Source organism: Frondihabitans sp. 4ASC-45 (assembly GCF_049472575.1).
Taxonomy (GTDB): domain Bacteria; phylum Actinomycetota; class Actinomycetes; order Actinomycetales; family Microbacteriaceae; genus Frondihabitans.
This window is the reverse complement of record NZ_JBCEBN010000015.1, coordinates 1-45,124: the sequence shown is the minus strand read 5'-3', so window position 1 is coordinate 45,124 and position 45,124 is coordinate 1. Positions and strand designations below refer to the sequence as shown.

Annotated in this window: 38 protein-coding genes and 1 pseudogene; 22 read left to right on the top strand and 17 right to left on the bottom strand. The window is 66.6% G+C overall.

Going from position 1 to position 45,124, the window contains the following annotated elements:
* Together VH571_RS16510 and VH571_RS16505 are read right to left on the bottom strand one after the other, a co-directional pair.
* The coding region (locus tag VH571_RS16510) for an MFS transporter (RefSeq protein ID WP_423265513.1) at positions 1-754 on the bottom strand (754 nt) is incomplete at its 3' end.
* An 87-nt stretch (positions 755-841) separates the two neighbouring features.
* Positions 842-1,903, bottom strand: a complete 1,062-nt coding sequence (locus tag VH571_RS16505; RefSeq protein WP_423265512.1) for an aldo/keto reductase — start codon at positions 1,901-1,903, stop codon at positions 842-844.
* Positions 1,904-2,004: 101 nt separating this feature from the next.
* Between VH571_RS16505 and VH571_RS16500 the strand changes: the two genes are divergently transcribed.
* The 6 genes from VH571_RS16500 to VH571_RS16475 all read left to right on the top strand — a co-directional run bounded on the left by VH571_RS16500 (position 2,005) and on the right by VH571_RS16475 (position 6,854).
* A complete protein-coding gene (locus VH571_RS16500; RefSeq protein WP_423265511.1) occupies positions 2,005-2,616 on the top strand; it encodes a TetR/AcrR family transcriptional regulator in 612 nt (203 codons plus the stop codon).
* A gap of 79 nt (positions 2,617-2,695) precedes the next feature.
* Positions 2,696-3,706 carry a saccharopine dehydrogenase family protein gene (locus tag VH571_RS16495; protein WP_423265510.1) on the top strand — a complete coding sequence of 337 codons (1,011 nt, stop codon included), beginning with the start codon at positions 2,696-2,698 and terminating at the stop codon, positions 3,704-3,706.
* Between the two features lie 283 nt (positions 3,707-3,989).
* Positions 3,990-4,553 (top strand): recombinase family protein, encoded by a 564-nt coding sequence (locus tag VH571_RS16490; protein WP_423265509.1) that lies wholly within the window; start codon positions 3,990-3,992, stop codon positions 4,551-4,553.
* Positions 4,554-4,596: 43 nt separating this feature from the next.
* Positions 4,597-4,998, top strand: a complete 402-nt coding sequence (locus VH571_RS16485) for a DUF4259 domain-containing protein (RefSeq protein WP_423265508.1) — start codon at positions 4,597-4,599, stop codon at positions 4,996-4,998.
* 195 nt (positions 4,999-5,193) lie between these two features.
* The gene (locus tag VH571_RS16480) at positions 5,194-6,291 is read left to right on the top strand and encodes a hypothetical protein (protein ID WP_423265507.1); all 1,098 of its coding nucleotides are present in this window, start codon (positions 5,194-5,196) and stop codon (positions 6,289-6,291) included.
* A gap of 137 nt (positions 6,292-6,428) precedes the next feature.
* Entirely contained in the window at positions 6,429-6,854 is a 426-nt protein-coding gene (locus VH571_RS16475; RefSeq protein WP_423265506.1) for a hypothetical protein, read from the top strand.
* A gap of 604 nt (positions 6,855-7,458) precedes the next feature.
* Here VH571_RS16475 and VH571_RS16470 read toward each other — a convergent pair.
* Entirely contained in the window at positions 7,459-8,397 is a 939-nt protein-coding gene (locus tag VH571_RS16470) for an NADPH-dependent F420 reductase (protein WP_423265505.1), read from the bottom strand.
* Between the two features lie 56 nt (positions 8,398-8,453).
* Here VH571_RS16470 and VH571_RS16465 point away from each other — a divergent pair, with 56 nt between their 5' ends.
* Positions 8,454-9,047: a TetR family transcriptional regulator gene (locus VH571_RS16465; RefSeq protein WP_423265504.1), complete on the top strand. Its 594-nt coding sequence runs from the start codon at positions 8,454-8,456 to the stop codon at positions 9,045-9,047.
* A gap of 69 nt (positions 9,048-9,116) precedes the next feature.
* Here VH571_RS16465 and VH571_RS16460 read toward each other — a convergent pair whose 3' ends face one another.
* The 6 genes from VH571_RS16460 to VH571_RS16435 all read right to left on the bottom strand — a co-directional run bounded on the left by VH571_RS16460 (position 9,117) and on the right by VH571_RS16435 (position 14,536).
* Complete coding sequence (locus VH571_RS16460) at positions 9,117-10,070, bottom strand: helix-turn-helix domain-containing protein (RefSeq protein WP_423265503.1); 954 nt, start codon at positions 10,068-10,070, stop codon at positions 9,117-9,119.
* Between the two features lie 327 nt (positions 10,071-10,397).
* The gene (locus tag VH571_RS16455) at positions 10,398-10,721 is read right to left on the bottom strand and encodes an ATP-dependent DNA ligase (RefSeq protein ID WP_423265502.1); all 324 of its coding nucleotides are present in this window, start codon (positions 10,719-10,721) and stop codon (positions 10,398-10,400) included.
* 171 nt (positions 10,722-10,892) lie between these two features.
* Positions 10,893-11,531: a DUF1345 domain-containing protein gene (locus tag VH571_RS16450; protein WP_423265501.1), complete on the bottom strand. Its 639-nt coding sequence runs from the start codon at positions 11,529-11,531 to the stop codon at positions 10,893-10,895.
* A gap of 57 nt (positions 11,532-11,588) precedes the next feature.
* Complete coding sequence (locus tag VH571_RS16445; RefSeq protein ID WP_194602132.1) at positions 11,589-12,749, bottom strand: glutathione-independent formaldehyde dehydrogenase; 1,161 nt, start codon at positions 12,747-12,749, stop codon at positions 11,589-11,591.
* Between the two features lie 114 nt (positions 12,750-12,863).
* Positions 12,864-14,039, bottom strand: coding sequence for a zinc-dependent alcohol dehydrogenase (locus VH571_RS16440; RefSeq protein WP_423265500.1), 1,176 nt, complete (start codon positions 14,037-14,039; stop codon positions 12,864-12,866).
* Positions 14,036-14,536, bottom strand: coding sequence for a hypothetical protein (locus tag VH571_RS16435; RefSeq protein WP_423265499.1), 501 nt, complete (start codon positions 14,534-14,536; stop codon positions 14,036-14,038). The genes VH571_RS16440 and VH571_RS16435 overlap by 4 nt, the downstream gene beginning before the upstream one ends.
* A 403-nt stretch (positions 14,537-14,939) precedes the next feature.
* Here VH571_RS16435 and pip point away from each other — a divergent pair, with 403 nt between their 5' ends.
* On the top strand, positions 14,940-15,881 hold the full coding sequence (gene pip, locus VH571_RS16430) for a prolyl aminopeptidase (RefSeq protein WP_423265498.1): 942 nt from the start codon (positions 14,940-14,942) through the stop codon (positions 15,879-15,881).
* Positions 15,882-15,889: 8 nt separating this feature from the next.
* Here pip and VH571_RS16425 read toward each other — a convergent pair whose 3' ends face one another.
* The 3 genes from VH571_RS16425 to VH571_RS16415 all read right to left on the bottom strand — a co-directional run bounded on the left by VH571_RS16425 (position 15,890) and on the right by VH571_RS16415 (position 17,457).
* Positions 15,890-16,375 carry a hypothetical protein gene (locus VH571_RS16425; RefSeq protein WP_423265497.1) on the bottom strand — a complete coding sequence of 162 codons (486 nt, stop codon included), beginning with the start codon at positions 16,373-16,375 and terminating at the stop codon, positions 15,890-15,892.
* A 75-nt stretch (positions 16,376-16,450) separates the two neighbouring features.
* Positions 16,451-16,963, bottom strand: coding sequence for an AAA family ATPase (locus VH571_RS16420; RefSeq protein ID WP_423265496.1), 513 nt, complete (start codon positions 16,961-16,963; stop codon positions 16,451-16,453).
* Positions 16,964-17,025: 62 nt separating this feature from the next.
* Complete coding sequence (locus VH571_RS16415) at positions 17,026-17,457, bottom strand: bleomycin resistance protein (protein ID WP_423265495.1); 432 nt, start codon at positions 17,455-17,457, stop codon at positions 17,026-17,028.
* Positions 17,458-17,548: 91 nt separating this feature from the next.
* Between VH571_RS16415 and VH571_RS16410 the strand changes: the two genes are divergently transcribed.
* A complete protein-coding gene (locus VH571_RS16410) occupies positions 17,549-18,106 on the top strand; it encodes a GNAT family N-acetyltransferase (protein ID WP_423265494.1) in 558 nt (185 codons plus the stop codon).
* On the opposite strand, the pseudogene VH571_RS16405 reads toward VH571_RS16410, so the two are convergent.
* A pseudogene (locus VH571_RS16405) lies at positions 18,087-18,368 on the bottom strand (hypothetical protein); the annotation flags it as partial. The gene VH571_RS16410 and the pseudogene VH571_RS16405 overlap by 20 nt on opposite strands.
* Positions 18,365-19,381 carry a PDDEXK nuclease domain-containing protein gene (locus VH571_RS16400; RefSeq protein WP_423265493.1) on the bottom strand — a complete coding sequence of 339 codons (1,017 nt, stop codon included), beginning with the start codon at positions 19,379-19,381 and terminating at the stop codon, positions 18,365-18,367. The gene VH571_RS16400 and the pseudogene VH571_RS16405, both read right to left, overlap by 4 nt.
* Before the next feature lie 110 nt (positions 19,382-19,491).
* Between VH571_RS16400 and VH571_RS16395 the strand changes: the two genes are divergently transcribed.
* The 5 genes from VH571_RS16395 (at position 19,492) to VH571_RS16375 (ending at position 24,474) form a co-directional block, all read left to right on the top strand.
* A complete protein-coding gene (locus VH571_RS16395) occupies positions 19,492-20,106 on the top strand; it encodes a GntR family transcriptional regulator (protein WP_423265492.1) in 615 nt (204 codons plus the stop codon).
* A 227-nt stretch (positions 20,107-20,333) separates the two neighbouring features.
* Entirely contained in the window at positions 20,334-21,773 is a 1,440-nt protein-coding gene (locus VH571_RS16390) for an MFS transporter (protein WP_423265490.1), read from the top strand.
* A 63-nt stretch (positions 21,774-21,836) separates the two neighbouring features.
* Positions 21,837-22,736 (top strand): ABC transporter substrate-binding protein, encoded by a 900-nt coding sequence (locus VH571_RS16385; RefSeq protein WP_423265489.1) that lies wholly within the window; start codon positions 21,837-21,839, stop codon positions 22,734-22,736.
* A complete protein-coding gene (locus VH571_RS16380; RefSeq protein WP_423265488.1) occupies positions 22,736-23,764 on the top strand; it encodes an ornithine cyclodeaminase family protein in 1,029 nt (342 codons plus the stop codon). The genes VH571_RS16385 and VH571_RS16380 overlap by 1 nt, the downstream gene beginning before the upstream one ends.
* Positions 23,761-24,474, top strand: a complete 714-nt coding sequence (locus tag VH571_RS16375) for an aspartate/glutamate racemase family protein (protein WP_423265487.1) — start codon at positions 23,761-23,763, stop codon at positions 24,472-24,474. Before VH571_RS16380 ends, VH571_RS16375 begins: the two co-directional genes overlap by 4 nt.
* A gap of 101 nt (positions 24,475-24,575) precedes the next feature.
* Here the strand turns inward: VH571_RS16375 and VH571_RS16370 are convergent, their stop codons facing one another.
* Positions 24,576-25,772, bottom strand: coding sequence for an FAD-dependent monooxygenase (locus VH571_RS16370; protein ID WP_423265486.1), 1,197 nt, complete (start codon positions 25,770-25,772; stop codon positions 24,576-24,578).
* Here VH571_RS16370 and VH571_RS16365 point away from each other — a divergent pair.
* The 3 genes from VH571_RS16365 to VH571_RS16355 all read left to right on the top strand — a co-directional run bounded on the left by VH571_RS16365 (position 25,758) and on the right by VH571_RS16355 (position 29,705).
* Positions 25,758-26,333 carry a MarR family winged helix-turn-helix transcriptional regulator gene (locus VH571_RS16365; RefSeq protein WP_423265485.1) on the top strand — a complete coding sequence of 192 codons (576 nt, stop codon included), beginning with the start codon at positions 25,758-25,760 and terminating at the stop codon, positions 26,331-26,333. The two genes, VH571_RS16370 and VH571_RS16365, sit on opposite strands and share 15 nt — an antisense overlap.
* 143 nt (positions 26,334-26,476) lie before the next feature.
* Positions 26,477-27,472, top strand: a complete 996-nt coding sequence (locus VH571_RS16360; protein ID WP_423265484.1) for a carboxypeptidase-like regulatory domain-containing protein — start codon at positions 26,477-26,479, stop codon at positions 27,470-27,472.
* Between the two features lie 385 nt (positions 27,473-27,857).
* Positions 27,858-29,705 (top strand): alpha/beta hydrolase family protein, encoded by a 1,848-nt coding sequence (locus tag VH571_RS16355; protein ID WP_423265483.1) that lies wholly within the window; start codon positions 27,858-27,860, stop codon positions 29,703-29,705.
* Positions 29,706-29,767: 62 nt separating this feature from the next.
* On the opposite strand, the gene VH571_RS16350 is transcribed toward VH571_RS16355, so the two are convergent.
* On the bottom strand, positions 29,768-30,418 hold the full coding sequence (locus VH571_RS16350) for an HAD family hydrolase (protein ID WP_423265514.1): 651 nt from the start codon (positions 30,416-30,418) through the stop codon (positions 29,768-29,770).
* Between the two features lie 238 nt (positions 30,419-30,656).
* Positions 30,657-32,597: a LamG-like jellyroll fold domain-containing protein gene (locus VH571_RS16345; protein ID WP_423265482.1), complete on the bottom strand. Its 1,941-nt coding sequence runs from the start codon at positions 32,595-32,597 to the stop codon at positions 30,657-30,659.
* Between the two features lie 365 nt (positions 32,598-32,962).
* On the opposite strand from VH571_RS16345, the gene VH571_RS16340 reads away from it, so the two are divergent.
* The 5 genes from VH571_RS16340 (at position 32,963) to VH571_RS16320 (ending at position 44,895) form a co-directional block, all read left to right on the top strand.
* Positions 32,963-41,182 carry a pectinesterase family protein gene (locus tag VH571_RS16340; protein ID WP_423265481.1) on the top strand — a complete coding sequence of 2,740 codons (8,220 nt, stop codon included), beginning with the start codon at positions 32,963-32,965 and terminating at the stop codon, positions 41,180-41,182.
* Entirely contained in the window at positions 41,179-42,642 is a 1,464-nt protein-coding gene (locus VH571_RS16335) for a hypothetical protein (protein WP_423265480.1), read from the top strand. Before VH571_RS16340 ends, VH571_RS16335 begins: the two co-directional genes overlap by 4 nt.
* A gap of 168 nt (positions 42,643-42,810) precedes the next feature.
* Complete coding sequence (locus tag VH571_RS16330) at positions 42,811-43,572, top strand: tryptophan-rich sensory protein (RefSeq protein ID WP_423265479.1); 762 nt, start codon at positions 42,811-42,813, stop codon at positions 43,570-43,572.
* A 204-nt stretch (positions 43,573-43,776) separates the two neighbouring features.
* Positions 43,777-44,259, top strand: a complete 483-nt coding sequence (locus VH571_RS16325; protein ID WP_423265478.1) for an FBP domain-containing protein — start codon at positions 43,777-43,779, stop codon at positions 44,257-44,259.
* Positions 44,260-44,388: 129 nt separating this feature from the next.
* Positions 44,389-44,895: a hypothetical protein gene (locus VH571_RS16320; RefSeq protein ID WP_233572921.1), complete on the top strand. Its 507-nt coding sequence runs from the start codon at positions 44,389-44,391 to the stop codon at positions 44,893-44,895.
* Positions 44,896-45,124: the final 229 nt, after the last annotated feature.

The window sequence follows — 45,124 nt, the reverse complement described above, 5'->3', positions numbered from 1 at the left end:
GGCTGGCAGAGCGTCGTTCGACGATGATGAGAAGTGTGATGAGCAGGGCTGCGGCGACGAACAGGATCGCCGTTCTTAGGTCGGCCCAGCCGTGGTCGGCGGTGTAGAGGAAAGCCCAGACCAGAGTCACCGACGAGACTGTTGCGAAGAGGGCGCCCGGAACGTCGAAGCGGCCAGCTTGCGGGTGGGTCTGGTTCTTCACTTGCCGGGTTACAACGGCGATGACCAGGATGCCGATGGGCACGTTGACCAGCAGCCCCCACCGCCACGAGGCGAGGTCCGTCAGGACGCCTCCGAGGATAAGACCGAAAGACGCACCGATCGCGGACATGACGGTGAACATCGCCAGGCCGCGGGTGCGTGCCGCAGGGGTGAGCGCCATTGTCGAGATCAGGGCGAGAACACTTGGGGCGGCCAGGGCGGCGCCGAGGCCCTGAACGACTCGCGCTCCGATCAAGATGCCCGAGGTCGGGGCCAGTCCTCCTACGAGGGACGCCACCACGAACAGGCCCGCTCCCACTGCGAAGAGTCCGACTCGTCCGAATCGGTCGCCCAGGCGACTGCCGAGGAGAATGAGTCCGCCGAAAGCGATGGCGTACCCGTTCGGAATCCAGGACAGGCCCGCGGCACTGAGGCCGAGGTCGTCCTGGATGCTCGGGAGGGCCACGGTCATCACCTGCGAGTCGAGGGCGAACATAAACTGGAGAGTGAGGATCGCGGCGGTGGCAAGGGCGGTGGAATGGCTACGAGACATGGTGAGCCTTCAAATGATGACGAGGAAGAACCGCCGGACAGCAGGCCGATCTGTGTGCTGTCCGGCGGAGCCGAGGTGAAGTACGGGTCAGACCACAGGCGTGGTCGGGAGGATGAACCGGTCGGGTTCGCCGTCGAGCATGGCGCCGCGGGTCATCTCGTTGATCTCGGCTGAGATCTCACCACCGGGTGCGCTGACGTCGTCCAGCCGCTGGTATTGGTCGCGGGTGAGTTCCACATCGAGGGCGCCGAGGTAGTCCTCGAGCTGCGCCATCGTGCGTGGTCCAATGATCGGCACGACTGCGGTCACGGAGCGGTTGCCGCGCTCCCGGAGCCACGCCATGGAGACCTGGGCGGCACTGGCACCGGTCTCGGCAGCGACCTGGAGGACGGTGTCGATGACGGCAGTCGTCTGGGCCGAGGTGTCGGCGACCCAGCGGCTGGGGTCGGTCTTTCGGCCCTCGGCACCGTCGCGGTACTTGCCGGTTAGGAGCCCGCCCGCGAGCGGTGACCAGAGGTTCACTCCAAGGCCGAGGGCTTCTGCCATCGGGAGCAACTCGTTCTCGGCGCCGCGTTCGGCGAGGCTGTACTCCGTCTGGATGGCGACGATCGGGGCCCAGCTACGAAGGTCGGCCTCCTTGGCGGCCAGGGCGATACGCCACGCGGGGAAGTTCGACAAGGCGCCGTGGTGGATCTTGCCGGCGCGGACCAGGTCGTCGAGGCCGCGGAGGATCTCGTCGGTCGGGGTGAACGCGTCGGGGAAGTGGACCCAGAAGATGTCGAGGTAGTCGGTCCCGAGGCGACGAAGGCTCGCCTCGACGGAAGCGATCATCGCCTTCCGGGAGACACCGTTGGTGGTGCGGCTGTTCTTCTCGGGATTACCGAGCCCGTACTTCGACGAGACCACGAAGTCGTCGCGGGTCGAGGTGAGCATGTCGCCGAGCATCGACTCAGACTGGCCGCCCTGGTACATGGCTGCGGTGTCGAGGAAGGTCCCGCCGGCCTCCGCGAACCGGTCGAAGATGGCTCGGGAATCGGTCATGTCGGCCCCGCTGGCCCAGGCGGTTCCGAAGTTGCCGGTGCCGAGGGCCAATTCGGAGACGCGGAGGCCCGTACGGCGGCCAAAGCTGGTGTAACGCATGGAGGTCATGGAAGCTCACTTTCTGTAGCAATCACTACCGAAAGCCGGGTGTGCGTGGTTCTATTCCGTATTCGCGGATTAAGCTCGGAGTCCACGAGAGGAAGCCGGCCATGACGGTCATCACCCGAGGGCGTCCGCGAGGATTCGACGTCGACATAGCGCTCGACCGTGCCATCGACGTCTTCTGGCGCGAAGGGTACGACGGGGCGAGCATTGCCGAACTGACCGCGGCGATGGCCATCACTGCGACGAGTCTGTATGCGGCGTTCGGAAGCAAAAGAGAGCTGTTCGAGCGCGCTTTTACCCGCTATCTCACCATCGATATGGCCTATGCCGTTAGAGCCCTCGAGCAGGACCGCCTTTCCGACGTGTTCCGCAACTACCTCTTCGATGCCGTCGACGCCATGACCCGCGAGGGCAGGCCCCACGGCTGCATGTCCGTGCAGATCGGCGGCTCCAAAACAGGACTCAGTCCCGCCGGTAACGAGATCCGAGAGTTCGTCTCAAGAGCCCGTGACACCGGATACAAAAGACTTACCACCCGGATCGAGCAAGGCCGCGATGCTGAAGGGTTCGACCTGGCAGGCATGACCCCGGCCGGCATCGCGGAGTACCTCGTCAGCATCAGCAATGGCATTGCCGTCCGTGCCGCCGACGGAGCGGGTCGGGCCGAACTGCGCGGCGTCGTTGAGATCGCCCTTCGGGCCCTGATCTCCCGCTGAGCCGCCCGACTTCATTCGATTCGGAATAAAGCATCGCCGCGAACCCTTTTCAGTAGTAATCACTACAGAAAGAGCGATGATGACGAATTTCCTGATCTACGGAGCAACCGGCTACACCGGGCAACTGATCACCCGTGAGGCCGTGCAGCGCGGCATGAACCCGATCGTGGCTGGTCGAGACGCAGCGAAAGTAAAGCTGCTCGCCGACGAGCTCGGTCTCGAGGCCCGCGTCTTCGACCTGTCGAGCGAAGAGAAAACCCGCGAGGGTGTGCTGGGCGTCAGTGTCGTCCTCAACGTTGCGGGGCCCTTCTCGGTCACGTCGGGGCCGCTCCTGGACGCAGCCCTCTATGTCAAGGCGCACTACCTCGACACGACCGCAGAACTGGGCACATTCCTCCGCTCGGAGGCCGCAGACGGGCAGGCGAAGAAGGCGGGCGTCATGGTCATGAGCGGCACCGGGTGGGACGTTGTCCCTAGCGACACCCTCGCCGCACGGACCGCGGCTCGCGTGACCGATCCTGTCTCCCTTGTCATCGCGCTCAAGCTTTTCGTCGGCACTCCCGGTGAGCGGATCCCGCTGCTCTTCTCCAAGGGCTCCATGACGAGCGCCCTCGGGTTCGCGCCCTTCGCCGGTTCCGTGCGCTCCGGTGGCACCATCACGACCCGTGACGACTCGCCGACCCGGTCGATCGACTTCGGCGAAGGATCCGAGGAAGTCGGGCTGGCCCCGATGGGCGACCTGGTCACCGGCTGGCACTCGACCGGAATTCCGGAGATCGAGGTCTACGTCGCCGGCGGCATCCCCATCCCCACTACCGCCCCCGGCAGCCAACTGCCCGACGGCCCCGACGCCGCCGACCGGGCCATCGGCCGAGCTCGCGTCTACGCGAAGGTCACCGGCCGCGACGGCTCTACCGCCGCGGGCCTGGTCGACACCCCGACCGGCTACGGGTTCACCCAGCTCGCCGCCGTCGAGATCGCTTCCCGGATCATCGCGGGCGATTTCACTCCGGGCTTCCAAACCCCCGCGTCGGCATACGGCCCCTCTCTACTTGAGGGAATCGGGGACAGCCGCTTCATCGACCTGTAGGTCGTGCTCATTGACAGACGGTGTCGGCCCTTGCTCGGAGTGCGCGCGGGGGCCGCTGTCCTGTGAAAGGCCAGTCACCCACCGTGCGCATTACGTCCCAGGGTGCATCCTCTCAGCCGTAAAGGCGACTGTTTCCGCGTGCCCGTTAGCCGGTCGCTCATCGGGACGCCTTCTCGGGCTTGTCTCAGCCGGCTGGGATCAAGTGGCGTCTGGCCTGCGGATTCGCGTATGCCTGTCCCGCAAAAATGCCCGGTGACGGGGGTCTAAACGCTACAGTCGTGGAATGCTCATTGGATATGCCCGCGTCTCGACTTCGGGACAAGATCTCGCAGCACAACGTGACGGTCTCGCAGCACTCGGTGTTGACGATCAGCAGGTCTATGTTGACCACGGTCTCTCGGGCACGACTCGAGCCCGGCCCGGTCTCCGCGAAGCGCTGGCCGCGTGCCGCTCCGGCGACGTCCTGGTCGTCACCAAGCTCGATCGCCTCGCCCGTTCACTCCGGGACGCGACAGACATCGCGGACGAGCTGACGAAAAAGGGCGTCGCCTTGAACCTCGGGGGAGCGGTCTACGACCCCACCGACCCCGTCGGCCGGCTGCTGTTCAACGTCCTCGGCATGGTGGCCGAGTTCGAGGCCGACCTCATCCGTGCTCGCACGCGTGAGGGCATGGCGATTGCCAAGGCCGCCGGCAAGCTCCGCGGCCGCAAACCGAAGCTGACCCCGTCACAGGAGAAGCACCTCGTGCTATTGCACCGCACGGGCGAGCACACCACCAGCGAGATCGCCGAGCTGTTCGGTGTCGCCCGCTCGACGGTCTACCGCGCGATCCAACGCGCCGACTGAGCGGCGTTGAAGGCTCAGCAGTTCGAGCCCGTAGTTTGGTCGTATGGGGACATGGAGTGCTGAGCCACTGGGTAATGACACGGGTGCGGACTTCTCATGGGAGCTCGACGGTCAAAAGCGTTGGGGCGTCGTCAAAGCAGCTCTGACAAGGGCTCTGCGTAGCTCGGCGCCCATGGATAGCGACGTCGCATGTACCGCGATCGCGGCCGCAGAGGTCGTGGCGCATGGCCTCGGTCGCCCCACGCAGTCAGATGTCTATACCGAAAGCGTCGAGACGTTCGTTGGTCGAGCCTCCAGGCCTAGCAAGCGTTTGACACGTCAGGCTGTATTGGCGGTCGACGCTGCCGCTCGTGACGACGGCGAGCTCGCGCAGCTCTGGGCTGAGGCAGGCGATTCTGAGTGGCGCGTCGCTATCTCCCGCTTACTAGGGGCCCTCAACGCATGACCAGAGAATGAGTGGCCCCGCAACTGTGCAGCGATAGCCGATCGACTGTCGAGATCGGTTACGGATTGCTAGTTCGGGTGTCAGAGCCCGGGGTTATGGTTCGGACGTCGGGGAAGCGTCCCGGAACTTGTACCATCGCTGGCAACGTCGAGGATCCATCACTGACGGCGTCTCAATTGCGAATAGGACAGCGTCATGCCACGTACCCACGGTTTTCGGATTTACATCGTCGAAGCGTTTCCCAACCAGATCAAAGGGAAGGTGCCTTTCGATACATCAGTAGGTTCCTCCGCACGTGACGCGGTCCTACGGATGCTCGACAAGCTCCACCAGCGCGGAACGATCTTCGTCCAACCCCAACAGCCGGCTGACGAGGAGGTGCCCCGGAAGCCAACCTCGTCGGTGACTGTCGGCAATCCCGAAGTCATCCGTGACGGCTTGGTACACGTCGTCGTGGAAACAGGAGAAACAGGTAGCCACACTCGAGCCACCAAACCGGGCGAGCAATCTCAGGACATCCATGACTGGTCCCCCGAGGCAAGTCACTACATCACTCTCTTGTTCTCACAGTCCGAGGAGTCTCGTTTTGTCGTCGTTGCGCAGGCAGTCCGGCGCCGCGATCCGGTCCGCAAGCTGATGTCGCTGTTGGCCAAGGAGAGCGCCGCCGAGAAGGTGGCGGCCAAAGCGGAGGAAGAGGCTGCTCGCGGCGAAGCCGTAGCGAACGGAGAGACGCCACCGAAGCGTCGATCCCACACAAGACTGCTTTTCAATATTGTGCAGGCCGCAGACAACTCGTATATCGACGGCATCATCGGGGCCGCAGTCTCGGCCAATGCGACCTTCCGAAGCATCGGCGAGTCCGACCGAGGCGGTCCCCGGGACCCTTACGAGCGCACATTGCAAATCCGGCTCCTGAACGATAAGGGGCGTGAAGTCATTCGCACGGCTGGTCGGGGATGGGCACGGCGTCAGCGATCCGGTCAGGCGGCCTCACAAGCGGAAGGCGTCGCTGAACTTGCTGCCCTACTCGAGGCTGAAGATCTCCTAGAAGAGGAGGAAGCGGCGCGTTATGACGACGCGACGATTAGTGTTCGAGATCGAGATGGAGAGTCGACCACGATTGCGGTGGACACACTCCGCGACGTCTTCACTTATCCCGTCTCCGACGGATCGCCGACAACGGCGTTCTATTACGCGCGAGTCGCACCCCGCCTCGAAATTGTGATGCGGGAGGAACGGCTGGATATCAGCCCGATCAGCGTGAGCGAGGTAGAGGAATGGCTCAACGGCTAGACCTTCGACCTCTGCTTACGGGTCTGTGGCAAGGTCTTCGACGTCGGCGGACCTCGTCGGCTGCGGAGTCGCCTGACTACTGGACGCGCTGCATCCTCATTGGAGTTCCAGTAGCCGCCGGCCTCGCAGTTGCACTCTTGCGAATCCGCCTAGGCGGAGCCGATCAGCTGCTGGCTGGCACAGCTCTTCTGGCCGGAGCATTGTTGACGGGATTTGGTCAGATCGCCTCTTGGCGCGAACGGCTGCTGCAACGGCCAACCGCCGTCACCGGTAGCCGCATAAGAGCCCTCAACGAGGCGGTTGCGCACATACTCGTGTGTCTGCTGGTGTCGTTGCTAGCAACCGCCTGCGTGATCGTGCTCGCCAACTTGGACCTTACGGACGCGCGAGGAGTTGTGATTGCTGTCGAAGTCGGTCTTAGTGCTCTTGCTGTTGCGGCGTTCTCCTACATCTTCATCACCCTCGTCGTCGTGGTGAACCTCCTCTGGGACGCGTTCCGTGAAGAAGAATCTGACGCCTCTACGCAGGGGCTACCCCAGTTCGAAGATCTCGACAACCAGTAAGCCGCAGGCAACTCGAGATTTGCCACGATTTATGTCTGTGTAGACGCGCCGTCAGTGTCGCGGTCGTCGTTCCGGCCGATGTCCGATCGGACGACGCGACCGCCACCCGTGCCGATAGCCGATGGGCCAACGGACGGGACTGGGCGCGGTTGCGGACCGTATCCGGTTACCTGATTGCCGGCCATTATGGTCGACAGATGATGCGCGCAATGATCTTGATTGGAGTCACCGTCGGATGCGTGGTGGCTATTGCCGCCATCGTCCTCACCCTCAGGGACATCCGAGCAGGCCGGTCTATTTCTCGTCGAGCGATCAGAACGTTCTGCGTGGCCGGGCTCATCATGACTGCCACCATCGTCTACGCCGTCACAACGTCCGCATCCTGACCCTGCGTAGTCAGCCTGGGACTCAATCACCCGTCCCGCCCACAATGATCTACTAGACGGCTGTCGCGGAGCTGTGGGCGGCGTGCCCTCGGACAATGGCACAGGCATTCGTGAGGCGCCCGGGGTGCTTGGCGAAAGAAAGCGCAGGGCTAACGGGCGTGCTGGTAGGACTCATTTACGTTCATGCTTAGCAGCAGTATCGGGCAGTCGACCGGGATTTAGGGACGGAGTAGCGATAGCCCTACCCGGGCGGTGGCGAGCCACGCAGCGGGTTTCCACCGGTCCAGGCCCGAGGAGAACCGTGAAGCGCGCGTGAGTACGTCAGCGGGGAACGTTGCGGGCAGTTTCAAGGCGACTTTAAGAGCTTGGTCGCGTCGGCGAGGTCCCGCGGCTCGGTCGGCGCGTTCCAGTAACGACGCCAGTTCGGTGATCGTCGGGTTGGTGCAGTACGCCGGCTGCCCCGGTTGCTGACGCCAGGACGCGTCGAGGGATCCACCGTCATATGCGGTGAACCCCAACTCTTCTACGAGTTGCATGACTACCGTGCGGGCTCGAGGATCGTCGCCGCACACCGGTAATGCCACTCGGCTGGTTGTTCCGGCCGGTGTGCCCGCGGTGGCGAGGCTTCCGGCGACGATGTTGTTGAAGGCCTTCACTACGGGAATGCCGAGCTGCTCGGCAACCCATGCAGTCTCCGGCAGACCGTCGATGACGTCCTGAATCGAACCGTCACGGGGAGGCACATAGTTTCCGGTGTCCACCACGACTGTGTCTGGGTCGAGGCGTTGAATGACGTGCAGAAGCCCGGGAATACTCGCCAGTGGGATCGCGAGGATGAGGAGGTCCACGTTGGGGCCGATCTCATCGATCGTCACGGCGTGGGCGCCGGTCAGGCGTGCGAAGTCGTGGAGGGTATGCGGGCCGCGAGAGTTCGCGACGTCGACGTTCCATCCGAGGTCGACAAGGCGGGTGGCAATCGCGGTACCGACGTTGCCTGCGCCGATCAGACCCGCCCGTCGTGGAGTGGATGTGGTGGCGTGATTCACGGTGTCGCTCCTGTGGGTTTTTAGGTCGTCGTGCTCTTCGGTGGTTGCGGCGGGCGCCGCAGATGTTGTGATGACGCCGCCCGACTGGCCCGGAGTGGCACTCAGTATCACTGTAGATTCTGAGAGTCACGTATGCAAGCGAGTCCTGATGTCGATACGGTGATGCGATGGAAAGACGTGCGGCGGCCACCCGCGACATCGGCCGGAACGCGATTCGTAAAGAACTGGCCAGGTCCGCGCTGACACTTTTTCTCGATCGGGGGTTCGAGAAGGTCACCTTCGATGTTCTGGCTGCAGAGGCTGGGGTGTCCCGCAGCACCTACCTGCGGTACTTCGCTGTCAAGGAGGACGTGGTTCTTTTCGTCTTCGACACTGTTTTCAAAGCAATGCTTGATGCGCTAAGTGTCGCCTCTGGCCACGGCGACACAGAGTGGGAGGCCCTCAGACGCAGCCTCACCCCTGCCGCGGATTTTCTCAGCAGTTCGGACCAGCAGCTCCGACGGATGCAACTGGTGTGGCGGACGCCTGCGCTGTACTCGAGACTGCACCAGAAGCAGGCAACTTGGCGTCCGCCCATGGCCGAACGGCTCTCGAGTGATGGCGAGACATCAACGACGAACAACCTCGCGCTCCGCACACGCGTCGCTGCTGCACTCGAGTGCCTGAGCGTTGCCATCGGTACCTGGCTGGAAGGGGACGGGGAACCCGATCTGCACGACCTGCTGGATCAAACTTTTCAGGCAATCGCAACCACTCGCTGAAGTACCGGCCGTCACAAGAGGATCTGGGCTGTGGCTTGGATGCACGGCTATGTTACGGCCGGCTGGGTGTCAAGCGCGCAATGTTTCGCTAGGTTTTTCTGCGAAGAGTGTCGAGTAGGCCAAGGCGAAGCGGCCCAGGCGCGTGAAGCCCCATTTAGTTGCTGTCTCGCTGACGGTGGAGATGCCGGGTTTGGACTTGAGAAGTTCTTCGTGGACTTTCTCGAGGCGGAGACGACGGAGGTACGCCGTAGGAGTGGAGTCGTGGGTTCTCCGGAATCCCTCTTGGAGGCTCCTCGTGCTGGTCGAGCAGGCCGCTGCGAGATCTGAAACGGTCCAGGCTCGAGCCGGGTCATTTCGGAGGAGGGCAACCGCTTCGTGGACTGCCCGGGGCCCGGCTCGTTGCACGTGTCCCCGCAGAGCGTCCGAGTGGTTGTGCTGATGAGTGAACAAAAGCGCGTGTATGACGGCCTGTTCTAGGGAGTGGACCGCCAGGGGATGCTGAAGCATCCCGTTCTGGTCTTGGGAAGCGTCGTTGATGATCCGCACGGTGTGAAGAAGGGTGCGTCCGCCTGCGGTGAGATCCAAAGCGCCGTCGAACTGAACGGGTGACAGGGTCTTCCAGTCGAGCAGCTCCTCGATCTTGTTTTGCAGGTCAACGCGCGAGAGCATGAGAGCGACCTGCGCGAAGTCGTCCCCGCAGTCGAGGTCGACGGCGCGGCCTGGCATGAAGACACCGGCTGTGTGACGGTCGACTGCGAGGTGGTGGCCGTGCGCCGCTCGAAGTCCTGCCCTGCCTTGAAGGGGGATGTCGACGTGGTAGTTCTCGGGTTCCGCCGTACTGATGCGAATTGGCCGATCGAAACGCATGAATCCAAAGGTCATTCGGCCCGTTTTTAGAGCATTGAGTTCAAGGTGAAGGTCATCGGACCCGGCGAGGGCAGGGAACTCGACCGGCAGGAATGTGTCACTGAGTACGGCCTTGGCCTCGTCGGCGGAGTGGGTTGAGGCGACAGGGTGGGACACGAACGCCCCCTGTGGTCTCGCCGTCATGAGTCGATTTTACTGAGACCGGCCGGGCGGCCGTTCTCGCCTCGCGCGAACTGGCTCAAGGCCTGCGGGCGGGGGATAGCAGCCCAAGAGCGGTTCGCTCTACCGTGAAAGTCCGCAGCGCTTAACCACCGCCGCGATGAACGGTGGCCTTGTCTGTCGGCAGATAAGGCCACCGTTATCCCCCCAACCTCGAGGTTGCTACAGACGTCGTCCTTGGTGATCAGCGCTGACGTGGTCGGCGAGTGTTCGGACACGGCTCTTGTGTCGATGCGGTTCCCGCTCATTGGTGTTGCCCTGGTGTCAGGGCACCGGGTTTTGGTGGGGATGCCCGTCGGGTTCGGGGACGCAGGCAAGTCCCGCTCCGCTGTTGGCGGCGAGCTCGAGCGAATGTATCCACGAAGGGTTCACCTGCGGTGTCTTGGACCCGTAGTACTTGAAAAGAAGCAGCGCCCCTGGGTGCACCCAGATCGACGTGCGGCTCTTGCCGGCCGACTGGTAGTCCTGCCACGAGAAGAAGAACGACTCGTGACGGTGCAGCTTGATGCCAATGACGATCTGGAAGTGCCTCAGCATTCTGTCGTCGAACTCGACTGAAGTCACTCGGTCATACGTGAACCTGCCCATGGTGTCACCTCTACACGTGGGTGCGCAGGACCCCAGCGGCCAGCGACACAGCCCAGGTCTTGTGTGAGCAGGAACCGAGATGAGTCACGGAACCACACCTGTAGGGCTGCCGCAAGGGTCCGAGGGGGCCCATTTTTTGTGTGCTGGGACAGATTCTCGGCCGAGCTGCGGTCAGGTTTGTGCCAGGTTCGTCACCAGGTTCAGGGTGGTGGCGATCAGGACGGTGCCGAAAAAGTACGACAGTAGGGCGTGGGGGAGTGCGGTGCGTCGGGTGCGGGTGTCGTCGGGTTCGACGTCCGGTGCCGAGTACGACATGCCGATGGTGAAGGCCAGGTAGGCGAAGTCGCTGTAGGTGGGAGGCGCCTCCTGCTTGACGTCGAAGCCATCGCGATCGTGGTCGACGTAGTAGATCCGGGCGTACTTCAGCGCGTACACCGTGTTCACGAGAGCCCAGGCGACCATCGTGGCGAGGATGCCCAGGACGACGGTGGCGACCGACACGGGGTCGCTGGCGTCGCGTGCCTGCACGAGCGCCAGCAGCATGGCCCCGACGCTCGCGAGGCACGCCACGACCAGGGCGTCGTCGGTGAGGCGCGAGCTGGACTCCTCGTTCGCGAGGCGCTCGGTGCCGACCGCGTCCTGTGGCCAGCAGGCCCGCCAGACGTGCACCAGGGCGATGAGGCCGGCGGTGCACCAGGCCGCCAGGGGGGCCAGCATCGGTGCACCGGCCAGCCCGACGCCCACGCCGACGGCGACCCCGATGGCGACGTAGAGGCCCGTCCGTCGGGGGGACAGGATGCGGTCGTCCATCGGGGCTCCTCGGTTCTCGGGCCGGTTCGGTCCGGTCCGGGGTCGGGTTCGGTCGGATCAGCTGGCCGACGGCACGGCGTCGGGGTGCAGGACGACCTTCGTCCAGCCCTCGTCGCGGGCGTCGAAGTGCTCGTAGGCCTGAGGGGCCTCCTCGAGGGACAGCTCGTGGCTGACGATCCATGACGGCGTCGCCTTGCCGCCGGCGATGAGGTCGCGCAGGGGCCGGTTGTAGCGCTTGACCGGGCACTGCCCGGTGCCCATTGCCTGACCGCGGAACCAGAACTGGCCGTAGTCGAACGGGATGACGCCCTGCTTCGCCAGCTCGTCCGGACCGCCCGGGTCCTGTGGCACGTAGACGCCCACGACGCCGATGTCGCCGGTGAAGCGGACGGACTGCACGAGCCGGTTCAGGGTCAGGTTCGGCTGCTCGGTGCCGTCGGGGTCGTGTGCCTGGTAGCCGACGCACTCGCAGCCGTTGTCGGCCCCGAGGCCCATCGTCAGGTCGAGGACAGCCTCGACCGGGTCGACCTTCGAGTCGTCGATCGCGATCGCCCCGATCTCCTCGATTGCGGCGAGCCGGTCGGGGTGCCGGTCGACGACCATGACCCTGCTCGCGCCCTTGATGATCGCCGAGTACGCGGCCATGGCGCCGACCGGTCCGGCCCCGTAGATCACAGTCTGGTCGCCGGGCTTCACGCGGGCCATCTCGGTGGCGTGGTAACCGGTGGGGAAGATGTCGGCGAGCATCACGTAGTCGGTCTGCTTCTCCTCGGCGTCCTCGCCGAGCCGCAGGCAGTTGAAGTCGCCCCACGGCACCCGCAGCAATTCGGCCTGGCCGCCAGGCCAGGGTCCCATGTCGGCGAACCCGAAGGCGGCACCGGCCCAGGCGAGCTCGGGCTGGGCGGTGAGGCAGTAGTTCGTCAGGCCCCGTTCGCAGTTCTTGCAATGGCCACAGGCCACGTTGAACGGCAGGACGACCCAGTCGCCGACCTGCACCTTGTCGACGGCCGAGCCGACCTCGACCACCTGGCCGAGGTTCTCGTGACCGAACCACCGGCCGGTCTCGAAATCGGTCCGACCTTCGTACATGTGCAGGTCGGAACCACAGATGTTCGTGCTGGTGATGCGGACGAGGACGTCGGTGGGGCGCTCGATGCGGGCGTCCGGGACGTCCTTCACCGAGACCTTGCGCGGGCCCTCGTAGACGACTGCTCTCATGATCTGTTTCCTTTCTTCGGTGACGCGGGCTTGTGGGGGAGGTGCGGGGCCGGGTGGCGGGGCGGTGCGGCGGGACGCCGGGAGGAGCGCGCGGGTTGCCGGGGAGGCGCGATGTCAGGTGCCGGGGCGGAAGACGGCGCGGACGCAGCCGTCGTCCTTGGTCTTGAACATCTCGTAGCCCTGGGGCCCCTGCTCGAGCGGGAGGACGTGGGTGGCGAGGTGCTCGGTGCTGAGCTCGCCGGCCGCGATGCGGTCGAGGATCATCGGGATGTAGCGGTGCCCGTGTTGTTGGGCGCCCCGCAGGGTAAGGCCCTTGTTCATGACGGCCCCGAGCGGGAACTTGTCGACGAGCCCGGCGAAGACGCCGAGTGCGAAGACGCTGCCGCCCTTGCGGCAGGCGTAGATCGCCTCGCGCAGCGCGGTCGGCCGGTCGGTCTGCAGTCGCAGCTGCTGTTTGACCTGGTCGTAGAGGTGTTGGGCGCCGGTGCCGTCGGCTTCCATCCCGACGGCCTCGATGCAGACGTCTGGGCCGCGGCCGCCGGTGCGCTCCTTGAGTTCGGCGAGGACGTCGTCCTGCGCGAAGTCGAGGGTCTCGGCACCGACGTGCTGCCGCACCTGGTGGAGGCGTTCGGGCAGCTGGTCGATGACGACGACCTGCTCGGCCCCGAGCAGCATGGCCGCGCGGGCGGCCATCTGGCCGACGCCGCCGGCACCCCAGACGGCGACGGTGTCGCCGGGGGTGATGCCGGCGAGGTCGGCGCCGGTCCACCCGGTGGGGGCCGCGTCCGAGGCGAACAGTGCTGCTTCGTCCGAGACGCCGTCGGGGACGGGGAAGGTGCCGTGGTCGCCGTAGGGCACCCGGACGTAGTCGGCGTGGCTGCCGGCGAAGCCGCCCAGTGCGTGGCTGTAGGCGAAGCACCCGCCGATGGGGGAGCCCCAGAGGGTCTCGGTGATGGCGGGGTTGGGGTTGCCGTTGTCGCACAGCGAGTAGAGCTCGTGGGTGCAGTACCAGCACCGGCCGCAGGCGACGAACGAGCAGACCACGACGCGGTCGCCGACCTTGCCCTTGCGGACGGCCGACCCGATCTCGACGATCTCACCCATGAACTCGTGGCCGAGGACGTCGCCCGAACGCATAGTGGGGATGTACCCGCCGAGCAGGTGGAGGTCGGACCCGCACGTCGTGCTGAGCTGGACCCTGACGATGACGTCCTGGTCGTTGAGGATCGCGGGGTCGTCGACGGTCTCGACCGAGGTCTCGTTGACGCCGGTCCAGGTGAGGGCCCTCACAGCAGTCCCTCCTCGTCGGCGTGCGCGGTGGCCCGGTCGACGACGGCGCCGGTGGGGGTGGCTTTCCGCTCTCCGTGGGGCGTGGGGTCGACACGCAGCACCTCGCCGGCCTCGATGACCTGCTTCGCCCGTCGGAGTGCCATGCGGATGGTCTTGGCGGCTTCGTCGGCGGACTTCTTAGAAGAGGCTGGCTGGCGGAGGCGGGCGCGCAGCTCGGTGCCCTTGTCGCCGGCGGCGGCACGCACTTCGACCTCGACGTCCTCGCCGAGGTCGGCCAGGAACGGCGGCTTGTGGCCGCCGGAGTACACGTCGTTGGGGTCGGCCAGGACGGTCACGGCCTGCCAGCGCGTCAGGGCCTCGCGCGGTGACCCGGCGCCCTCGTCCGGGCGGCGGCGGTGTCGTTGTCCGACGACGACGGCCGCGGCGGCGGTGGCAACGGCGGCGACGCCGGCGGCCCCGGCACCGGTCAGGCGACCGGCCATCAGGCGGCCCGCCACGGCGGGGGAGCGGGGGTGCCCCGCTGCTGATCGGTGGTGTTCATTACGACCTCCTCGGTTCGCGCGAGTGCGCAGTTCTCTAGATGGATGAGCGGGCAGCAGGGCCCTGGATCTGCCCACCTTGCCGACCGTTCGCCCCCAGTGTGCGCACGCACCCGACCGTGCCGTGAGACATCTTTTTGGCTCTTGACACCACCCCGACAACGCGAGTCATGTAACAAATCGGTGTAAAAAGCGCGAAGCGTGTCCGCGAACAAAGGGCTATTCCGCATGACATCAATATGGCCGTGTCCAGAGAAGGGGGCCTAGCCGAGACCGCAGGGACGTCGCGCCCTGGTTCATTCGCCGTTTTGACGTTGCGATAGGGGATCCATTAACGGACAGTGCCTCGTAGGCTTTTGCTGTGCATCCGCCAATCGATCCGTTCCGCTCAGGGCATCTGAGTCGACCAAATGGCGCGCGACTCCTCTGGGAAATCTCGGGTAACCCAAAAGGGCGCCCTGCTCTGTACCTTCACGGCGGCCCAGGCTCGGGGCTCGGGGCAGGCGGGTACCGGCGCCGTTTCGACCCGGAACGCCACCTCGTCGTCGGATTTGACCAGCGCGGCTGCGGACGCAGCACCCCGTGGGCCGCAGACGATCTCGCATCGCTCACCAACAACACGACGCGAGAGCTCATAGACGACATCGAGGCGCTTCGCGATCACCTCGGGATCGAGGCCTGGCTGGTGCACGGTGTCTCGTGGGGCAGCACACTCGCGCTCGCATACGCGCTTGCCCATCCGACCCGCGTCACTGAGCTGGTCCTTGTCGCTGTCACGACGGGCGCCCGTCGGGAGATCGACTGGATCACTGAAGGCGTGGGAGCTGTTTTCCCGGAAGCGTGGTCTCGTCTTGCCGAAGGCGTGCCAGCGGGCGTTCGCGTGATCGACCACTACGCGCGCCTGCTTCGCGACACCGATCCTGAGGTCCGGTTTGCAGCCGCCGATCGATGGGATGAGTGGGAGTCGACGCACGTCTCCCTTGATCCCAACTGGCAGCCCGGACTAGTTCATACGGACAATCGTCTCCGCGAGAACTTCGCCACGCTCGTCACCCACTATTGGTCCAATGACTGCTTCCTCGACAGGGACGAGATCCTGACGCGCGCTGGCGAACTTGCCGGTACGCCAGGCGTGCTCATCCACGGCCGACGAGACATCAGTGGCCCGACCATCACGCCTTGGCTCTTGCACCGAGCCTGGCCTGGGAGCCGTCTCGTGATCATTGAAGAGGAGGGCCATGGCGGCCCCATCGAAATGCAAACCGCGCAGGACGCAATTGAGGCCTTCACAGCCGCCCGATAGCCGATGGGCTACCGGCCCCGTGGAACGTCGTTGCCGCCCGTTTGTTCTCTGGCCCGCCAGTGAGTGCCCCATTCGGCTACCGCAGCTTTGTACGCGCTGATCGGCTGTCGATGCTCGACGGCTCTCTTTTCGCTGTCCCAAGCGACAATCCCGGCCGCGTGAAGATGCCGCCACATGTCGATAATTGAGTCAAGGCCCATGGGCCTGGGTGGAGGCACGGGGTCTGTCCGGAGGTACTCGGCCGCCGAGTAGATAGTGAATTCATCGCCACCATAGAAAATGACCGGAAATCGAATAGCTACAAGATCGTCAATCTCCACGTCGGGGTGTTGCTCTGAGTAGCTCGCGTACTCCCAGATGGGAACGTTTGGACGGTTCGGCGTTGCAGGCCCGGCGAGCGTACCGCCCGCGAGCGTCGAAGAACCAGGGCGCTGGGCCTCAAGCGAATCAAGGATTGCGAGACGCTCGTCCTCGGGCATGCCTTCAATATTCATCTCACGATCCTCCACCCGAAGTCGTCTGAGGAGCAGGGTTTTTTCCTCGGGCTACGGCGTCGGTTAGCCGATCGGCTATCGGACGTCGGCCCCGACAAATTCGAGGGCCATTGTGGCCATTTCTGTTACGGGCATGGTGCTGTCAAGCACGAGTCGTTCGTCACTGCGAGCTTCGTACTCAGCTCGCGTGGTTTCCACTTCGTCCCACGTCGGCAGCACGAATCCAGGAAGGTCGTTCTTGCGCTCTTCGACTCGGCGTCGGTGCTCGACGAGGTCAGGGCAGACGACCTCGATTACTCGTAGGGGAACACCAGCCATCTCGGCAGTCGACACCCAACCGGCCCGTGCGGGTTCACTTCCACTGACTGCATCCGCGATCACCGTTTGGCCCCGCATAAGATTCGGGACAGCGATCGCGTGCAAGGCCGAGTATGCGGCGATACCAGATTGCTCCCGAGGGATGCCGTACTTCCACATCGCCGCTTCGATCGCATCGACTCGCAGCATCGTCGACGGCACTCGATCCGCGAGTGCGGCTGACAGTGTGGACTTCCCAGAACCGGGTAACCCGCAGACCTGAATCAGCATCGGCAACTCCTTCGATAGGCCGTCGTACCTGTCTAGTGCCTAGGCGCGCGGTAGACCATCGTCTACCGGGCGGTTGCTCGTCGCCCAAGTGACGATTGGAACCGCGCGAGGTATCCGTCAGGGTCCTGGACAAGGAATTGACGCACGCCGGCCTCTTCCTCGCCGACGCCGTACCACTTTGTCTCGGGTTGCATGAAGAGCTCAACGCCAGCCTTTCCGAGGACCTGCGCCAACGCCTCAGAGTCCGGCACCGTTATCTGGAGATTCACCCCGCGACCGAGCGGGCGCTCGAGAGGCCCCGTGATCCAGTTGCGACCCACGCCTGCTTGTTCGAGCATTAGGTGCGCGGAACCGAGCGTGATGTACGCGAAGCGTTCCTCAGGGCGTGAGTAGGCGACGTCGAAGCCGCACAAGTTGGACCAGAACTCGATGCTCTGATCCAGGTCGGCCACGAGCAGTTCGGGAACAAGCGAGGGTTCGAGGGTTTCAGCCACCGGACCATCGTCGCAGTCCTCACCCTGCGGGCAGTCGTCCCCGTAGCGGATCGCTCACCGAGACATCCTTCGCGACTCTTACGCTTGCGGCATGGCACGACTGATCCGCTCCGCCCGGGCAAGCGACGTGCACGCTGTCGAGCGGATTGAGAACGACGCGGACCAGCTGCTGATCGATTACCTTCACGCCGACGTGTGGTCTACTGCCCCTCCTGGGATCACGCGACTCTCCGAGCCCGGCTTCCTGCTCGCCGTCGACGTTGACGGCGAGGTCGCTGGATTCGTGCAGGCGCTCGAGGTGGACAGCATCTGCCACCTGGAGCAGCTGTCGGAGGCGCCGGTGCTGCCGCGGCAGGGCCTGGGTCGAGCGCTCGTCGAAGCTGCGAAGGACCAATCTCGCGAGCGTGGCTACGAGCGCATCTCTCTCCGCACGTACGCAGGAGTGCCTTGGAATGCGCCGTTCTACTCAACAGCCGGCTTCGTGGAGGAAGACCCAGTCACCTCGTTCCATCGGTCACTACTCGCGGTCGAGGCCGAGCACGGCCTCGACCGGTATGGACGACGGATACAGATGGGTAGTGCTCCCGAAGCTGCTGTCCGAACCGATACATGTCGGTCCCCGGCGGCTGTTGCGCCTGTTCCGCGGTGAGGGTGTCGATCCGGTACTGGTGCACGGCCGTGACCGCGCCAGCCAACGGTGCGGCCGTCGGGTGATCGTCGAAGACGAACGTCGCGACACCGACCGCCATTGACTCGTTCCATCGAACGGTGGTGACCTTGTCTCCGCTGATGATCGCGTCATAGTGCTTCTTGTGGAAATGAATAGTGCGGACTGCGATCGGTCGTCCCTCCGCCTTGCCGGACGCCGCGGGAGAGTAAGAGCGGGCTCCGCGCCTCGACGAGTCACTCACGACCCACCGAGAGCCCGAGTGATGTCTCCCTCTGATGGGAGGGAGGCTTGCATTTCCGGCGGGAGGAGGTCGTAGGAAGATACGGCGACTGGGGCCCCGGCGCCGCCGAGTGAATAGCGAACGACGGCGTCGTTCTTGCCAGTGACGAGAAGTATTCCGACCGTGTCTGCATGCTGGGGGAGTCGGAGAACGTCATCGACGAGAGCGACGTAGAACCCGAGCTGGCCAGCGAAGGATGGTTCGAATTGTCCGGTCTTCAGCTCGACGACGACGTACCGCAGCTGAATGACGTGGAAGAAGAGCAGGTCGACGTAGAAGTCGTCCCCGTCCACGTCGAAGTGCACTTGGCGGCCGACGAACGAGAAGCCTGGGCCGAGCTCCCTGAGCGTCCCGATGATGCGGTCAACCATCGCCTCTTCGAGATCCCGTTCCTTCGAGTCGCCGTCGAGAGCGAGGAAGTCGAGGACGTAAGGATCTTTGGTCAGCTGCTGGGCCAGGTCCGAATCGGTCGAGGCAAGAGTTGTCTCGAAGTTGGATGGGGCTGCCGCGATCCGTTCATGTGAGCGGATGCGGATGTGATGGTCGAGAACGTTTCGCGACCAGCCCTGGGCGGCAGCCTGTCCGGCGTACCAATCGCGGGTTTGCTGGTCACCCAATCGGTCCAGGAGGACCGTGATGTGGCCCCACGGCAATTGGGCAACAGCCTGTTGCCCAAATTCCGAATCGAAGGGCCAAGCCTCGGCGAACGCTCGCATGTACCGCAGGTTCCGGCCCGAGAAACCCCGCATGTCCGGAAATTCCGCCCGCAGGTCATCTGCGAGGCGGGTCACGACCTTCGACCCCCACGCCTCCGACGCCGCTCGCGAGGACAAGCTGCGCCCGATGCGCCAATACAAACGAACCAGCTCCCGGTTCACCTGCCGCTGAGCGGTAAATCGAGCGGCCCGAACCTCCGCCTTGAGCTCAGTCAAAGTCGCGGCATAGTCAGACGGAATTAGGTCATCGGTCGTCACGCAGTCGACACTAGCGGCGACGAATGAGGCCAATCGGGCAACAAGCTGTTGCCCAGTCTTCAACAGCACTCACTCGGCGACACCAGGCAGAGCGCCCCTAGGATCGAGCCGTGGAGTCCAAACCCGCATCCGTCCTCAAAGCTCTTCGCGCTGAGATCATCGCCGGCAGTCTCGCCAGGGGCACGCGCCTCAAGGAGGATGCGATCGCCGAGCGGTTCGGGGTCTCCCGAGTGCCGGTCCGCGAGGCCCTCCGACAGCTCGAGACCGAGGGGTTCGTGGTCTCGGAGAAGTTCAAGGGTGTGAGCGTCGCCGATTCGTCGGCTGATGCGGTCATCGAGCTCATGCAGATCCGCCGTGCGCTCGAGGTTCTGGCTGCGGAGCTCGCGGCCGGACATCGAGGCGGAGACAGCGCCGACCTGCTTCGCGCGGTCATCAACGAGCAACGCTCCGACCAGGAGGTCGAAGTGCAGTCACCCCGCTTCACGTTCCACCGGCTGGTCGCACAGGCGTCCGGAAACGCCCACCTGGAGTCGATGATCGAGCGCCTCTTGCACCAGACCGCGTGGGCCTTCGAGCGCATCACCCAAGAAGAGGTGGCGGAAAGCGGCGGAGACCACGCCGCCGTGGCTCAGGCGATCCTCCGCGGGTCACCCGTTCAGGCAGGCCTCCTCATGGAGGAGCACCTGCGGCGCGACGAGGCGACTCTGAGCGCCCTCGGTAGCTGAACGTATACGAAACAAGGATCCCTGACGAAGACTTTTCGGAGAATCGGTGACTCCACCAGGCCTTGCGTGGGTCTGTAACAAAGCGTTTCTTCGACGAAACCAGCCGGAAACACCTTTTCGTATACAAAAGAGTGTCCGCACGATGCAGAACGAATTCTGGCATCGCAACCCTCTTTCCGCTGGAGTCACCCATGACTGCTGTAACGCGCACCACAGTTCCCCCAGGTATGACAGCTCCCACCGGCACCACACCTCCCACCTCCACGGCCGACACCAGCAACGGTGTCGCCTCCGCCCTCGACTCGATCGGCTTCACCCGCGCCCAGTTCGCGGTGCTGATGCTGATCCTCGCCGGAGAGTTCTTCGACACCCTCGAACAGAACTCCGTCGGCGCCATGGCCACCAACATCAAGGCGTCGCTCCAGATCGGCGACCTCCAGCTCACGACCATCAACACTGCAACCGTCATCGGCGGCCTGGTCGGACGCTTCCTCGCCGGCTGGCTGGCCGACAAGTACGGCCGTCGATTCTCGCTCGGCCTCAACCTGCTCATCTACACGCTCGGCGGTCTCCTGAGCGCTCTCTCGTTCAACTACGACATGCTCCTCGTCAGCCGCTTCATCGTCGGCATCGGCGTCGGCGGCGAGTTCATGATCGGCATCGCCATGCTCTCCGAGATGGTCGCCACCCGCTACCGCGGCGGCCTCATCGCCACGATCAACGTCGGCGCCGGAGGCATCGGTAACTTCATCTCGTACGGTCTCTTCCTGCTCCTGCTCGGACCCCTAGCGGTTCCGCTGGGCGGCGACGGCCAGGTGTGGCGCTGGAGCTTCGTGCTCCTCGCCCTGCCGGCACTGCTCGTCGTCCTCTACCGCCGCAGGCTTCCCGAGACGCCCCGCTGGCTGCTCTCCAAGGGGCGAATCGACGAGGCCAACCGCTCGCTGGCGATTCTCGCCTCCAACAGCCTGCGGCCTCCGGCCGACGCGAAGTCGCCGGTCACCTTGACCCCCGCCGACCTTCCCCCGGTCGCGCTCCACTCCTCGCCGGCGGCAGTGTTCCACCCGCTCGTCCTCAAGCGCACCATCGCGATCGGCGTCGCCTCCTGGATGGCGTTCGGCTCGCAGGTCACTCTGAACTTCCTGATGCCGACGCTGCTGGTTGAGCGCGGCTACACCGTCTCGCAGAGCCTGCTCTACACGATGATCATGAACATCGGCTCGCTGCTCGGCTGCACGGCGGCCGCCCTGCTCGCGAACCGGGTCGGGCGGCGGGCCATGGTCACGTCGGCCGGGATCCTCGGTTGCCTCACCGCCCTCGCATTCGCCGCCTTCGGCAACGACACCGGCGCGATCCTGGTGCTCGGCGCTCTCTTCCAGTTCTTCACGATGCTGACGAACACCACGCTCGCCGCGTGGACGGCGGAGGTCTACCCGACCGCCATCCGCGCTTCCGGTGCCTCGATCGTCAACGGCATCGGCAACATCGCCGGCGCGGTCATGCCGTTCCTCGCCATCGCGCTCTACGGGTCGTTCGCCTTCGCCGGCGTCTTCGGCCTCGCCGCCGTGATGTACGCCATCCTCGTCGTCGCCTCCCGATTCGCCCCCGAAGCTCGCGGTCGCTCGCTCGAAGACGTCAACGAGAACGCCCTGGCGACCAGCCGGGTCTGATCTCTCGGGCGGGTCGGAGCCTCCGACCCGCCCTTCCACCCCTCGATTCCTCTGGAGGAACACATGGACACCCTGAAGATCTCCGCAACAGCCAACGGCCTGAACTACCTGCCCGAGTACGTCGCCGATCAGGGCGGACTTTTCGCCGAGCGCGGCCTGAGCGTCACCGCGACGGCCTGCGACCCGTGGACGGGAGTGCTCGACGACATCGAGTCGGGTGCCGCCGACCTGGCCCTCGGAGGACTCTGGGTTCCCGCCATGTACGCGGGGACGTCTCGCAAGCTCAGCGTCGTCGGGCAGCTCAACCACATGTTCCCCATGACGATCGTGTCGCGCACCGAGACGGCACCGATCACCCTCGACCAGCTCGCAGGCAAGGTGGTCCTCGCCCCCGGGGCCGGCGGTAGTGCTCCCTACGAGTTCACCGCGGGCCTCATCCGCGAAGCGGGCTTCGACGTGTCAAAGACCCGCTTCGTCCGCGACCTCTCGACCGCGATGCTGATCGAGCTCTACCAGGGCGGCCTCGGCGACGCCATCATCCTCGACCTCGTCTCGGCCGAAGAACTCGTCGCGGCCGGCGGCGGCACCATCGTCTTCCGGCACCTCCAGTCGGGAGGCGTCATGCCCAACAGTGTCTACTACTGCCTCACCGAACGGGTCGAGGAGCTGAGCGACCGGATCGACCGCTTCATGGACGGCATCGCGGCCGGGATGACGAAGATCACGTCCCACGACGCCGACGTCGAGATCGAGGCGGTCCTCGCGGCTCGCTGGCCCGACAAGGATCAGGCGTTGCTGCGCCGTGCTGCCGATGAGATGGCGGCCGGAGGTGTCTGGGATTCCGCCGTCGTCGACCGCGACGCATCCGACCGATGGATGAGGATCCTGTTCGACGGAGGACTCACGACGCACGTCCCGACCCTCGACGAACTCGTCGGCGCGTACTCCGCCGTGAACGCCTGATGACCGTCGTCCTCGGCGCAGCGGAGATCGGCGCGGTCATCGGGGCGGTCGACGTCGTCGAGGCGGTCGAAGCTATCCACGCCGACCTGGGCTCCGGCAGCATGCAGCAGCCCGCGCCCGTCGCCCTGACCGGGGCCGACGACGCGCTCTTCCTGCCCATGGCGGTGCGCTCGGACCGACTCGGGCTCGTCGCGGTCAAGCTCATGGCCGACATCCCCGACAACGCCGATCGGGGGTTGCCGACGCAGCGCTCGACGATCCTCGTGTCGTCGTCGGTGACCGGGGAGTGCATCGCCGTGCTGGACGGCATGGCCATCACGCGACGGCGGACAGCTGCGGCCTCCGTCGTCGCCACCCGTCACCTCGCCCGCCCCGACAGCCGGACACTCGGCATCATCGGTGCGGGCAACCTCGCGATCGAGCACGCGAGGGCGTTCGCCGCCACGCGACCGTTCGAGCGGATCGTGCTCTGGTCGCGCTCCTCGGCCACGATCGATCGGTTCCTGCAGGAGGTCGGCGGAGATCTGCCCGGGCGATGCGTCATCGCCGCGGGGCCACAGGAAGTCGTCGAAGAATCCGACGTGCTCTGCACGCTGACCCCGTCCGTCGATCCGATCGTGCTCGGATCGTGGCTGCACGCGGGCCAGCACATCAACGCCGTTGGCGCCCGACCTCGACCGACCCACCGCGAACTCGACGGGCAGGCCATGGCTCGGGCCACCGTCTTCGTCGACAGCCGTGCGACCGCGCTCGCCAAATCGGGCGACCTGCTCCAGGCCGTAGCCGAAGGTGCGCTCAGCGCGGGCGCCCACTATGCCGAGCTGGGGGAGGTCATCGCGGGCACTGCGAAGGGCCGGACGAGCGCGGACGAGATCACCGTGTTCGACTCGGTCGGGCTGGGCGCGCAGGATCTGGCCGTCGCCGCTCGCGTCATCCAGCTTGCCCAGGACCGCGGTATCGGGACGCCCGTAGCGGTAGCGCCCGGATCCTCGGCCCCGTTCTCGACCCTGGCCGGGGCCGCCTCGTGATCCGCATCGCGGTCGTCAACTGCAACACGACCGAGTCGATGACCGAGACCGCGGCGGCACGCGCCCGGCTCGCCGTCGGCCCGGACGTGGAGATCGTCGGCATCACGCCCGCCTGGGGTGTGGCCTCCGCCGAGGGCTGGTACGACAGCTTCATCAGCGCCGCCGCAGTTCTGCAGACTCTCGAGAACCTGCCGGACGACATCGACGGCGTCGTCATGGCCGGATTCGGCGAGCACGGTCGGGAAGGAGCTCGCGAACTGCTGTCGATCCCGGTCGTCGACATCACCGAGGCCGCCGCCCACCTTGCGATGCCGCTCGGACGTCGATACGGAGTCGTCACCACGGTGCGGCGAGCCGTCGGACAGATCGAGGACAGCCTGACCACCGCCGGCCTCATCGACCGGTGCGCCACGATCGAAGACACCGGCCTCGGCGTGCTCGAGCTCGACGAGGATCCCTTCGCCACGGCTGAAGCGTTCGTCGCGGCCGGACAGCGAGCAATCGCGAAAGGGGCCGAAGTCATCTGCCTCGGCTGCGCGGGCATGGCCGGCCTCGAAGAGCACGTGCGGGACCGCCTGCTCGTGCCGGTCATCGACGGGGTCGCCGCCGCGTCGGCCCTCGTCGAGACCCTGATCCGCCAAGGGCTCTCAACGAGCAAGATCGACTCGTTCGCGTCTCCTCGGGCGAAGCGCCGCAGCTGGAGCGTTTAGCCGTGCGGGCTATGGGAACGATTTCGAGGGCTTAGAGAAACCGCGCTTTACATGCCCGGTGCAGCGATGATTTCAGGCGTAGTCACGGGGCCATCCCTTATTTAGTGTTCTCTCGGCAGCGGGGGCAACTCTCGGTGCGTTTCGGCGACCTGGGTCAGTTTCGCCGCTACGGGCATCAGCAAGCGCGATGTCATGGCTCTGTCGGCAAGTTTTCTGAGCCTGAGGCCGAGCTGGGTCTGAGGGTAGGCGAAGTTCTTCAGGCCGGCGGGAAGCTTTTGCACGTCGTCGACCAGGGGCCGCATCCAGGTGTCGTAGGACGAGAGCGCGGCGTCGAGGGATGTCTCCGAGTGGAGGTACGCCGCAAGGACGTAGCCGCTGGTGAGGGCGAGCGACGCACCGCCCCCACCCATGGGTGTGACGCACCAGGCAGCGTCACCGGCGATGGCGACCCGGCCTCTGTGCCACGTGGGCATACGGATTTGGGTGAGCTCGTCGATGTAGACGTCGTCGGAAGAATCCAGGGCGTCGAGGATGCGGGTGGTCTCCCATCCTGCCCCTGCGTACCGCGCACGAACCGTGGCCAGCATCTCGGTGCGGTCGAGGCCAGCGAGATCGCTGCCGGGGGAGTACGCGAGGATCGTTCGGATGGTGCCGTGGTTGTCCGGTCGCAGGTGAATCTGCCGTCCACCGACGGTGTTGTGCCACCGCCACCGGTCGTCATCGGAGGGCGTTCGGGGAATCGTTCCGAACACCATGGTGACGTCCAGGTCAGTTGCGTCGGCCTCTCCGCCGAAGACGAGCTCGCGGCTACTCGAGCGGACGCCCTCCGCGATCACGAGCAGGTCCGCCGAGAGGGACAGCCCGGCGCGAGTCGTCACCTCCACGTGCCCGGACCCGTCAGTGATGGATGTGATGGCATCGCCGTAGATGAAACTGACTCCGTCGGGGAGTGCGTCGAGGATGACGTGGGCGAGATCTCCGCGGAGCACCTCGAGCTCGGCCGTGGCGCCGCCTTTCCCGTCCTCGTTCGCGCTCGGGAGCTCGGCTGTCACTCGGCCGTTCTGGTCAACGATGACGGCGCCCGTCTCAGTGGTGTTCTCGGCCTGAACTGCTTCGAACAACCCCATCTTCGTCAGGACGTCGCGGGCGACACCGCGCACGTCGATGTTCTGCCCGCCTTCTCGGAAGGCGGGTGCGCGTTCGATGACGGTGACGCGCCAGCCCGTCGAGGCGAGCCAGAATGCCGCCGACAGGCCGGCGATGCTTCCCCCTGAGATGATTGCGTGGCGGTTGTCCATGAGGTCTCCTATAATCGCTTTAAAGTAAAGCTACTACACAGGAAGGTGTTTGTCGTGACGGATCCTCTGGAGGGAGCGTGGAAGCCAGGTCAGATCGCGGCGATGGATGCCCTTCACAATTGGGCGCTAGGGTTCGCCGAATTGAACCAACACATGTCTGATTGGATGGGACTTCCCACCTCCGATGCCAATGCCCTCGGTCAAATCGTCTGGGCGGCTCAGCAGAATCAGCCGCTGTCGCCGGCCAAGCTCGCTCGTCGAATCGGCATGACCACCGGGGCTGCGACAGTGCTGCTCAACCGGCTCGAAGCAGCCCATCTGATCGAACGCAGCCGCGAGCAAAGCGACCGGCGACGAGTTACTCTCCGCCCCACTCCCGAGGCGCGCGACAAAGCACGTTCGTTCACGATCGCCTCGAGTGAGGAGATCGCAGCCACCCTGCGAGACATTCCCGACAGTCAGCTCCTCATCGCGGCGCGAGTCATCAACCGACTCACCTCCGCCGCTCATTCGGCGAACAACCGGCTCAGCGAAATGGACCAGTTGAAAGACCTCCAGTGAAGTAGCTCTCCTGTCGCGGCCTGGCGTTCGTCGATGACGGGCAAGGGCTTGTTGTGGGGGAGGGCGGCAGGTACTGTCGCAGATTCAAGGCTCACCCGAAGAGTCGTAGCTGCGCCCGCGCGGCGCGAACGAAACGGGGAGCCATGACGAAGACAGGCACACGGACAACGCTCGCAGCACTGCTTGCGACTCTCGCATTGGCGGTTCTGCCCGCCCAGGCGGCCACGGCCGCGTCGACCGTTACCGCACCCACGGGCAGCATCGGCGTCCAGCTCGTCGATGTCGCCGGAAGCCCCCTCGCGCTGGCCGGGGCGACGGCGAGCGTCTACGTTCCCACCCCCGAAGGCGGCGGCTTCCGTCGGGCCACGACCGACTCCGCGGGTCGGGCAGTGATCGCCGACCTGCCGCCCACTCCTTACTACGATCTGACGATCGAACCACCGAGCGCAGGATCCGCCACCTACGCACCGACGCGCATCGACAGTGTGGGGGTCTCGGCCGGTATCAGCACAGCCGTAACGGCGGAGCTTGCGAGGGGTGCCACCGTGACGGGCACCCTCACCGGGCCGAGCGGAGCACCGCTCGTCGGCACCAAGGTCACCGTCGAGGGGATGAGCTACGTGTTCCCCGAGGTCGAGACCACCACCGATCAGACCGGGCGCTACACGTTCGTCGGACTGGCATCTGACGTCTACAAGCTCTTCACCGGAGACCAGAATTTTCGCACCAGCCTTTCCTGGATGACTCGCGTGTACGCCGAACGGCCGGGCGCCGCCCCGAGTCGCGTCGCACTCTCGACGCGGCTCATCCATACCGCGTACGACATCGGCGTCGGCGTCAACCCTCCGGCAGACGGAGCTGCGACTGCCGGTGCGACCGTGACCCTCACGAACGTCGCGACCGGAGCGACCTACGCGCAGCGCACCGGAGGAGTGGCCGGCGTCCTGCAGCCGGTGAAGTTCGCCGTGCCGACGGGCAACTACACGGTGAGTGTGCGCACGGTGGCGACCACGTCTACGCCCAGCCGCACCTGGTGGTACACCGGCCAGCTGACCCCGATGACGGCGGATGCCCGAGCGGCCGTGCCGAAGCGCGTCGAGTTCTCCAGTGCGGTCGGCCTCTATGCAAAAGTGCCCTGACGTGACCAGAGACCCTTTGTGGGGCCGTCATCGGGGAGGAGCGCGAGCTGCACTGCGGGTGCAAGGGCATTCGCCTAAAGGTCGTCGCCCACCGCCTGAGAAGTGAGCATGGTGAACGCCTTGACTCCTTTAGGGCGTTGCCGCGATGTAAACGGAGCTTTCCGCGCCTCACCGTTGACTGCAGGTGAACAAATGTGCACAACGATGCTCATCCAGGCGTGCGACGAACCTGTGCAGGGCAACTTCCCCGGCGGGGAACTCGCACGTATGTGCGGATGTGTTGCATCATGCGACCGAACCGTTTTGTATTCATAAGGAACCACAAGGTTCTTCTCAGTTCCGATTCAGAATGGTCTGGTCGGTCCCGACAATGAAGTAGGGAAAAGTGCACCTCACGAAACACAAGAGACCGCTGTTCTGGCTGGTTCTCTCTCTGGTCATCATGTTGGTCTCTTCGATTGGCGCCTCTATCGTGCAGACCGCCGGAGGAGCGGTCAAGATCCACGACATGAGCTGGGTGACCGGCTCGGGCAAGACCATGAGCGCTCTCCTGCTCGTCCCGGACGGTGCCAGCGCCGACGACAAGCGCCCCGCCATCGTGCTGGCCCACGGCTGGTGGAACAACAAGCAGATGCAAGACTCCAACTACGTCGAGCTCGCCCGCCGTGGTTACGTCGTTCTGTCTATCGACATGTACGGACACGCCTCATCCGACCCGTTGCAAGAGGGCCACGAGATGGACGCCGCCACCGGCATGTACGACGGAGTCAAGGAGATCGCCAGCCTGCCGTACGTCGACACGACGCGAATCGGCATCAGCGGCCACTCCAACGGAGCCCGTGCGGCCAACTTCGCCATTCCCATCGACGACAAGGCTGCGACCCCCCTCATCTCGTCGGTCTATCTCGTCGACAACGATCCGATCTACACGGACGAGACGGGTAAGTACGTTAACTACTACGGCGATCGCGACGTCGGAGTGCAGGCCGACCAGTACGACGAGTTCTTCTTCCGCAGCTACGACGCCAACGGGGTCGCACTCACCGCCCCGCGCGACTACATCGGCACCCCGAACGCCCAATCGTTCCTCCACTTCGGTGCCGACCCGTCGGGCCAGGCCGCTCGCAAGCCGTACACGACCTACACCCAGTCGGTCGATGGGCGGGATGCCGTCCGCGAGATCGACAACCCGGCCCAGACTCACCCCTGGGGGCCGTTCTCGAAGCAGGAGGTGACGTCGCTTCTCACGTACTTCGACAAGACCCTCGGGGCACCCACCGCCATCGCCCCGGGCTCGCAGATCTGGCAGCTGAAAGAGGGCTTCAACGCTCTCGGCCTCGTCGGATTCGGGATGTTCCTGATTGCCTTCGCCACCTCCCTCCTCGGCACCAGGGCATTTGCCGGGTTGCGGGCCGGCCCCGCTCCGGCGCTCGTTCCCCGCGAGGGACGGGGGCTGCTGTGGTTCTGGGGCAGCCTCGTCGTCTCGGCGATCGTGTCGGGTGTCAGCTATTGGATCATCAGTGCGAACACCGCAGTCGGTACCGTCAGCTTCCTCGGTGATCCCCCGATCAACCCGCAGGGTGCGGTGTGGATCATCGCCCTCTGGGCGGCCCTCAACGGCCTCGTCGCGATCGTCATCATGACGGTGTCGTACCGCGTCGTCGGCAGGCGCACCGGTGTGAGCCTCCGCGACATCGGCGTGCTGCCGGGCTGGAAGCGGTTCTGGCAGGGGATCCTTCTGGGAGCGATCGTGGTCGCCTCCGCGTTCCTGATCGTGTTCGTGCTGGCGTACTTCTTTACGACCGACTTCCGACTCTGGGTCATCGCGATCCCGACCTTCACGCCGAACAAGCTCGCGATCGCCGGCATCTACCTGCCGTTCTTCCTCCTGTACTTCCTGGCCAACTCGGTTGCCATCAACTCCTTCAACCGGTTCGCCATCCGCGGACGGGAATGGGGCAACACGGCAGTCCTCGCACTCGCTAACGGGATAGCCCCGATCATTCTCGTGATCGCTCAGTACTCGCACTTCTTCATCACAGGCGAGCTGATCTCCGGCTTCGGCGGCATCAACAGCATCTGGCTGTTCCCGATCGTCGTGATCCTGCCTGTCGCGGCTGTCGTCACGAGAAAGATCTACCGCGCGACCGGTAATCCGTACATCGGTGGCTTCATCATGGCCTGCGTCGTCACGATCGTGTCGGTCTCGAATACCTTGACCTACACGCGGTAGAGCCGTCCTGTAGCTGAGCAATCACAGAAAACCCCCGAGAAATCGGGGGTTTTCTGCTCGCCCTACTCCCAGAGCCGCCCCAGCGGGCTCGATGCGATGTGGTGCGTCAGGTCGGCGGCGTCGTCGTAGACAGCGGCGGCACCGGCCTCGAGCAGTTCGGCTCGTCCCGTCCCGCCCGAGCGAAGGGCTACGGTCGGCACGCCCGCTGCGGTAGCCGACTTGATATCCCAGACGGCGTCTCCGACCATGACCGCCGAGGCCGCCTCGACACCGGCACGCTCCAGGGCGATAGCGATGATGTCGGGTTCGGGCTTGGAGGTCTCCACGTCTTCGCCCGACGTCACCGCGTAGAGGAGGTCGTCGATGTCGAGCAGCTCGAGGAGGTGATCGAGTTCCTCCTGCGGAGCCGATGTCGCGAGTACGACGCGAGAACCCCGATCGGCGACAGCTTTGACCAGGTCTCGAGCGCCCGGAAGCAGTCGGAGACGCGGAGTCAGCTTCTGGAAGTGGGTCGAGTGCAGCTCTGTAGCTCTCGTCTTGACCTCGTCGGATTCATCTCCGATGAGCTGCGAGAGGAGCTCCGAGCCGTCGGCCCCGATAGCGCTCTGGATGCGCCACGATGGCACGCTGAGGCCGAGGTCGACGAAGGCGGTGTTCCACGCGTCGACGTGGAGGAAGTTCGAGTCGACGAGCGTGCCGTCGATGTCGAACAGGACCGCGTGCGCGGTGGTGTCATGTGCCTCAGTAATGGGAGCCTCCTGGTGTTCGGTGCGAGGTAAGAACGGGGATAGCTCGTGCTCACACGAAACAGCACACTCTTCTGGTCACAGTGGACGCGGTCAACCCCCTTCGGCCGGTTCGTCTGCGAGCGTACGGTCGAAGGGTGGCGACTCCAGGCCACGGCGACACGCTGGCGTCTTCGACGACTCGAAGAGGCGACCGCCCACCGGATCACGCGACCATGAACTCGCCCGGCTCCAGGGCGCGGCCGACGATCCGCACGTCGCCGATCGACCCGACGAACACCTGGTCGAGTACGCCGCCGTAGCGGTACCCGCCGAGCAGCCACGGCTTGCCGATGGTCATCAGCCCACGGTTGCGCGTCGACGGGTTTCTCACCACCGGGCATCCGTCGACGTACATCACCGTGTGTGACCGGTCGTTGACCACGGCGACGTGCCACCACTTTCCGAGCGGGAGCTCGTGCCCCCAGTTCGTCAGCGAGCCGTCCTGGCTTGCCGGATAGACGCACCACTGCAGCTCGCGGTCGCCCGAGAGGCTCAGCGTCACCGCGGGCTCGTCGGGGTCGCCGCCCGCACCCCGGGCCTTGCCGGCCTGGCCCGCACTCGAGAACTGCGAGAGCAGGGCGCTGAAGCCGTTTGCGCTGGGGTCGAATGTCGTCGGCAGGAAGAAGAACGCCTCGACGGTGTACCCGCCGGTGAAGCGCTGCTTGTTGATCGGCGCGGCGTTCACCGTCTGCAGATGCTGGCCAGCGGGCCTACCGCCCTGCAGCGCGAGGCTTCCCGCACCCGGCTGGTCGGGGTGGTGGTCGGTCGACCAGCGCAGCGCCCCCGCGACGGCGCCGGCCCGCGGGGCCACTTCGAGGTGGTTCCCGTGACCGCTCTGGTCGCGCACTCGCGTCGACGAAGCGAGCGCGGCACCATCCGAGTGGCCGTCGAAGCGCCAGTACGCGAGGGTTCCCGGCACCAGCATTCGAGCCGCCGAGCGAGAGGGGCGTGGCGCGATCGGCGCGAAGCCGGCGAACCGGGCGTCGAAGTCCACCTCCATGGTGAAGCGGTCGACGTCTCCGCTGAGCGTGAGCTCCTGCGCCGCGAGCTCATTGGAGGCGCCGAGGCCGCCGCCGAGCAAGAAGGGAGACAGGGTCTCGACGTCGATCACGTTCCGTTCGAGATCGACGTGATAGAGCCGGATCATTGCCGCCCCGCCGTAGTAGCGGTTCTGATAGTTGGTCAGGTGCAGGGCGACGTCGTGGCCGGCGGCGTTCCGCTTCGTGGTGCGCCCCGGCCCCCAGTAATGGCCGTTGAGGGTGAGGAACACCTGGTCGTGGTCGGCGATGAAGTCATCCCAGAGCTGCTGCCCGTAGGCGTCGAACGCGGCGCCTCCGGTCGGATCCGAGTCGACGAGCGTGTGCGTGGTGAGGATCACCGGCGAGTGCGGTCGTGCCGCCAAGACCGAGCTGGCCCAGGCGAGGCCGCTCGCGCTCGTCCGCCAGTCGAGGGCGAGGACGATCCATTCGCGACCGGCCGCGGTGAAGCGATGCGCACTGTTGTAGCCGTCGGGGCTCGACCCGATCCAGCCCGGTGCTCGCCGGAATCGCTTCGGGCCGAACACGTCGAGGTAGGGCGTCGGGCCGCGCTGGTCGGTGGTCGAGGAGTCGATGTCGTGGTTGCCGGCGAGCACGCTGTAGGGCGCGTGCGCTCGGTCGAGCACATCGAAGACCGCCCCGGCCGCCGTCATCTCGGACGCCGCTCCGTTCTGGGTCAGGTCGCCGAGGTGCACGAGAAAGACGGTGTTGTGACGGGCCTGCTCGCGAACGACGTACTCGAGCGAGGCGCGCATCGGCGCCTCGTCGACCGCCGCCCCGTCGAACATGTACTGGGTGTCGGGCATCACCGCGACGGTGAAACGCGGGGAGGTGGTGTCCGGCTTCCAGCGTCCCGACTTTCCTGACGCGGCCGTCTGAGTCGAAACCGCTGAGGCGGTCAGCGGCAGGGCCGCGCCGGCGATCGGGGGGAGCGGTGCGGCGACAGCGGGCGCGCTCTGCAGAGCGTTCGCTGCAGCGAGGCCGGCAGCACCGGCTAGGCCGGAACCGACGAGGAAGCCGCGGCGGGAGAGGGGCGTGTGCTCGGGATCACGGGGCGAGTTCTTCACAGCGCCGGACGATAGCGATCGGCGCGGAACGACACGCGACCACGTGGTGAACACGAGTCGTCCCGTTCACCGCAGGGCAAGGTGTGGCAACGCCAAGGATCCGCGGCACGTCTCACGGACTGAGCCTCCGGGCGGAGTCGGCCTGCGTCGGCTGAACTACGCCGACGACGCTTCTGAGTTTTACTTGATTTTCGGTGACGAGTCCCCCACTATGGGGACACGAGTTGTGCTTACCCGAGCACAGCGCGTGAGATCACAACCCGAATTCCGCGATACCCGATCGCGCCGTCCACCTTGCTTACCCGGCAGTTCTTTTGGTGTGCGCTCGCCCGGCTATGGCGCTCAGCTGAAGGCTCCCGAAAGCCATGCCCGCACCCTTTTCTGCGCCCGATTTCTCTGCGCCGTCGACTCCGCCCGAGTCGTCATTGCGACCCCGCACGCGTGCCCGCACGAGAAAGCGCCTTCACGTCGCCGGTGCGGCGCTCGGCATCGCCGCCTTGGCCGCCGCGGCGCTCCCGCTGCAGAGCGCCTTCGGTGCGACCGACACGACCGCCCCGTCGGCGCCGAGTAGCCTGGCCACCTCCTACTTCGGCGGTGTCGGCGCCGTCGTGACCTGGGGCAAGGTCTCGGCCTCCGACCTCGCCACCTACCGCGTCTACCGGTCGACGTCGACGAGTGTGACCACTTCGTCGACGCTCGTGGCCTCGACCACGGCCGTCAAGGTGACCGACCCGGCGGCGACCGGCGGCACCTCGTACTTCTACGCCGTCGCGGCGGTCGACAAGACCGGCAACGTCTCGAAGCTCTCGAGCGTCAAGAGCATCGTCGCTAAAGACACGACCAAGCCCGATGCGCCCGCGAGTGTGAAGGCCTCCGTCTCGGCCGGAAGTGTCTCCCTCGACTGGGCCGACAACGACGAGCCCGACCTCAAGGGGTATTCGGTGTCGCGTGCCACGTCGTCGAGCGGCACCTACACGCTGCTCACCTCGAGCCCGCTGTCGACGTCGCAGTTCACCGACTCCCAGGCCCCCTCGGGCACGAAGTCGTATTACCGGATCACCGCGGTCGACCTCACCGGAAACGTGTCGAGTGCGACGAGCGCAACGGCCACCCGCCCGGCGGGTGCGCCGGTCGCGCCGGCAACGCCGACGGGCTTCTCGGTGAAGCTCGGCTCGGGCAACGTGCCCGCACTGTCGTGGACCGCCTCGAGCGGTGCGACCGGCTATGTGCTGTCGCGGGGAACGAGTGCCGGCGGATCCTTCTCTCGGATCAATGCGTCGTCGCCCACCGCCACGAGCTTCTCGGATGCCGGCGCCCCGGCCGGCGCCACCTCGTACTACACGCTGACCGCGACCAACGCCGTCGGCTCGAGCTCGGTCGTCACCGCGAGCGTCGTCGTTCCCGGCGACACGACACCCCCGAAGGCGCCGTCGAGCCCCAAGGTCGTCGTCCTCGCCACGGGTGGAGTGACCGTCACCTGGAAGGCCAACACCGAGGCCGACCTCGCCGGCTACCTCGTCACCAAGCGCAACGGCGACGAGGTCTACGTGCCGTACCTGCCGACCGGCAGCGCCAAGGCCCTGGTCGCGACGACCTTCACCGACGTCTCGGTGACGGAGGGGGAGACCGACTACTACCGGATCCGCGCGGTCGACACCTCGGGCAACACCTCCTCGTACCTCGCCGTGACGGCCAACAACCCGAACGTGGCTCCCGGAGCGCCGTCGTCGTTCAAGGTGACCCAGGACGCCACGGCCGGTCTCGACCTCGCCTGGACTGCGCCGAAGGACCTCGACGTCGCCGGCTACTCCGTCTCGCGCAGCACCGCCTCGTCGGGCACCTACGTGCTCCTCTCCACCGTCTCGACCGCCGACGCGGGCGTCTCGCCGCGCTTCGTCGACTCGAGCGCCCCCAAGGGCGTGACCGTCTACTACCGGATCACCGCGCGCGACACGGTCGGCAACGTCTCGAAGGCGAGCAGCACCGTCTCGGGCACCTCGCTCACCACCCCCATCCCGATCCCGCTCGTGCAGACGGTCCTGACCGTCGGCCCCCAGGGGCTCTTCCCGACCATCACGGCGGCGCTTGCCTCCATCCCGAAGTCGTCGCTGGCGAACTACCGCGTCGACATCGCGCCCGGCACCTACGACGAGTCGTTCGAGATCGCGCAGTCGAACGTGACCCTGCACGGACTGGGCGCCAAGCCCGGCGACGTCGTCATCCGCTCGGCCCGCGCCTCCGGCAGCTCCGACCCCGACGAGCCCGAGTCGACCCTCGGCACCGCGGGCAGCGCCGTCGTTTTCGTGACCGGCTCCAACATCACCCTCGACCACCTCACCGTCGCGAACACCTTCGACGAGGCCGCGAACCCGCAGATCACCAGCGCGCAGGCCGTCGCCCTCCGCGTCGAGGGCGACCGGTTCGTCGCCGACACCGTTCGTCTGCTCGGCAACCAGGACACCCTTCTGGCCGACACCCCGAAGCCGACCACCAGGATCCGCCAGTACTACGTCGACAGCTACCTCGAGGGCGACGTCGACTACCTCTTCGGTGCCGGTACCGCTGTCTTCCAGCGCGACACCTTCAATTCGCTCGACCGCGGCAAGGCGAACAACGGCTACTTGACCGCTGCCAGCACCGACAAGGGCAGCAAGTACGGCTTCTTGATCACCGACAGCAAGGTCGTCAGCAACGCTGCCGCCGGCACCATCAACCTCGGCCGCCCGTGGCACCCGAGCGCCGACCCCTCGGCCCTCGCCTCCGTCGTGGTGATGAACACCTGGCTTCCCGCCGCCGTCGACACCGCCGCCCCTTGGGACGACATGGCGTCGACCAACTCCGCCGGCGTCAAGGTCAACTTCACCTGGCAGAGCGCCCGCTTCGCCGAGTTCGGCAACACCGGCCCCGGCGCCACCGTCAACGCGAACCGCCCGCAGCTCACCGCCAAAGACGCGGCTAACGCCACCCCGGACAAGTACCTCGCCGGCAAAGACGGCTGGAACCCCGTCACCGCGGCGCCCACGGCCGTCCCGACCACCCCGACCGACCTCGTCGCCGCCCCCGACTCGCGGGTCGTCCACCTCACCTGGAGTGACGACACCTCGGCCGCCGTCACCGGATGGAACGTGCTGCGCGCCGACGAGACCGGTGCCTTCTCGAAGATCGCCTCGGTCGACTCCCCGACCTTCAGCGACACGACGGTCGTCAACGGCGCCACCTACCGCTACGTCGTCGTGGCCACGTCGCGCACCGGCGTCTCGTCGCTGCCGTCCGCCGCTGTGACCGCGGTCGTCGCCGCCGCACCCCTCGTGACCGACATCACCGTCGATCCCGCGGGCACCTCGGATGGGGCCACGCACTTCACGACCTTTTCCGACGCACTCGCCGCAGCCCCGGCGGGAACAGCGACCGACCCGACCGTCATCTCGCTCGCCGCGGGCCGCTACGCCGAGTACGACACGATCCAGAAGCCGTACACGATCGTGGTCGGCGCAACGGGTCGCGCCTCCGACGTCGTCATTACGGGCAACCGCGCCGCGGGCACCCCGACCGGCACCTCGACGAACGGCGTCGCCGACACCTACGGCACCTCGGGCAGCGCCACCCTCGTGATCACCGGCAACAACGTGCAGCTCCGCAGCCTCACCGTCGAGAACTCCTACGTCGAGGGCACCTATGCGAACGGCCAGGCCGTCGCGCTCCGCACCACCGGCGATCGCCTGACCTACGACAACGTGCGTCTGCTCGGCAACCAAGACACGTGGTACGCCAACAGCCCGTCGTCGGCCACCCCAGCCCGCTCGTACTTCCACGGCGGCTACGTCGAGGGTGACGTCGACTTCATCTTCGGACGCGGCACCGTCGTCATCGACGACTCCACGCTGAAGGCGCTCGACCACGGCACCTCGCCCAACGGAGCGGTCACCGCGGCCAGCACCGACCTGTCGCAGAAGTTCGGGATCCTGATCACGGGCAGCCGCATCATCGGCAGCGCCCCCGACGGCTCTCAGAACCTCGGTCGCCCGTGGCAGCCCGGCAAGGCCCAGGCCGACGGCACCTCCGTCGCCGACACCAACGCCGTGGCACAGGTCGTCGTGCGCGACACCTGGCTCGGACCGGTCGTGAGCTCCACCCAGACCTGGACCAACATGGTCAACAGCGGCATCACCACGCAGTGGCAGAGCGCGCGATTCGGCGAGTACGACAACTCGGGCCCAGGATCCGGCGTCTCCGCCACCAGGCCCCAGCTCTCTGACGCGCAGGCGTCCGGCTACACCTCCGCCACCTACCTCGCCGGCTCCGACGGCTGGAACCCGGTCGTCGACCCCGCCGCCGACATCGCTCCGGCGAGCGTCACCGGTCTCGTCGCGACCCCCGCCGAGAAGCAGGTCGGCCTGTCGTGGAACGACTCGGTCGAGGCCGACGTGACCGCGTACCGGGTCTACCGCTCGGCCGGCTCCGACGACGTCGAGGTCGATGCAGCCCACCTGGTCGCCGAGGTCGCCAAGCCGACCTTCGTCGACAAGGGACTGACCAACGGCACCGAGTACCACTACCTCGTCGTGGCCGTTGATCGCGCCGGCCTCGTGTCGGACGGGGCGAAAGCCTCGGCCACCCCCGCCGTCACGCCTCTCGTCGCCGACCTCACGGTCGCCGCCGACGGGTCGGGCGACTACACGACCCTGCAGCAGGCGCTGACCGCGATTACCGCGGGAACGTCGACCAAGCCGAAGGTGATCCTCGTCGCGCCCGGCACCTACCGCGGCGTCGTCTCGTCGGCCAAGGCCAACGTGATCATCGCCGGCACCACCGGAAACGCCCGCGACGTCGTCCTGACCTTCGACAACGCCAACGGCACGGCGAGCTCCGCCTCCACTTGCCCCGCGGTCACGGCTGCGACCTGCGGCACCGCGGGCAGCGCCACCGTCACCCTCAGCGGTGCCGGTGTGCAGGTGCGCGATCTCACCATCCGCAACTCGTTCGACAGCGCCTCGCACCCCGAGATCGGCAACTTCAACACGCAGGCCGTCGCCCTCCGCGCCACCGGCGACCGCCAGGTGTACAGCAACGTGCGACTCCTCGGCGTGCAGGACACCCTGAACGCCGACGCCAACGGCAACATCTCGGCCGACGGCTCGGGCTACCCGCGCCAGTACTACGTCAACAGCTTCATCGAGGGCAACGTCGACTTCATCTTCGGTCGCGCGACGGCGGTCTTCGACCGGACGACGATCCATGCCACCGCCCACAACGGCGGCACCATCTTCGCGCCGAGCACCGCGAGCAAGTCGCACGGCTACCTCGTCGTCGATAGCCGCATCGCGAGCGACAACGACGGTTCGTTCGCCCTCGGCCGCCCGTGGCGCTCCTGGAGTGACGGGGTCTACGCCGACAACTCGCGCGGCGAGACGACGATCAAGAACACCTGGATGTCGGCCGGCATCTCGACCGCCCAGCCCTGGGTCGACTTCGCGCCGAACGTCTGGACCGACGGCCGCTTCGCCGAATCGGGCACGACCGGACCGGGTGCGACCACGAACGCGAACCGGCCCCAGCTGACCGTCGCCCAGGCGGCGCAGGCCACGCCCGCGATCTACCTGGCCGGCACCGACGGCTGGAACCCCGTCGTCGACCCCGCCACCGCTGCCGCGCCGTCCGCCCCCGTCGGCGTCACGGCCGGTGCCGGGAGCTCGCAGGCCGTGCTCGCCTGGCAGGAGAGCACCGAGGCCGACGTCGTCGGCTACCGGGTCTACCGTCAAGGCGACCTCGTCGGCACCACGACCACGGCCGGTTACACGGCCACCGGCCTGACGAACGGGCAGTCGTACGACTTCCGGGTCTCGGCCATCGACTCGGCGGGCAACGAATCCGCCCTCTCCACCGTGGCGACCGTGACCCCGAGCCTCCGTATCGACGCCACCGTCGAGGCCGGCACCCGGTATCCGACGCTGCAGTCCGCGGTCGACGCGGCGACCGGCACCGCCCCCTGGGTGATCAAGGTCCAGCCCGGCACCTACACCGGCACGACCACGATCGCGCGCTCGAACGTCACGATCATCGGCGCGGGCGCAGGATCCTCGGACGTCACGCTGACGAACACCACCGCAACGCCGACCGTCGGCATCACCGGATCGAACGTCACCGTCTCGAACGTGGGCATCGCGAACACCTCCGGCGTCAGCAACGGCCCGGCGGTCTCCATGACCGGCGACAAGGTACTGCTCACCGGCGTCGCTCTCAGCGCCACCGACCGGGCCGTGTGGGCCGACGTTCCGACCGCCGGGGCGACCAGCCGCCAGCTGATCGAGTCGTCGACCATCCAGGGCGCGACCAACATCGTCCTCGGTCGTGCCACGCTCGTCATCCACGCCACGACAATCACCCCGACCCGCACCTCCGGCACCGTCTTCATCCCGTCGACGACAGCCGCGGGCGGCAACGGGATCCTGGTCATCGGCGGGGCGATCACCCCGGCCGCCGGAGTGAGCGACGTCCGCCTCGGCGGCCCGTACGCCCAGGGCACGACGACCGCGGCGAACGCGCCGCAGGCCATCGTGCGCGACACCGCCCTCGGGGCCGGAATTAAGTCGGCGCCGTGGCAGGACTTCAACGGGTACGCGTGGCTCAACGCGCGCTTCGCCGAGTACGGCAACACCGGAGCCGGCTCGACCGTCACCGTGTCGCGCCCGCAGCTGTCGCCCGCGGAGTCGACGACCGTCACGGTCGCGAACTGGCTCGGCGCGCCGACCTGGTACCCCGCGGTCGCCGACCCGGCCACCCCGGCCGACGTCACGGCTCCGGCGCCGGTCTCGGCGCTCGCGGCCAGCACGGGCGACCGGTCGGCGACGCTGACCTGGACGGCTCCGGGGGACAGCGACCTCGGCGGGTACAACGTCTACCGGTCCACCGGGGCGAGTGTGACGCCGTCGCAGGCGACGCTCGTCGGATCCTTGGGTCTGGTCACCAGCTTCACCGACACCGGGCTCGTCAACGGCACCGCGTACACCTACGCCGTGGTGGCCAAAGACGCCTCGGGCAACCGTTCCTCCGCAGTCACGGTTTCGGCGACTCCCGCCGACACCGCGCCGCCGGCGGCCCCGGTCGGTGTCGCGGGTGCCGCGGCCGACTCGAAGGCGATCCTCTCGTGGACTCCGAACACCGAGTCCGACCTCGCCGGCTACAACGTCTACCGCGATGGCACGAAGGTGAATGACAGCCTCCTCACCGGTGCGACGCGCACCGACCAGGGCCTGGCGAACGGAACCGAGTACTCGTACCGGGTGACCGCGGTCGACGTCTTCGGCAACGAGTCGGCTCTCTCGGCCGCCGTGACGGTGACGCCCGCCCCGGGCGACAGCATCGCCCCCGCGGTTCCGTCAAAGCTGCAGACCCTGCTCGGCAAGGGCTCCGTCACCGTGAGCTGGGCCGCCGACTCCGACGACGACCTCGCCGGCTACGACGTCTACCGCGTCGCGGGCACCGGAGCTGCGACGCTCGCGGGTTCCACCGGGGCCTCGACGACCAAGTTCGTCGACTCGACCGTCGTCATCGGCACCGCCTACACGTATTCGGTGGTCGCTCGGGATGCCTCCGGCAACGCCTCGCTGGCGTCGTCCGGTGCCACGGCGACGCCGATCAAGGTCGACTACGTGGTCGCGGCTGACGGTTCGGGCGACGCGACCTCGATCCAGGCGATCCTCGGCCAGGTCGACGCGTCGGGTGCACTCGTGGCTGCCAGCCCGGGCCTCCTCGCCAACAACGCCGACTACGCCGCGCAGGGCTACCGCACGATCCTGGTCCAGCCCGGCACGTACACCGGCCCGATCGTGAGTGGTAACCGCTACGGCGTGAACATCGTCGGCGCCACCGGGGATCCTTCGGACGTCGTCATCACCGCCCCCGGCGGAACCGTCGCCGCGATGACCATCTCGGGCAACCAGTGGACGCTGCGGGCGGTGACGCTGAAGAGCGTCGCCACCACGGCCGGCGCGCAGGCCACCGCGGTGCAGGTGAAGTCGGGCGACAAGCAGGTCTTCGACAACGTGCGACTGCTCGGTGACAAGCAGACGGTTCTGGCGTCGACGGCGAACGCGACGACATTCAGCCGCATCTTCATCACCTCGTCGTACATCGAGGGCGGGTCCGACCTGATCCTCGGACGGGCCGTCACCGTGGTGAGCCGCAGCACCATCCACGTGCTCGACCGGCCCGGCGCGACCCTCACCGACTCGTCGGTGGGCGCTGCCTCGCCGTTCGGCTTCCTGATCGCCGACAGCCGGATCCTGACCGATGGTGCCGCGAACACGGTCTACCTCGGTCGCCCGTATTCGACTCAGGGCCAGGCCCAGGTCGTCGTGCGCAACACCGAGCTCGGAGCCGGCATCGTCCAGACCAAGCCCTGGAACGACTGGGACGCCGTCACCACGTGGAAGGCGGGCCGGTTCTCGGAGTACCAGAACACGGGCGCCGGCGCGACGATCGTCGACCCGGCCACGCGACCTCAGCTGACCGACTCCGCGGCGACGGGCTTCACCGCCTCGAGCTACCTGGCCGGCACCGACGGCTGGAACCCGACCGCCCGATGAGCGCCTTGACTCTGCCCCGCCGCCTGGCCGCGGTGACCCTCGCGGTCGCCGTGGCCGGGAGCCTCGCCTTCCTTGCCGCTCCGGCGGCCCATGCCGACACTCTGACCGCGCCCGTTCCGGGCATCTCGGACACCTGCTCCTCTCTCGTCGTGAAGCCGAAGGGTTTCGTCGACAAGGGCGAGGTGCGGGTGGTCGTCGACGGAGAGATCCAGACCGACGGGTCGACCCAGCGTGATTCGTCGGGTGATGACTGGCGCGTGTTCAAGGGCAGCTTTCCGGGCGTCTACGACTTCGACCCGACCGTCGCACACCGCTACTCGGTCGATCTCAACTCGTTCGGCGCAGATTCAGCGGGGCGCGACTTCACACCGGGCTCAGGATCCGACGCGACCGTCTCGGGCATGACCACCCCGTGCTCGCCGGTCTCCCTCCGGGTGGCCACCACGAACTGCACCAACCCGGACCGCAGTGCGCAGCAGGGTCTCGATCTCAGCGTCGGGTCGCTCCGCCGCAGCACCACGTATCTGATCGAGGTGCTCGCCGGGGGAGAGGTCGTCAAGCACTTCGAGTTCCGTACCCAGCCGGAGATCACGAAGCACTTCTCCGGACTGACCGCGGGAGTCGACTACGTCGTGCGCGTCACCGACCAGTCGGACGACGGGCTCTCGACCGTCGAGAGCGTCACACTGCCCGGATGCGCCGGGCCGGTGAGCCTCGAGACCACCATCTCGCAGTGCACCGCGGTCGGCGGGTCGAGGTCGATCACGGCCGACATCGCTTCGCTCGTGACCGGTCGGGGCTACGACGTCGCTCTCACCAGGTCGGGTTCGGCCAGCGGTCAGCCCATCGTGTCGCTCGTCGGCGACGACCTCGACCACCGCGTCGAGTTCGCGGGTCTCGCCGTGGGCGCCTATCGCGTCGAAGTGAGCGACGACGCGGCTCCGCGCACGACGCGCAGCGCCGAGCTGCAGGTCGCGTCGTGTGCCGACGACCCCGCGCAGCCCGGTTCGCCCGCGTCTCCGGTGACTCCCGGGTCTCCTGTCGCTCCGGGCTCTCCGGTCACGTCTTCGCCGGCACCCGGTGCAAGTGGGACGTCCGGGTCGGCTGGATCCGCTGGATCCTCGAGCTCATCCGGATCGAGCGGGACGACTTCGGCGGCAGCCCAGGCGCGGCAGTCGGGCGGCACCACCTCGACGGGCTGGGCCAACCGAGCCTCTGACTCCGTTCGTTCGCACGTCGCCGTCAGCGTCGATGGCACCCCGGTCGCGATCGCCGCACCCGGTAGCGCGTCGGCACCGACCGCGGGTGCGCCGACCGCGGTGCTGGCCGCTCCCTCCGATTCGGCGCGGTCCGCGCTCCTGCCGATCGTCGCCGGTGTCGGCGGGGGCCTCGCCCTTCTCGGCGTCGGCGTCGGTGCGTGGCTGCTGTGGCGGCGGCGCCTGCCGGGCGGCGTGCTCTAGCGGCGCGACCTCGCGGCGAGGGAGGTCGCGCGAATCGGCCGACCTCGCGCGCCGCGGCGCTGTGACATCGGCCGATTCGCGTCGGGTCACCGGCGAGCCGTCTAGGGCAAGATGATCGTCATGGCGACTCCCACTCGAAGCGACCGTAGGCGACAGGCAACAGTTGGGGTGAGTGCCGTAATTGCAATCGTCGGCTCGTTCGTCGGGTCGGGCGTGCTCTTCGGCACTCCCATCGCCGAGGCCGCAGGTGGCGCGCTCGCCGCCGACGCCACACTGATCGCTCCTGGCACGGGTGCCTTCCAGATCTGGGGTCTGATCTACCTCGGCCTCGTCGCCTACGCGGTCTGGCAGTTCTTGCCAGCGCAGGCGACCGCGGAGAGGCACCGCCGACTCGGCTACCCGATCGCGTGGTCGCTCGTGCTGAACGTGGCCTGGATCCTGAGCATCCAGTTCGATCAGCTGTGGCTGAGTGTGCCCGTCATCGCGGCACTGCTCGTCTCGCTCGTCATCTCCTTCCGTATCGCCGCGACGACGAAGTCCGCGAGTGTTGTCGACGCGGTCGTCACCGACGGAACAGTCGGGCTCTACCTCGGCTGGGTGTCGGTGGCGACGGCCGCCAACGTCACCGCTCTCCTCGTCGCGGAAGGCTTCGAGGGCTTCGGCATCTCGCCCGATCTCTGGGCGGTCGTGATCGTCGCGGTCGCCGGCCTCGTGGGCCTCGCCGTGGCCATCCTCGGCCGCGGGCGCATCGCTCCGGCCCTGTCGCTCGGGTGGGGGCTCGCGTGGATCGCCCAGGCGCGGCTGTCCGGCTCGCCCGAGTCGACACCCACCGCGGTGGCCGCGATCGTCGCCGTCGTCGTCATCGTGGGCGCGACGGTCGTCGTCCGGCTGCGATCGGCGCGAGGAGCGGCGAGCACGACGCGAGCGTAGAGACAAGGATCCGCGGAACGCCTTCAAGGGTTACCTTTGAGGCGTGAACACCATCGGATCGGCGAAGCCCAGCGGGCGTCGGGAGGTCGTCGGCGGCATTTTCGCCGGCGGCAGGTAGCCCCGACCCTCCCTTCTCCGGCGTTCCCACCGCCGGCTTCCGATTTCTTGCGCCCTCGCGCGCCCTCTTCTGACTGGTGATCACCCGTGCTTCCTCTGACCGAAAAAACCATCCGCTCCTCGTTCTCGAACGCCTCCCGCAAAGAGGTCTCCGACCTGACGCTGCCGCCCTCGTTCGGCGAAATCGAGTGGGACGCCCTCGACTTCCTGGGCTGGCGCGACCCCAAGATGCCGCGCCGGGCCTACGCCGTGATCCCGTCCGCCGGCGACGGAGTCACCGCGATCCTCCTGCGGCAGGGCGACGTGGCGCCGACCGCTCGTGCCCAGTGCGCCTGGTGCCAGGACGTCACGCTGCCGAGCCCGGTCGTGTTCTACAGCGCCAAGCGCTCCGGGGCTTCGGGCCGCAACGGCAACACGCTCGGCACCCTCGTCTGTGCCGACTTCGAGTGCTCCACCAACGCCCGGCGCCGTCCGCCCGAGGCGTACCTCGGCTTCGACGCCGACGCCGCCCGTGACGAGCAGGTCGTGCGGCTGCGGTCGCGGGTGGCTGCGTTCGCTGCGTCGGTGTAGGTGCGGTTAGCCGACAGTCAGCATCGCTAACCGTTTCACGCATCGCGCACCGAATAAACGGTGGGTGATGCGTGAAACGGTGAGTGACGCGCAGCACGATGAACGACACCCGCGGCCTAGGCTGAGCCGGTGAGCACCCGACCCGCACCCGACGCCGAAGCGCGCGCCGAGAGCCTGAAGGAGCGCATCTACGTCACCTTCACGAGCCTCGCCGTGGTGCTCACGCTTCAATCGCACGCCTCCGAGACCACTCCGGGGCAGGCGGCGATCACGCTGCTCATCGCTGTAGTCGGCACCCTGCTCGCCGTCTTCGTGGCCGATCTGCTGAGCCACCTGACCGTGCATGCGAAGCTGCCGACCGCGCCGGAGCTCCGGCACATGATCGCGGTGAGCATCGGCTCGATCGGCGTCGTCGTGCTGCCGATGGTGTTTCTGCTGCTCGCGCAGCTCGACGTGTGGTCGATCGAAGCTGCGATCCAGGCGGCGGTCGTGGTGCTCATCGCGACGCTGGCCTTCGTGGGATTCCTCGCCGTCCGCCGGATCACCCTGCCGTTCTGGCAGAAGGCCGTCGTGCTGCTCGCCGAAGTCGTGCTCGGCCTCGCGGTGATCGGGCTCGAACTGCTCGCACACGGCTGACGGCGGCCCCTTCGCCTGGGCGAGGCCCGTTCAAGGCCCCGCGGGAGGTCGGCGGGTGTTATGAGGAGTCGGSGGGKGGKNCAGCACCCGGCGCATGTAGGGGCCCCAGAGCAGCGACATGATGCCGCGGAGCACGAGCCCGGCGCGCGGCCTTGCGAAGAAGGTGTAGGTCCAGTCGATTCGCGTGCCGCCGGGCACCTCGCTGTACTCCCACTCGGCGCGGGCGCCC

Bases quoted from the DNA above. Each gene is read 5' to 3' on its own strand.
- VH571_RS16505 (WP_423265512.1), bottom strand. From the start codon at position 1,903: ATGACCTCCATGCGTTACACCAGCTTTGGCCGCCGTACGGGCCTCCGC.
- VH571_RS16500 (WP_423265511.1), top strand. From the start codon at position 2,005: ATGACGGTCATCACCCGAGGGCGTCCGCGAGGATTCGACGTCGACATA.
- VH571_RS16495 (WP_423265510.1), top strand. From the start codon at position 2,696: ATGACGAATTTCCTGATCTACGGAGCAACCGGCTACACCGGGCAACTG.
- VH571_RS16490 (WP_423265509.1), top strand. From the start codon at position 3,990: ATGCTCATTGGATATGCCCGCGTCTCGACTTCGGGACAAGATCTCGCA.
- VH571_RS16485 (WP_423265508.1), top strand. From the start codon at position 4,597: ATGGGGACATGGAGTGCTGAGCCACTGGGTAATGACACGGGTGCGGAC.
- VH571_RS16480 (WP_423265507.1), top strand. From the start codon at position 5,194: ATGCCACGTACCCACGGTTTTCGGATTTACATCGTCGAAGCGTTTCCC.
- VH571_RS16465 (WP_423265504.1), top strand. From the start codon at position 8,454: ATGGAAAGACGTGCGGCGGCCACCCGCGACATCGGCCGGAACGCGATT.
- VH571_RS16455 (WP_423265502.1), bottom strand. From the start codon at position 10,721: ATGGGCAGGTTCACGTATGACCGAGTGACTTCAGTCGAGTTCGACGAC.
- VH571_RS16450 (WP_423265501.1), bottom strand. From the start codon at position 11,531: ATGGACGACCGCATCCTGTCCCCCCGACGGACGGGCCTCTACGTCGCC.
- VH571_RS16445 (WP_194602132.1), bottom strand. From the start codon at position 12,749: ATGAGAGCAGTCGTCTACGAGGGCCCGCGCAAGGTCTCGGTGAAGGAC.
- VH571_RS16425 (WP_423265497.1), bottom strand. From the start codon at position 16,375: ATGAATATTGAAGGCATGCCCGAGGACGAGCGTCTCGCAATCCTTGAT.
- VH571_RS16420 (WP_423265496.1), bottom strand. From the start codon at position 16,963: ATGCTGATTCAGGTCTGCGGGTTACCCGGTTCTGGGAAGTCCACACTG.
- VH571_RS16410 (WP_423265494.1), top strand. From the start codon at position 17,549: ATGGCACGACTGATCCGCTCCGCCCGGGCAAGCGACGTGCACGCTGTC.
- VH571_RS16390 (WP_423265490.1), top strand. From the start codon at position 20,334: ATGACAGCTCCCACCGGCACCACACCTCCCACCTCCACGGCCGACACC.
- VH571_RS16385 (WP_423265489.1), top strand. From the start codon at position 21,837: ATGGACACCCTGAAGATCTCCGCAACAGCCAACGGCCTGAACTACCTG.
- VH571_RS16380 (WP_423265488.1), top strand. From the start codon at position 22,736: ATGACCGTCGTCCTCGGCGCAGCGGAGATCGGCGCGGTCATCGGGGCG.
- VH571_RS16370 (WP_423265486.1), bottom strand. From the start codon at position 25,772: ATGGACAACCGCCACGCAATCATCTCAGGGGGAAGCATCGCCGGCCTG.
- VH571_RS16360 (WP_423265484.1), top strand. From the start codon at position 26,477: ATGACGAAGACAGGCACACGGACAACGCTCGCAGCACTGCTTGCGACT.
- VH571_RS16340 (WP_423265481.1), top strand. From the start codon at position 32,963: ATGCCCGCACCCTTTTCTGCGCCCGATTTCTCTGCGCCGTCGACTCCG.
- VH571_RS16335 (WP_423265480.1), top strand. From the start codon at position 41,179: ATGAGCGCCTTGACTCTGCCCCGCCGCCTGGCCGCGGTGACCCTCGCG.